47 protein-coding genes (1 of these 47 running past the window's edge) are annotated in these 57,671 nt (G+C 33.5%); 33 read left to right on the top strand and 14 right to left on the bottom strand.

Translation table 11 applies throughout. The annotated features are described in order from the left end of the window. From H7355_RS13800 to H7355_RS13790, 3 genes are all read left to right on the top strand, one after another. Positions 1-43, top strand: partial view of a THUMP domain-containing class I SAM-dependent RNA methyltransferase gene (locus H7355_RS13800; protein ID WP_186648790.1) — the 3' end only. It extends 1,364 nt beyond the left edge of the window; the window shows 43 of its 1,407 coding nt (coding positions 1,365-1,407); the start codon falls outside the window, past its left edge; the stop codon is at positions 41-43. 53 nt (positions 44-96) lie between these two features. Next, positions 97-1,767: a patatin-like phospholipase family protein gene (locus H7355_RS13795; protein ID WP_186648788.1), complete on the top strand. Its 1,671-nt coding sequence runs from the start codon at positions 97-99 to the stop codon at positions 1,765-1,767. Between the two features lie 111 nt (positions 1,768-1,878). Then, on the top strand, positions 1,879-3,084 hold the full coding sequence (locus tag H7355_RS13790) for a hypothetical protein (RefSeq protein ID WP_186648786.1): 1,206 nt from the start codon (positions 1,879-1,881) through the stop codon (positions 3,082-3,084). Between the two features lie 145 nt (positions 3,085-3,229). Here H7355_RS13790 and H7355_RS13785 read toward each other — a convergent pair whose 3' ends face one another. Together H7355_RS13785 and H7355_RS13780 are read right to left on the bottom strand one after the other, a co-directional pair. Beyond that, positions 3,230-3,484 carry a hypothetical protein gene (locus tag H7355_RS13785; protein ID WP_186648784.1) on the bottom strand — a complete coding sequence of 85 codons (255 nt, stop codon included), beginning with the start codon at positions 3,482-3,484 and terminating at the stop codon, positions 3,230-3,232. Positions 3,485-3,814: 330 nt separating this feature from the next. Next, positions 3,815-6,982, bottom strand: coding sequence for a collagenase (locus tag H7355_RS13780; protein WP_186648782.1), 3,168 nt, complete (start codon positions 6,980-6,982; stop codon positions 3,815-3,817). A gap of 520 nt (positions 6,983-7,502) precedes the next feature. On the opposite strand from H7355_RS13780, the gene rdgC reads away from it, so the two are divergent. The 7 genes from rdgC (at position 7,503) to H7355_RS13745 (ending at position 12,861) form a co-directional block, all read left to right on the top strand. After that, complete coding sequence (gene rdgC / locus H7355_RS13775) at positions 7,503-8,201, top strand: recombination-associated protein RdgC (protein WP_186648771.1); 699 nt, start codon at positions 7,503-7,505, stop codon at positions 8,199-8,201. Positions 8,202-8,210: 9 nt separating this feature from the next. Next, a complete protein-coding gene (gene bcp, locus H7355_RS13770) occupies positions 8,211-8,705 on the top strand; it encodes a thioredoxin-dependent thiol peroxidase (protein WP_186648769.1) in 495 nt (164 codons plus the stop codon). A 111-nt stretch (positions 8,706-8,816) separates the two neighbouring features. Next, entirely contained in the window at positions 8,817-9,575 is a 759-nt protein-coding gene (locus tag H7355_RS13765; RefSeq protein ID WP_186648766.1) for a fatty acid desaturase family protein, read from the top strand. Positions 9,576-9,663: 88 nt separating this feature from the next. After that, entirely contained in the window at positions 9,664-10,260 is a 597-nt protein-coding gene (locus tag H7355_RS13760; RefSeq protein ID WP_186648764.1) for a hypothetical protein, read from the top strand. 177 nt (positions 10,261-10,437) lie between these two features. Beyond that, on the top strand, positions 10,438-11,736 hold the full coding sequence (tig, locus tag H7355_RS13755) for a trigger factor (RefSeq protein WP_186648762.1): 1,299 nt from the start codon (positions 10,438-10,440) through the stop codon (positions 11,734-11,736). A gap of 96 nt (positions 11,737-11,832) precedes the next feature. Beyond that, on the top strand, positions 11,833-12,159 hold the full coding sequence (locus H7355_RS13750) for a hypothetical protein (protein ID WP_186648751.1): 327 nt from the start codon (positions 11,833-11,835) through the stop codon (positions 12,157-12,159). A gap of 315 nt (positions 12,160-12,474) precedes the next feature. After that, positions 12,475-12,861, top strand: a complete 387-nt coding sequence (locus H7355_RS13745) for a hypothetical protein (protein ID WP_186648749.1) — start codon at positions 12,475-12,477, stop codon at positions 12,859-12,861. A gap of 258 nt (positions 12,862-13,119) precedes the next feature. Here the strand turns inward: H7355_RS13745 and ileS are convergent, their stop codons facing one another. After that, entirely contained in the window at positions 13,120-16,248 is a 3,129-nt protein-coding gene (gene ileS / locus H7355_RS13740; protein ID WP_186648747.1) for an isoleucine--tRNA ligase, read from the bottom strand. Between the two features lie 289 nt (positions 16,249-16,537). Between ileS and lepB the strand changes: the two genes are divergently transcribed. The 10 genes from lepB (at position 16,538) to H7355_RS13690 (ending at position 25,747) form a co-directional block, all read left to right on the top strand. After that, positions 16,538-17,212: a signal peptidase I gene (gene lepB / locus H7355_RS13735; protein ID WP_186648739.1), complete on the top strand. Its 675-nt coding sequence runs from the start codon at positions 16,538-16,540 to the stop codon at positions 17,210-17,212. Between the two features lie 164 nt (positions 17,213-17,376). Further along, positions 17,377-17,985 (top strand): 30S ribosomal protein S4, encoded by a 609-nt coding sequence (gene rpsD / locus H7355_RS13730; protein WP_186648732.1) that lies wholly within the window; start codon positions 17,377-17,379, stop codon positions 17,983-17,985. A 108-nt stretch (positions 17,986-18,093) separates the two neighbouring features. Further along, entirely contained in the window at positions 18,094-19,155 is a 1,062-nt protein-coding gene (locus H7355_RS13725; protein WP_186648721.1) for a magnesium transporter CorA family protein, read from the top strand. A gap of 75 nt (positions 19,156-19,230) precedes the next feature. Next, the gene (locus H7355_RS13720) at positions 19,231-20,097 is read left to right on the top strand and encodes a phenylalanine 4-monooxygenase (RefSeq protein WP_186648719.1); all 867 of its coding nucleotides are present in this window, start codon (positions 19,231-19,233) and stop codon (positions 20,095-20,097) included. A 3-nt stretch (positions 20,098-20,100) separates the two neighbouring features. Further along, a complete protein-coding gene (locus tag H7355_RS13715; protein ID WP_186648712.1) occupies positions 20,101-20,739 on the top strand; it encodes a hypothetical protein in 639 nt (212 codons plus the stop codon). 115 nt (positions 20,740-20,854) lie between these two features. Then, the gene (locus tag H7355_RS13710) at positions 20,855-21,346 is read left to right on the top strand and encodes a hypothetical protein (RefSeq protein ID WP_186648711.1); all 492 of its coding nucleotides are present in this window, start codon (positions 20,855-20,857) and stop codon (positions 21,344-21,346) included. Positions 21,347-21,405: 59 nt separating this feature from the next. After that, positions 21,406-21,855, top strand: a complete 450-nt coding sequence (locus H7355_RS13705) for a hypothetical protein (RefSeq protein WP_186648710.1) — start codon at positions 21,406-21,408, stop codon at positions 21,853-21,855. 7 nt (positions 21,856-21,862) lie between these two features. Continuing rightward, positions 21,863-22,675 (top strand): hypothetical protein, encoded by an 813-nt coding sequence (locus H7355_RS13700; RefSeq protein WP_186648704.1) that lies wholly within the window; start codon positions 21,863-21,865, stop codon positions 22,673-22,675. Next, positions 22,672-24,645: a hypothetical protein gene (locus H7355_RS13695; protein ID WP_186648702.1), complete on the top strand. Its 1,974-nt coding sequence runs from the start codon at positions 22,672-22,674 to the stop codon at positions 24,643-24,645. Before H7355_RS13700 ends, H7355_RS13695 begins: the two co-directional genes overlap by 4 nt. A gap of 193 nt (positions 24,646-24,838) precedes the next feature. Further along, entirely contained in the window at positions 24,839-25,747 is a 909-nt protein-coding gene (locus tag H7355_RS13690) for a DMT family transporter (RefSeq protein WP_186648699.1), read from the top strand. Between the two features lie 67 nt (positions 25,748-25,814). On the opposite strand, the gene H7355_RS13685 is transcribed toward H7355_RS13690, so the two are convergent. Then, on the bottom strand, positions 25,815-26,732 hold the full coding sequence (locus H7355_RS13685) for a bifunctional 5,10-methylenetetrahydrofolate dehydrogenase/5,10-methenyltetrahydrofolate cyclohydrolase (protein ID WP_222435726.1): 918 nt from the start codon (positions 26,730-26,732) through the stop codon (positions 25,815-25,817). An 11-nt stretch (positions 26,733-26,743) separates the two neighbouring features. Continuing rightward, a complete protein-coding gene (gene speA / locus H7355_RS13680; RefSeq protein ID WP_186648697.1) occupies positions 26,744-28,666 on the bottom strand; it encodes a biosynthetic arginine decarboxylase in 1,923 nt (640 codons plus the stop codon). Positions 28,667-28,861: 195 nt separating this feature from the next. Here speA and H7355_RS13675 point away from each other — a divergent pair, with 195 nt between their 5' ends. The 3 genes from H7355_RS13675 (at position 28,862) to H7355_RS13665 (ending at position 31,040) form a co-directional block, all read left to right on the top strand. Further along, the gene (locus H7355_RS13675; RefSeq protein WP_186648689.1) at positions 28,862-29,347 is read left to right on the top strand and encodes a hypothetical protein; all 486 of its coding nucleotides are present in this window, start codon (positions 28,862-28,864) and stop codon (positions 29,345-29,347) included. Positions 29,348-29,522: 175 nt separating this feature from the next. Further along, on the top strand, positions 29,523-30,386 hold the full coding sequence (locus H7355_RS13670) for a mechanosensitive ion channel family protein (RefSeq protein WP_186648687.1): 864 nt from the start codon (positions 29,523-29,525) through the stop codon (positions 30,384-30,386). Between the two features lie 18 nt (positions 30,387-30,404). Further along, entirely contained in the window at positions 30,405-31,040 is a 636-nt protein-coding gene (locus tag H7355_RS13665; RefSeq protein WP_186648680.1) for a phosphatase PAP2 family protein, read from the top strand. Between the two features lie 337 nt (positions 31,041-31,377). Here the strand turns inward: H7355_RS13665 and infA are convergent, their stop codons facing one another. From infA to H7355_RS13645, 4 genes are all read right to left on the bottom strand, one after another. Further along, positions 31,378-31,614, bottom strand: coding sequence for a translation initiation factor IF-1 (gene infA / locus H7355_RS13660; protein WP_130607568.1), 237 nt, complete (start codon positions 31,612-31,614; stop codon positions 31,378-31,380). Positions 31,615-31,967: 353 nt separating this feature from the next. Continuing rightward, a complete protein-coding gene (locus H7355_RS13655; protein WP_186648672.1) occupies positions 31,968-32,978 on the bottom strand; it encodes a tetratricopeptide repeat protein in 1,011 nt (336 codons plus the stop codon). A gap of 184 nt (positions 32,979-33,162) precedes the next feature. Further along, a complete protein-coding gene (locus tag H7355_RS13650) occupies positions 33,163-34,173 on the bottom strand; it encodes a tetratricopeptide repeat protein (protein WP_186648661.1) in 1,011 nt (336 codons plus the stop codon). A 196-nt stretch (positions 34,174-34,369) separates the two neighbouring features. Continuing rightward, complete coding sequence (locus H7355_RS13645) at positions 34,370-35,380, bottom strand: tetratricopeptide repeat protein (protein ID WP_186648650.1); 1,011 nt, start codon at positions 35,378-35,380, stop codon at positions 34,370-34,372. Between the two features lie 74 nt (positions 35,381-35,454). Here H7355_RS13645 and H7355_RS13640 point away from each other — a divergent pair, with 74 nt between their 5' ends. Then, positions 35,455-36,990: a LysM peptidoglycan-binding domain-containing protein gene (locus tag H7355_RS13640; protein WP_186648648.1), complete on the top strand. Its 1,536-nt coding sequence runs from the start codon at positions 35,455-35,457 to the stop codon at positions 36,988-36,990. 436 nt (positions 36,991-37,426) lie between these two features. Here the strand turns inward: H7355_RS13640 and H7355_RS13635 are convergent, their stop codons facing one another. Then, positions 37,427-40,273, bottom strand: coding sequence for an endonuclease MutS2 (locus H7355_RS13635; RefSeq protein WP_186648646.1), 2,847 nt, complete (start codon positions 40,271-40,273; stop codon positions 37,427-37,429). Positions 40,274-40,364: 91 nt separating this feature from the next. Between H7355_RS13635 and rsgA the strand changes: the two genes are divergently transcribed. Genes rsgA through H7355_RS13620 form a run of 3 tightly spaced genes read left to right on the top strand, consistent with a single transcriptional unit; the run spans position 40,365 to position 44,051 of the window. Then, positions 40,365-41,708, top strand: coding sequence for a ribosome small subunit-dependent GTPase A (gene rsgA / locus H7355_RS13630; protein WP_186648638.1), 1,344 nt, complete (start codon positions 40,365-40,367; stop codon positions 41,706-41,708). A gap of 17 nt (positions 41,709-41,725) precedes the next feature. Continuing rightward, entirely contained in the window at positions 41,726-43,222 is a 1,497-nt protein-coding gene (locus H7355_RS13625) for an NAD(P)-binding protein (protein WP_186648630.1), read from the top strand. A gap of 31 nt (positions 43,223-43,253) precedes the next feature. After that, on the top strand, positions 43,254-44,051 hold the full coding sequence (locus H7355_RS13620; RefSeq protein ID WP_186648628.1) for an alpha/beta fold hydrolase: 798 nt from the start codon (positions 43,254-43,256) through the stop codon (positions 44,049-44,051). On the opposite strand, the gene H7355_RS13615 is transcribed toward H7355_RS13620, so the two are convergent. Next, positions 44,048-44,803, bottom strand: a complete 756-nt coding sequence (locus tag H7355_RS13615) for an SDR family NAD(P)-dependent oxidoreductase (RefSeq protein WP_186648626.1) — start codon at positions 44,801-44,803, stop codon at positions 44,048-44,050. The genes H7355_RS13620 and H7355_RS13615 overlap by 4 nt on opposite strands. Next, positions 44,784-46,049: an MFS transporter gene (locus H7355_RS13610; protein ID WP_186648624.1), complete on the bottom strand. Its 1,266-nt coding sequence runs from the start codon at positions 46,047-46,049 to the stop codon at positions 44,784-44,786. The genes H7355_RS13615 and H7355_RS13610 overlap by 20 nt, the downstream gene beginning before the upstream one ends. 438 nt (positions 46,050-46,487) lie before the next feature. Here H7355_RS13610 and H7355_RS13605 point away from each other — a divergent pair, with 438 nt between their 5' ends. Further along, positions 46,488-47,300 (top strand): alpha/beta fold hydrolase, encoded by an 813-nt coding sequence (locus tag H7355_RS13605; protein WP_186648622.1) that lies wholly within the window; start codon positions 46,488-46,490, stop codon positions 47,298-47,300. Here the strand turns inward: H7355_RS13605 and trhO are convergent. Both trhO and H7355_RS13595 read right to left on the bottom strand, forming a co-directional pair. Next, a complete protein-coding gene (trhO, locus tag H7355_RS13600) occupies positions 47,297-48,295 on the bottom strand; it encodes an oxygen-dependent tRNA uridine(34) hydroxylase TrhO (protein WP_186648620.1) in 999 nt (332 codons plus the stop codon). The genes H7355_RS13605 and trhO overlap by 4 nt on opposite strands. A gap of 85 nt (positions 48,296-48,380) precedes the next feature. Beyond that, positions 48,381-48,632 (bottom strand): hypothetical protein, encoded by a 252-nt coding sequence (locus H7355_RS13595; RefSeq protein WP_186648611.1) that lies wholly within the window; start codon positions 48,630-48,632, stop codon positions 48,381-48,383. Between the two features lie 200 nt (positions 48,633-48,832). Here H7355_RS13595 and H7355_RS13590 point away from each other — a divergent pair, with 200 nt between their 5' ends. From H7355_RS13590 to H7355_RS13570, 5 genes are read left to right on the top strand one after another with little or no spacing between them, the layout of a single operon-like run. Further along, complete coding sequence (locus H7355_RS13590; protein WP_186648609.1) at positions 48,833-50,461, top strand: peptide ABC transporter substrate-binding protein; 1,629 nt, start codon at positions 48,833-48,835, stop codon at positions 50,459-50,461. Positions 50,462-50,491: 30 nt separating this feature from the next. Next, positions 50,492-52,117 (top strand): peptide ABC transporter substrate-binding protein, encoded by a 1,626-nt coding sequence (locus tag H7355_RS13585; protein WP_186648607.1) that lies wholly within the window; start codon positions 50,492-50,494, stop codon positions 52,115-52,117. Positions 52,118-52,138: 21 nt separating this feature from the next. Next, complete coding sequence (locus tag H7355_RS13580; RefSeq protein WP_186648605.1) at positions 52,139-53,758, top strand: peptide ABC transporter substrate-binding protein; 1,620 nt, start codon at positions 52,139-52,141, stop codon at positions 53,756-53,758. Between the two features lie 27 nt (positions 53,759-53,785). After that, positions 53,786-55,399 carry a peptide ABC transporter substrate-binding protein gene (locus H7355_RS13575; RefSeq protein ID WP_186648603.1) on the top strand — a complete coding sequence of 538 codons (1,614 nt, stop codon included), beginning with the start codon at positions 53,786-53,788 and terminating at the stop codon, positions 55,397-55,399. 16 nt (positions 55,400-55,415) lie between these two features. Continuing rightward, positions 55,416-57,032, top strand: coding sequence for a peptide ABC transporter substrate-binding protein (locus H7355_RS13570; RefSeq protein WP_186648601.1), 1,617 nt, complete (start codon positions 55,416-55,418; stop codon positions 57,030-57,032). Positions 57,033-57,671: the final 639 nt, after the last annotated feature.

Here is a 57,671-nt window from a genome sequence, read left to right as displayed (position 1 = left end):
ACAATATGTTATGTATCCAAGAGAAAAAAAAGCTTCGACCTGAGATGGTCTCTTCCGAGGCCATGTCTTCTTTCTTTATAAAAGGGGAATTTCTCTGTGTCTGACAAATTTTCAGGATTTAAAGAATATAGAGTTATGTATGTAGGCGTTGAACGTCTTATTGAATCATTGAAACACGATTTTTTAAATGCCGGCGCACGCAACCTCGATCAACAGAAAAGTAATTCTTTCTCAGTTTCATCGTATGTATTGAGAAGACTTGCTTTGGCTGCCAACGCTTTTCCTGGGGCAACAATTAATTTTTATACCGATGTTTATCAACTCGCACATGAACTTCCCGTATTCGATGCAGACTTAATTATACTTGATGAACGCCTCGTTCAAGATGAAATTGAACCCAATCAAAATGAATTGTTTGAAATTGAAAAAGAAGAAGAAAAATTAAATCAAGATGACATGAATGTTTTGCATTCATCAAAAACTACATTTGAACAAAAAGATCAAAAAATTGCTGTTACTTTTGAGAATTTAAAATCCGCAATTGAAAAATTTACTCCAAGAGGATTTCATTACACCATGCGGCGTGTGGTCGTTGTGTTACCTAATTCTGCAAAGACAACAAATCGAGAGTTTCGTTTAAGTCTTGCAAATGTTCGAGCAGTTATTATTGATCCACCTGACTCGGTCGAATTATTTTTAATTGCAACTCGGCAGTTGTATGATTTTCGCCTCAATCATAAAAAAACAAGTATATGTATATCTGGTGGAGGCCTTGAAGGATATATTTATTCTATCGGTGTCGTTAATGCAATTGATAACTGTTTACTTGATCGTGAGTGTGGTGATTTTGATATTTTCTGTGGGGTTTCATCTGGAGCAATTGTTTCAAGCACTCTCGCAGTTGGTGTGCATTCGGACGATCTCGTTAAACAAATATATAGAAAGCACACGAGTCTCGAACCTCTAGGCTTAAATACCGTATTTGATCCTGCAGGCGCTGAAATATTTCGTCGCGTTTTCGACTTTATCAGAGCATTTTCAACTTTTGACTCTGCAGAACTTGTCAGCCGATTACAAAATTCAGTACCGACTGGTTTTTTTAAAGGTGAAAAATTAAAAAAGTTTTTTGAAAGACAAATGCGCCATTTTGGTATTGAAGACAGCATGGCTCATTTAAAAAAAGAATTATATATTAGCGTAACAGATCAAGATACAGGTGAAAATATTGTTTTTGGAGAAGAACCTTGGAAAGATATTCGAATCAGTCAAGCAGTTCGAGCAAGCACAGCTTTGCCTCCATTTTATTTACCAGAAAGAATAAAAGGACATTGGTTTACTGATGGCCAATTAACGAGTGCTTCTGATTTCAATACTGCAATTCGTAACGGTGCAGGTCTCGTGGTATATATTGACCCAATGGTACCTTATACAAGCAATCAGCCTGGTGCAGTTATGAAAAAGGGTGGATATTTTACCTTGGTTCAAGCAGTAAAAAGTCTAGTCCAGACAAGATCAAGTTCAATGTTAATGCATTCAATGGATAATAATCCCGATGTAGATTTTGTTATTTTCAAACCTACAGATGAAGTTATGGAAGCTATGGCTGGAAATCCCATGAAATATTATATTCGCACAGAGCTTGTTGATTTAGGTTATCGTTGTACAATTTCTCAAGTATTAGCATCGTATGATGCAATTGCACATAAGTTTGCAAAACATGGTTTTGCATTAAAATCAAAAAAACTCATACAAGAACTCTTAAACTGACAATTTTCCTACATATATTTTGCCTATAGGCATTTTCTGTAACGTTAATACTATTAGGAATAAACCGATATAAACTCTGTATAAGGATAGGATTATATAGAGGTGGCGATCATGACAAATATTCGTTTGAAGAAGGGCGATAATCACTCTCGTAACAAAGAGGAAATTCCTGAAAAAGAAATTGTACAACCTAAAGACGAACCTTTTCCTGAAGCTGCCGAAGACGAATTGACTCGGAAGAGAAAAATGATTTTGACAGGTATCACAGCTGGTGTGGCTGTAGCGGGTGCATCAGCAGCGGCTCTCCTTTTTTTTGGCCCATATTCACCTTTTGGCGTGAAACAATCTGAAAAACCGGTTAATCTTCCAAAAGAGACTAAAGTAACACCGCCACCACCAGCAACGGAAGCTCCACCTGTGATACCTACACACACACCAGAACATATTGCACCACCAGTCGTTACAGCTGCTCCTATACCACAAACTGCTAAAGAACCAAGTCCTAAAATAGCAACTGTGCCAAAAGCAAAAGCTCCAGCACAAGTCGCCATTGCTCCAGAACCAAAGCCAGTTGTGCAAGAAGCAAAGCCTGTTCCGAAACAAAATAAACCTATTTCAATTGAAAATGATACAAAAGAGTCATCTGGACCTGATTCTTATAATTACAATATACAAGATGGTGGTCCTATTATTCTCATACCTGCAAATAAAAAAGTTATTATTTCGAGAGATCCTAATTTCAAATCAATTTATTTAAATGGTGCACCAGCGTCCGATGGAAAATATCGTATTTCTGTTCCACCGCCAGGAGAAGTGTATTGGAAAGAAGATGGAAAACCAGTGCATAAATTAAGAATATTACCCCCCATGCCATCTGGTCTGCGTGCAGATATTCCTCCACAATTGAAATTATCCGATCGACTCGTTTGGTCCGCAACAGGTAAAGTTTCATTTTATCGGGTTGAAGTTTCAAATGACGCAGATTTTAATAATAAAATAAGAACTTTTTCAACTGTGAAAACTTCTTTGCCTGCACAAGCCATTGGCCAAGGAAAGTGGTTTATAAAAATTTCGGCTTTAAATTTGCAAAGTGGTGTATGGGACTCAACAAAATCTATTCCATTAAGTATTGAAGATGTTCCTGTAGAAAAAAAAGAACCACCTAAAGAAGAAAATAAACCTGAAGAAAAAGAAATAGAAAAAGCAGAAACACCTGAACCAACAGAACCTGTAAAACCGATTGAGCCTATGATCGAGCAACCTGCTTCAGAGTCAAAACCCGAAGTTTCGACTGCAGCGCCTGCGGTGGAAGAATGAAGCCTAATTTCGCAGGATTTTTAATATAAAAGTTTTCTATTACCAAAATTTTGTCAAAATAAGTGAACATATATTTTTGAAATGGTTTTAGTAAGTTTTTTTGTTAAAATTTACACTGAAAATCCAAGCTATATTCATAATGAAGTTATTGAGATGAATTTTCAATTTTCTCATTTTCCTTTTGATTTTCTGCAGCATTTTCTTTTTCAAGTGAATTACTGCTTACAATAATTTCCCCACTTTCAATTTTCATTTTTTTAAAAACACTATCACTTTTGTTTGTTATAGAATTATCTTTTTCTGATTGATTTTCTGAATTAGAATTTTTTTTCAATTCTTCAGCATATAAATAATTTGGAAAAATCAAATAAAAAATAAGTAGAATAATTATTTTGCACATAAGTTTCTCGCTTGAAAAATAGCATTAATTATCAATTTTAATGAAAATAATAACAATTAAAAAATGCTAAAAAAAAGAATAAAATCCATATTTTCTAAGTTTTAAAATTTGAAAACATTCATTCTCATAGCATAATTAAAGTATGCAGTCAATCATGTATAATAAGTCTCTGTTGATTATAATATTTATTACGGGGGGTCATATTTAGAGGGGTGATTTATCTAAGGGCATTTGCGATCAGTATATCTGCCCTTAGAAGCACTTAAATTACATAACTCTGTTGAAACAAAAACATTATTCAACTGAGAATGAATTACTTTTAAAGCTGAATTATTTAAAGACAGCTTTAAGTTTAAAGACAGGAGTAACACCTGTATTTGTTACTCTAGTAACGTAGATGAGAGCGCTGTCGTTTTCACAATCTTCTGACTGTACATAAGTAAATGCGCCATAATCTGCAAGTCTTAAAGTACCGCACTTAACATCATTGCCTTTGATCACTTCATAACTGTAGTTAAATCCAGGATCTAGAAGATGTTCAATCGGATCATAAATATAAGTTCCACTCACAACTTTATTTGTCATTTTAAACTCTGCAACTTGAGTTTCTACATTTTCAAATCCTTTTGCTATGTTATCAGAGAGTGAAGGTTTATCGCTCGATATTCTCACTTCAAAAATTTCAGGAGTCCAATCGTGTTTAGATACTTTGACTTTAATAATATCATCTATGTTAGGTGATTTGTTTGGATTATGATAATCTAGCATATATCGGCTATAAATTCGTGCATGTGAGCCAACTGGTTTTTCCACAACTTCAAAATCAAAGTCGTTCACTTCTTGATAGCGGAAATTATCAGAGAATACACGGAAACCATCTTTAGCAATTTCTGAAGTGTTGTATTCGTTACGGTATAAACTTAAGTTAGCTCTTCCATCAGTGTCTGCATAAATTTTTGTTGCAAACATACGTTCATCTATTTTCTTAAACTTGAACATATTCAGAACGATTTTTAAAGGCGAATTATCATTTAAGTGGACGTGTTCTTTTTCTGAAATATCTACAGAACCTTTAACAGGATCGTAAGAATTTTTGTCTGTATTTGTATATGTAATCTGGCCATTTTTATCTACTGTTAACTTCCCTGTAGAAGGATCTTCACTCTTTGTATAATCATAGCCTTGAGCTTCTTGTCTGCGACTATTATTAAATAATGCATCGGATAATGTATCACCAGTGAAGAAGCAAAAATGTTCTTTTGAGTTTTTAAAGGTTTTTAATCTTTGTATTTCGTTCGAGTCAGCAACCGACTTTTGTCTTTCTTGAGAAAGTTCAGTGAAAGAAGCTATAGACAAAGGACCTTCGCAATAAAGTCTCCTAGAATCTTTTTGTGTTTCACCAAATGCGCAGTTAGTGAAACTGTATTTTGGATTGAAACTGAGAAGTTGTTTTATTGAAGTATTTACTGCTTGATTCGTCGCATGATAATTACCAGCAGGGTCATGTATGCTTCCGAAACATGCAAAACGTGCTTGTGCATTTTGAAATTCAGAACTTGCAATAACTTCACAGCCTTTTATATTTAATCCAGCATTTTTCATATCTGTTTCAATTTTTTGTATTTCTGAAACGTTGAAAAACTCATGATTATTCATTTTTAAACGAGCATCAGAGAGAGCGCCTGCTTTAACTTCTAAAATATATTTTTTAAATTCTGCATCAAGCGAGCCATCTGATATTTTTTCAATAATATAATCAAATTTTGTTACATTATTTTCTTTTAACGATTCTATCAACTGTGTGAAAATATCATATTTCTTATTATACAAATAACTAAATAAAGCAGTGCTTTGATTATAAAGGACTAAGCTATCAAGAGTTCCATAAGCAGAATTTGTAAGCTCTTTAATCGTTTTAATGTTATTTACGTCAATTCCATCAAACTTTACTTTGCGGTTAATAAAATTATCCGCTTGAGTTGCTCCAGCATAAAACTCAGCACTTCCTTCTTCAAACCAAGTCATGCGATTCCATTTTTTATCGAAGGAACTTGTGTCTCCATGAATTCCTTTTACAAGGTATCGGCCATTGAGATAATGAGCGTATTCATGGCGAACACGATCTTCGAGTCCAGAGTCCCCAGCATAAGTATAGAAAGTACCTATACTTTCTATATATATACCTCCATCTTCTTTATTGCTAAGGTTGCTGATGTAAGATTTATATTTTTTATATTCTTCGGCATCTTTATAGATAAAAATTTGTAATCTTTCGTTTGGATCATTTGAAATAGGATCAAGATTTTGAATTGTTCTTTTAAAGAGCGCTTCTACTTCTTTCATACCTAAATATTGTTTAGTTACTTCTTTTTCATCTAGAGATGAGAATATTACGATATTACCTTCATCAAATTTGGCCCTATTTGGAAAGAGAGTGTTACTTAAATTTGCTTTTGCATCACAAATATTCAGCCCATTTTTGTCTTTAAAGTCATCACAATTATTTGCATTTACAATATTATTTTCTTCTAATGCCGCAACTGCAGCAATCAACATAGGATTGGGATCTGATATACCTTTTGCGTTTTTAAAGGAGGATCTATTAATAACTCCAGTTAAGCTTTTGATAATATCTTTTTGGTATGTGGGATAACGTAAGAATTTTCCAAGTTCTCTGATATAATTCACATAAAGTTTTTCTTCTAGAATATTTTCATCTTCATTTACAATTCGAATTATATTTTGAATTATTCCTTTAAATATTTCTTTGGTATCACTCGATTTATAGAATAATCCTCCAGCATCATGAGTGGCAGAAAGAACTTTTTGGATCGGAGCTATTGCATTATAAAGGGGGAAGTTTTTATCTAACTTATTCCCAGTAATATACTGAATGAGATGGATTGTTTCAGCATAAGCCTGAGCAGATCCGATAAGATTGAAAATCCCTTTTGAAGTGTCTTGAAGTTCTTTTTGATCGATTGCAAAGTCAACATTCCGCAGTGTAAACAGTTTACGAGCATAAAGATCTGTCAATTGGGCAATATTTCTTTTTATAACGTCATCTGCATGATAGACAAGGTGCAATTCAGGGTTTTTAGATTCAAGGTAAAAGCCAATATTTAAAAATTTGGCGTAGTTAATTAATTTTTTTAAACTGTTTTTATTAAAGTTATTGATTTCATTTATTGCAGCTTGGGTAACTGTATTTATATTTTCTTTTTTATAAATGCTTTTGATTTCAGACGGAGACATAAGGAAAAGTTTTGCTAAACAATCACCGCTTACGCTGCTAATTATTGAAGCAATATTTTTTTCGTTTGTATTTAACTTTGCAACTAAATTATTCAATTCTATTGAGCAATGATTTGTTGAGAGATCTTCTTGAGGCTCTCCCATTGGATGAGCATGAATGGACATTTGAAATGCTGCTGCGAGAGCTGTGATTGCGGCTATCTTCAATGATTGGCTGGTGCAATTGGATATAAATCTTTTCACGTAACACTCCTGTGTATAATTGGTTCAGGTTTTAAAAACCTAATTATGAAATAATTTAAAAAAAATAAATTTGCAAATTCTATTAATAATATTTTTTTTAAAATAGATTTAATAAATTTAATTATTTTTATAATTATTTTATTATATGTGTTTAATTTATTATATAATATTTTTTAATTTTGTAAATTTTATTTCGTTTATTAATTGTTTTAACTATAGATGTAATATCCTTTAAATATAGACTAATATTTTAAAATAAAATTATTATTTATTGAATTTTAATACAATTTATTTAATTAAATTTTAATAAGATGAGCTTATTTTTAAATTAAAAACTTTTCTTGTCTTTAAAGTAGCTTACCATTTATTATGTAAAAACTAATTTTTTTTCAGAGTGCTAAGTTTTTTCGCATAAATTTGCTTTCTCTCTTGAAATGAATGTATTTTTGTGAATTATGGAAGGACTCTGTCCGTATCCTTTATTTTCGGACAATTTATTCGATTTTAAGAGAGTTTATATATGTCAATAGCTTCAGGTTCATTCGCAATCAAGCGATTTCAAATCCTCACTCCATCGAAAGACACACCTTTTTCATGGATAGTGGAGCAAATTAAGAAATCATTTATATCCCCCATCGGCTTAGATGACACACGTGAAGAGTCGATAGGATTTTGTCATCCGTTTACGGGCGAAGCTCAATTAGATGATCCTTTTTCACTGATTTATGAAAATTCATTTTTATTTGGCATCAGAGCAGATAAAAAGAAAATTCCTGCAACTTTTATGAAATTGCAGTTGCGAGCGGCATTTGAAGCTCTAGGGCATGAAAAAGAAGATGAGCATGGAACTGTTCGACGTGTGGGTAAAAAAGTACGTGAATCAGTAAAAGATCGTTTAAAGGAAGAATTATTGAAGTCTTCTTTACCTTCTGTCCGCCTCGTTGAAGTCATTTGGCAGTTAGATTCCAATCAAATCTGGCTTAGTTCTGCTTCGTCTTCTGTTATAAGTGAGTTTGAAAAGTTGTTTCAAGAGACTTTCTCGTTGCCATTGGTTTTATTAAATCCAGGTACATTATCAGTGGACTTTGAAAGATTACATTTGGGTTTAAAGGTAAATATACAGCCTTTGCTTGATGTTTCTCCTGTTTCGCTTGCAACTGCCGACTCAAATGTCAATGCCCATAAAAAATCAAGTGATGTTGATACACCCGTATTTTAGGAGTAAAGAATGCCTGCTGCAAAAAAAACGCACAATCCCATACTTGAAAAAACTTATAAATGTCCAAAGTTAAGTGCTTTAAACGCAAAAGAAGAAAAAGTTTCTTTAAGCGATTTTTCAGGAAATTGGCTCGTTCTTTATTTTTACCCTAAAGATATGACTTCAGGTTGCACGACAGAAGCTCAGGATTTTCAATCCCAGGCAAAAAAGTTTTCTTCTTTGAATTGTCAAATTGTGGGAGTTAGTAAAGATTCTTGTCTCAGTCACAAGAAATTTACAGAAAAAGAAAATTTAAAATTTACACTCTTATCCGATTCTGATGGTAAATTTTGTGAGGCTTTTGCCGTCTGGAAAGAAAAAAGTATGTATGGGAAAAAATATATGGGAATTGAGCGTTCTACATTTATCATCGATCCAAAAGGAAATGTGGTTGCAGAATGGAGGAAAGTTAAAGTCGCTCAACATGTCGATGAAGTTTTTAAAACTTTGAAGCAACTTCTATAATTCTTTTTGACTTTTGTAAATCAATGCATTTTTTTCTCGATTCCCTTATCACATTCTCCTATGCTAAAATAATTAAGATTCATCCTTAAAATTTGGAATAGGAGAAAATGAATGCAAGAAAATGAACATATCACTCCGATCATCCAGAGAAATAAAGAAGAACTCGCTTCAGGTTATCCCAAATGGTTCAGATTACTCGAAACGGCTGGATTGATAATTTTTTTTATTCTGGTTTCTATAATTGCTTTTCGAATTATTAAAGTAACAGTAGATCTTTGGTATTTTATACTTCCTGCTTTAATTCTTGCTTGGATATTTAGTGACTTTATCGGTGGACTTGTGCATTGGGCGGGGGATACGTGGGGGTCTGTTGATATGCCAATTCTAGGACCAGCGCTGATTCGGCCATTTCGTGAACATCATGTTGACCCTTTTGCAATCACCCGCCACGATTTTATAGAAACAAATGCTGCTTGTGCTCTAGGAGGAGTTCCTATTCTGTTAAGTTGTTTGCTGCTAAGAATTGAAAAAGATTTTCCACTTTCTTCATTTATAGCTTTTTTTGTTTTTTTTCTGACCCTCTTTGTCTTATTTACCAACCAAATTCATAAATGGGCTCATTCCAAAAAGAGAAATAAATTTTTAATATTATTGCAAAATGCACGTTTGATTTTAAATCCAGATCATCACCAAATTCACCATACGCCTCCTTTTAATAAATATTATTGTATTACAACAGGATGGTTAAATTATTTTCTAAATTCTATTGGTTTTTTTCCTAAATTAGAAAAATTAATTATGAAGTACACGAAAGCGCTTCCACGTAGAGATGATATAGGCATTGAAGCAGCTAAAAAAGAATTAAAATAATTTAATCTTGTGAATCGAGAATTTTAACCTTATAGATTTTAGTGTGAGCAGTGTTTTATTTGATTCGTTCTGGAGCATTTTTAGAAAAATGGATATATATCAAAAAGTTCAAAGACAAATTCGTGATAAAATCTATGCATGTGTCAATGAAGGTGTAGAACGTTATCCGCATGCTCTTGCATCTTATAATAGCGTTTTATCCAATCAGGATAAAAGTTATCTTATTCTCGCAGATTTTTTTGAAAATGATGAGCAATTAGAAGAAGGACGTTTAAGTCAGAACGCCCAGAATAAAGGTTTAATAATAAATCTATTAGGCAAATTGGGTATCTATGAGAATTCTTACTTTATCCCACCGCTTATCCTAAAAGATCAGCAATCCGCACTCTCAAATCAATTCTCAGACAATATGAATCCCGATCTGCTCAGAAAAATATCAGAGATCAACCCTTATGCCATTCTTTGCTTTGGTCACCGAGCATTGCTTGTTTTGTCAGCAATTTTTAAAGATTCGCTTGCTCTGCCTCTGAATGAAAACTTACAATTGGAACCAATTAAGCTCAGCGAAGGAAAATTTGCGCAGCTTTACTATCTTTCAAGTATCAAAGATCTCACATCTTTTCCAAATTGGCGCAAGCAGGTGTGGCAAGTGTTATTGCCTTTAAGCAGTTCAGCAGAGAAATAATCTTTCTAGTGTAAATTTAAGAGATTGATGTGCGAAAATGCACTTCCATGTTGACCTATTAGCCTCTCTTTAGTAATTGATCCAAGCTAATAGCCTTAGCTGATTGCTCGTATTTGGGCTTAGCAATTTTTAATGCAAAATCCTCTTTTGGGATTATTTTGTAAGTGGGAACAAAAAATGACATTTTCCTCAACTATCGAAGAAGTAAATAGCACCCGTCGTAAATTTAAAATCTCAGTGCCTGCATCCTCTATAAAAGATGCATTTCAAGCGGTAGCTACTGAAATTCAGAAAACGGCAGAAATTCGTGGTTTCCGTAAAGGAAAAGCTCCTGCAACTCTCATCCGTAAGTTTTATATGGGTGATATTGTTAAGAAAGCTGCGGATCGTGTTATAAATGATGCATATACAAATGTTTCAAAGACTGTTGATTTTCAAATTGTAAGCCATCCTCATATTGAACCTGAAAATCAGTTTGAAGAAAATAAGGATTTTGAATTCTCGGCTACAGTTGATATCAATCCTAAAATCGAAATTAAAGATTATCAAAATATTGTAGTCAAGATGAATAAAAATCTTGATATCGATCTCGATGCAGAAGTTGAAAAACTTTTAAATAACTATGCACGTGCTTTAGGAAAAACTGAAAAAGATGAATCTGGACGTGCAATCGTCAAAGGAGATGTGGCAAATGTCAGCTACACTGTGTCACATAATGGCTCCTTATTAGAAGGTAAAGAAGCAAAAAATCAATTGATCGAACTGAATGGTTCAAATATTGCTGCTATCGAAGAAGCGATCGTAGGGATGAAAGCTTCTGAAACAAAAGAATTTCCAGTGGAACTGCCTGAAAATTTTGCAGATGCAGAACTTAAAGGAAAAACAGTTCAATTTAATCTGACTTTAAACAGCGTTGAAACTCTTGTTCCTTCTGCTTTTGATGAAGATTTTGCAAAACGTCTAGGCTATCCTGGAATGGAAGAAGTTCGTAAAAATTTAAGAGAAACTATTAAAAGAAGCAATGAAGAAGCTCGCTCAAATGTAGCTTTTGAGCAAGTCGTTGATCAAGTTCTCAGCACAAACGATTTTGAAGTTGCTGAAAGTCTTATTGAAAGTACTGTAGATCGCGCGATTGCTGAAGCAAACTCTCGTGTTGCTAAGGAAAATCAGGTTAAAACAGACAATGAAGAAGTTCGTGCAAAATACCGTGACTGGGCTAATAAACAGGTGCGTGGAATTCTTGCGCTTGGTCACATTGCACGCCAAGAAGGAATTTCAGTAACGGATGATGAAATGCTACGTGATATGGCTTCCTATGCAATGGCAAATCGTATGGATCCTCAGCAACTTGTTAAACGCGCAGGCGCACAAGTTTATGATGAATTCCGTGGACAAGTTATGATCCGTAAAGTGATCGCTAAAATTCTTGAAATAGCAAAAGTTGAGTATTTACCAGAAAGTGCTGAATCAAAATAATTTTTGTTTACTTGGAATAAACCTCCAACTTGAGACGTTAGTATAAATGAGCACAGTTTGCTCCTTGAAAATAGTCTCTTTTTGGAGGTTTTTATTATGAAACTTGTATCTTCACTTATTGCTACTGTTTTTGCTTTGTCTTCCGTTTCTGCTTTTGCACAAACTAGTGAACCTTCTGCGGCTCCAGCGCCTGCAGCCGAAGCTGCTAAACCAGCAGCAGCTCCAGCTGCTACAGCACAGGCAGCTGCGCCAGCACAAGCTGAACAAGCTCCTGCTGCAGAAAAGAAAGAAGAGCACAAGAAAAAGGCTGGACACAATAAGAAAACTCATAAGAGCAAGGCAAGCAAAAAGAGTAAGAAAGACAAAGAAGCAGCTGCAGCACCTGCTTCAAGCGAAGCAGCTCCTGCTCCAGCATCGAACTAATCTAAAGCTGTTGAATTTATTAGAAAAGCATCCCCAAAAGGGGTGCTTTTTTTGTTTATCGAATCGAAAATTAAGAACCACATTTTATCTATGCGGCCGAAAATTAAGAACCACGTTCTCGATTTTTATGGTAGAAAAGGCTATGAGTTAGATTCAACTGAGGATCTTTTGTTTAACCATATGATATATAAGTAAAATTTACCAAAAATAGTGCTTTTATAAGTTATTAAAATGTGCTAAAGTGGCAATTCTTCGAGCTTCTGTCGAATTTTTAAGCTCAAAAATCACTATATAAAATTTTAGAGGTTTTTTTTCATGGCTTTTATAAAAAGCTTATTTATTTTATTTTTTTGTATTTATCAAACTCAGTCTTTGGCAAACGATGAGATCAATACAAAGAAAAATATAGCTGCTATCAATAAACAAAGAATAATTATAAAAAATAAAAAAATGAAAAAGAAAATTTGGCAACCTATTACTTTACCAAGTCCTTATTATACGCCTGAATTTTATAATCCAAATGAATTGAAAAATATTTTTGTTACCTATAAAAAAATTAGGGATAAAGTTGAACGTCCTCTTGAATATAAAGCAATCGATACAAGTAGTTCTACAGAATTAAATTTCATTACTCATGTAAATTCTAATGATAATCTAACGGATTTTAAAATAAGTTTAGAGTTGGAAGCTAAATTTTTATAATTTTAAAGCCTTTTTTTAAATACTTCTGAATTGTTAATAAGTAAAAAATCTAAATATTTAATATTTTTTCTTACAAAATAAGCACGAAGATGTCCAGAATCCTTATAAAAAGGTTTGTTTTGAAAGCGAGTTTGGAAAACAGATATTTCAATTTATTAACAAGATTATTTTAATAATTCAAGTTTAAGCCCCGATAAATTGTGCTTTTTATCGGGGCTTAAAATTAAGAAAGATTTTTTTGAAAATATTTCTTTGAAATTAAATAAGTTTCATAGCTAGAGAAACTTTTTCCCCTTCACAATCTAATTCTGTATTATATTGAATTTGACCATTTATCTGTTCGACAATTTTTGAAAGCGTTTCGTCTTCAATATATTCCTTGTTCGAATTTATTGCTTGGGCAAGGGCGTGACTTGTTTTTAATTTTAAGTAAATTTTATCTTCGACATTAAAATCTGCTGATTTTCTTGCTTTTTGAATAAGACTCACGAGTTCGCGAGCAATGCCTTCAAAACGTAATTCTTCTGTCATTGTGGGATCGATTGCTGCAACAAGTTCGGCATCGGTTGCAACTAAATGACTGCCACTTGGGCGCAATTCAACTAAAACATGTTCAGGTTTTAAAGTGAAATCTTTAATTTGAATTGTTTCTTTACGAAGGGCTTTTGCCGCATTGTCTTGTGAAATATCGTTAAGTAACATCTGTAACTCTTTAATTTTATCACCCAAGGATTTGCCAAGAACTTTAAAATTTGGTTTCACAATGATTTTTGCAAGTTCAGAGGGATCGTAAGTGATAGAAACATCTTTTACGTTTAATTCTTCACAAATGACGTGTTTCATTTTTAAAATCTGTTCACCATATTCTTTTGAGAGAACACCCACTGTTAGCTTTTTTAGGGGTTGACGATTTTTTAATTTATGCGACACGCGAATCGTTCTTCCGAGTTCAACGGTGCGACGAGCAACGGCAACTTCTTTTAAAAGCATCTGCTCTTCTGCACTGAGTTCACGGTATTTAGGTAAGATTGAGAGGTGAACGCTGCCAACATTTTTAAGTTCGTCAGTCAGGGCAAGTTTGCCAAAAAAGTATTCTGCTGTAAAAGGCGCAAATGGCGCGAGGATTTGTGTAGCTTGGAGAAGAACTTCATAAAGTGTTGAGTATGCTTCTTTATTGCTGCTCCAAAAGCGTCTACGACTTCTGCGGATGTACCAGTTATTTAGGTCATCAAAAAATTCAATCAAAGTAGGTGCAACTTTAGCAATTTGATATGAATTCATTGCTTCATCTATATTTTTAACAAGTTCATTTAAGCGCAATAAAATCCATTTATCGAGTGCATTTGTACTTTTAACTGAATCTTTCGTAGGATCCCAATTGTCAATAGAAGCGTATGTTGCAAAAAAGGAATAAGCATTCCATAAAGGTAACAACACTCGACGGGTGCTTTCTTTCACACCATCTACACTAAAGCGAACTTCTTCAGCTACTGTTGCTGGTGAAGAAAGCAAAAAGAGTCTTACGGAGTCAGCTCCGAATTCGTCAAGTGTTGCCATGGGGTCGGGATAATTTTTGAGGCTCTTGCTCATTTTGCGGCCATCTTCTGCAAGGATAAGCCCGTTTACAACCACGTTCTTAAATGCAGGTTTTTCAAAAAGCAAGCCTGAAAGTAGAGTTAATGTGTAAAACCAACCACGCGTTTGATCTAGACCTTCGCAAATAAAGTCAGCTGGGAATAGATCTTTAAATTCTTCGGATCTTTCAAATGGATAGTGATGTTGAGCATAAGGCATGGAGCCTGATTCAAACCAACAATCGAGTACAAAAGGCACGCGCGTGAGAACTGTTCCAGGGTGTTTTTTAGAAGGAATGACAATGTCGTCAATAAATTCCATATGAATATCAGTAATGGGTTTATCTGTGTATTGTTGAAGCTCTGCTACAGAGCCAATGCACATTTCTTCACCGGTTTCAGAGTTTTTCCAAATTGGAATCGGATTTCCCCAATAGCGTGAGCGACCTATATTCCAATCGCGCGCATTTTCAAGCCATTTGCCAAAGCGTCCCGATTTAATATGGTCAGGTATCCAATTGATCTGGCTATTCATTTTTAGGAGAAGCTCTTTGTTCTCTTCAATTTTTACAAACCAAGAAGGAACCGCTCTGTACATAAGTGGCAGACCAGAACGGTAACAGTGTGGATAGCTATGGACAAAGGTTTCGTGTTTAAAAACAAAACCACGTCTTTTCAGATCGGCAATGATAACTTTGTCAGCGGATTTAAAGTCCAAGCCAACAAGTTCAGCCGGGTTGCCTTCAATAAATTTTCCGTTGGTGTCGAGGTGATCTAAAATGGGGAGACCGTAGCGTTTGGCTGCATTAAAGTCATCTTCACCAAATGCTGGGGCCGTGTGTACAGCACCTGTTCCTGTGTCATGTAAAACATAGTTTGTGGCATACACTTTGAATGCATTTTCACCAGCACTTTCAACCCAAGATGAGAAAAAGGGTTCATAACTTGTATGTTCGAGCTCTTCGCCTAAAAATTCACGGACAATTTTATAAGAGTCTTGTTTTGGCCAGTAAGCAGAAACTCTGTCTTTTAAGAGATAAAAAGCTTCATTGGATGAGTTGTCGTGCACTTCTGCATAAAGACCTTTTCCGTCAATTGCAATGGCAAGGTTTGCGGGCAGAGTCCAGGGTGTGGTTGTCCAGGCAAGAAGGTTTTTGCCAGCATGCTTGCCTTTGAGTTTTGCTTTTACAGTTAAGGAAGGAGCTTGCACATCTCTGTAATCAAGACTTGCTTCGAAATTCGATAAAGTTGTTCCTAATGCAGCTGAATAACTTACGACAAATTTACTTTCGTAAATAAAGCCTTTATCATAAAGAGTTTTAACCGCATGCCAAACGCTTTCCATAAAAGGTGTGTCCATGGTGCGATATTCATTTTCCATATCAACCCAGCGGCCAAGGCGACGAATATAGCTACGCCATTCTTTCGTGTAGCGATCAACCGAAGCGCGACAGGCTTGATTGAATTTGGCAATCCCAAAATTTTCAATATCAAGTTTGCCATTTAAACCAAGTTCTTTTTGCACTAAAAGTTCTACAGGTACACCATGGCAATCCCAGCCGAATCTTCTTTCAACTCGATTCCCTTGCATGGTAAAGTAGCGAGGGAAGGCATCTTTTATTGAGCTTGGGACAAAGTGGCCAAAATGGGGGAGACCGGTGGCAAATGGGGGGCCATCATAAAAATTGTATTTCTTATTTTCGGGACGTTCCGAGATGCTTCTTTGAAAGATATTTTCATTATCCCATTTTTTTAGCATTTCTTTTTCGAGTGCAGGGAAATCTATTCCCTTGGCTGGTTTTTCGACTTGCATTGAAACTCCCTATGAAAACAGTTACTTTTGTATATCTTTCAAAGATATATGAAGTAACTTATACTTGATAAATATCTATAATACACATATATGTAGAAAAATTTTTGCAAACATATATCCCCCTAAGTTATAGAGGGAAACCGGAATGACCAGTAATGCGAAGGGTATAGCAAATTTATAATATATCCGTATAGTTTTTTAGAAGAATTCGTTAAAAAGAAAAGCGAATGAATTTATTACCCGATATCTGTCGGTATTTTCTGTTGAGCATATCATAAAGGATGTCTATTTGAATAAGAATTTAATCTCTGAGTTAACGTGGGTTTTATGTTTTATTGCTTTCTTTGTTCTAATAAAAACCTCTGTTTTAGGATTCTATCGAATTCCATCTGACTCCATGTATCCAACTTTAGTCTGTGGAGACCGTATTCTGACAAATAAGCTCTCCTATGGTTTACAAATTCCATTTCTGCGTTCCGTGCTTTTTTCTTGGAGCGAACCCAAAAGGGGAGATGTGGTGGTGTTTTATCTCCCTGATCGTGAAAATACCTTTGTAAAACGAATAGTTGGCTTGCCAAATGACGTTATTAGCTTTCAAAAAGGGATTTTATCTGTAAATGGCATATCGGTCAGCACAGGTTTAGCAAAGGAATATGATTATAAAGGCAGCAGTTATTTGGAAGTTGTTGAAAAATCTGAGGAAATTCCATTGCCTGCCCATACTATTCTCAGTGCGCAAGACAAAGGAACAACTTTTTTTGAAAGTCGTCGTTTTATCGTTCCGCCAGGTAAGCTTTTTGTGCTTGGGGACAATCGGGATCATTCCTTTGATAGCAGGAGTTTTGGTTTCGTCGATAAGACTTTTGTTTACGGTAAAGTATTCAGTATTTTGTTTTCAACAGCAGAAAATGAGTCTTTTTTTCCTGATTTTCGAGCAGAAAGGTTTTTTAAGAGCATAAAATAGGGGGAGTTAAAACTTTTTTATATTATGATATTATATAGTTAAGCTAAAAAACCTGACTTTTTAAAAAAAACGTTGAAAGATTTTCAATAAGAGCTTTCCTTATGAAAATAAAAAACATATAGTGCGCCTGTGTTTTGAACATTTTATGGAGGTACTTAGTACATATGTCTCGTTACACTGGTCCACGTATGCGTATCGCTCGTCGTCTTGGCACATTACCAGGACTTACAAGCAAAGAAATTAAAAGAAAATCTCGCCCAGGTCAGCACGGTGCTGCTCCGCATAAAAAGTCGGAGTTTGCTATTGCTCTTGAGGAAAAACAAAAAATTCGTTTCAATTATGGTCTTTCTGAAAGACAAATGCAACGTTATATCAAAGCGGCTCGTAAGGCTAAAACCCTTACAGGTGAAGCTCTTCTCCGTATGTGCGAAATGCGCCTCGATAGCGTTGTTTTCCGTCTTGGTTTTGCACCATCTATCCCAGCAGCTCGTCAGCTCGTTCGTCATGGCCACGTCCATGTTAACGGCCGTAGAGTAAACATGCCTGGCTACCAATGTAGAGCTGGCGAAGTTATTGTTCCAACAAACAAAGAAGCAACTCTTAGCCTTGTTAAGAATAATCTCGTTCACCGCCAAAATGCACAACCACCCGCATTTTTAAGCCTCAGTGCAGATAAGCTTCAGGCATCTGTCGTGAGTGTTTGCTCCCGTGAAGAAGTACTTCTTCAAGTAAATGAACGCCTTGTAGTTGAATACTACGCTCAACGCGGTTAATACTTGTTATAATATTAAGATCTCCTTGTTTTCTTACGAAAGACCTTCGTAGATGTTCTTTGTTAATTCTTTTACAAGATAAACAAGAAAAAAACAGGAGGTTTTTTTTTGTCTGAAGTTATCCTTTCTAAAAAATTTCAAGGGCGAAATTATATATTTGAAGAGCTCATTCTGAGTAAAATCCCTCAAGAAGCACATGTGCAAATGCAGGGGATAGGCACACGTTTTAAACTACACTATTTAACCGTAGAAGATTGTGTACATAGGAATCAGAGAACCAAAGTTGAATCTTTTGGTGAGTATCATTTTATCGTTTGGTATTATTTTCATCCTTCGCTTGAAAAACCAATTGAGCTGCATATCGTGCTTGGCAAAGACTTTTTACTTTTGATTGCCAATGAAACTCCCCATGCAGTGGCTATAGATTGGAAAATGCTTTGTTTCCCAAAAGGACAAAGCATTTTTTTATATGACGCAATTTGCCAGATGTTCGACGTGTTGGTTGAACACTCTGAATTATATGTGGGGGCTCTGGAATATGGTATGCACATGCTTGAAAAAAGAATTGTTGCTCGCCACATCAATCCTACAAAAATGCTGAGAATGAAATATCTGGTCAATGAGCTTGAGCAGACCGTGGGAGCCATTAATTCCATTTTTCATCAATTGGAAAAATATGAATTCAATTTAGATCAAAAATTTAGAATGAGAAATATTGTAGATCATCACAATCGTTTGTCTGAAAATGTTATGCACTTACGCTTTCAATCTATGGCATTAATGGATATATATTATGGTTCTTCGGGAGAGCGTTCCAATCAACAAATGCGTAAGTTAACATTGCTTTCAGCATATTTATTGCCAATGAGTGTCTGGGCTGGAATATTTGGTATGAATTTTGAAGGCATGCCATTTAAACATGATCAATTTATGTATATAGGTTTTCTCTTGATTTTTGGCACGCCACTATCGATTTTTTTATATTTTATTTATAAGAAGATTTCACGCAAAAAAATTAAAAATATGCGCAAACTTCATGATGAGAAGCATAAAAAACATTATCCGTTTTTAAAAAGGCGAATGGATTATTCAAATTATAAAATTATGAATGAAAGTAAAACAAATACTACAAAGAAGAAAACCTCAACAAATCATCATGACAAATTATAAATAGAAATGTTATACTTATTGGAGAAAATTTAAGGAGAATCAACAAACAATGGCATTCATATAGGATAGTACATTATGACTTCAGAATTTTTTAACAAGCAGAGGAATATACCGATCCCTGAAGGCACGCTTTCCATAGAGGTTGAATACAAAGCAAAGTCTTCATATCCCATTGTTGCGAGTCCGTCTGTTGAAGGCACTATTGGAGAAAAAATAATCACACCAACATATTCACAGGAACAACATAAAACCTGGAAAATAATGTTAAATAAACAGTCGAAACTGGTTCAAGGCAATCTATGTGATGAATATATTGAAGGTATGAATTTATTAAATTTTCCAAAGGAAAAAATTCCTTCACTTGCACAATCAAGTGAGACATTGAGAAAATGCACAGGTTGGCAAATTATCCGAGCTGAAGGACTCGTTTCTCCGAAATACTTTTTTGCTTTACTTGCAAATAAAGTTTTTCCATGTACGGACTTTATTCGCCATATTGATGAGATTGATTACACGCCTGCGCCGGATACTTTTCATGATCAAGCAGGCCACCTAGCGATGATTACGAATCAACGATTTGCAGAGTTTTTTCATTTATTTGGCATTGCAGGTGCGCATGCAAAAAATGATGCAGAGGTGATGTGGTTCAATCGCATTTATTGGTTCACGGTAGAATTTGGACTTATAAATCCTACAGCTCATGCAGGAAGCAAAAGAGACCATAAACAATGTCGAATATATGGGGCTGGTATAGCATCTTCATGTGGTGAGATTATTTATAGTTTGTCTGAAAAGGTTAAGAAACTTCCGTTTTCTCTTGATGTTATCACTGAAACAGACTTCGATATACATCATATGCAAGACCTTCTTTTTGAAATAGAGTCTTTCGATGAACTTGAATATGAATTTAGAAGATGGGCAACTAAAAAAGGCTTTTTATAAATCATGGTATATTTGAAAAGAATTTGTTTTTTTGTTTTTTCTAATTATATCTGTTTTCCTGTTTTAGCAGATAAAGGTATTAATTTAAGTTACGGCTTGGACGGTCAGTCATCTTCGTATTCTATTTTTTTTTATCAACACTTTAAATTAAATTCACCTTTAGATAAAATTAATATCGGTTACATTATTCGTTTTAGTAACTTTAATTCTGCGAGAGATTTATTTTATTCTGATTCAAGTTCATCAGAAAGAACAGCAGATAAATCTATACAAATCATGTCACCAAATGTGTATTCTTTAAATGCAGGTGTAAGTGCTAATGCTGAATTATTTAATAATATTGGCTTAGGATTTAATCTGGATATTTTAGGACACTCTTTTGGAAGTACAAAATATATAGTAAATTCAACTATACAAGCTAAACCTTCTCCACTGAATCTGTTTCTTTATAATATAAATGATCTTGGAAGTCTCAATTCAGAGTTTTATCTTTATTATTTACTAAACGACCAAATTTTTTTTAGAACTGGATTGTCACATTATTTTTCTGAATATTTAACAGAAACTCCTTTAGTAGATAATTGCAAAAAATTTCGCAGAATCTCAAATTTATTTTTTTTCTCATGTGGAATAATTCTTTAAAAAAAAATTTTAAATATTTGACATCAAAAATTCTATGACTTAAGATTAGAAAAATAAATTTTTAGATTTCCGTTGTCGTTGTGTCCGTTAAACACTTTTTAGAAAGGGTCATGTTATGCTAAAGAAACTTGTCTTAGTCTCTTCTGTCCTATGCACTTTCAATGTATTTGCGTCAGGTTCATCCATTCTTGAATTACTTTTAAACGGAACAGTCACTCAAACTCCATATTGGAGCATGGATGGCGGTAAATCCGTTGCTAAACAAGCAGTTTATTCATTTAATGGATTTGTGCCAGCTGATGGTATTTTAAATACAAATATTATTGGTGTTTCATTAGTAAATCCTTTGAGCACAGCAAATACAGTTGAACTTGTTCTCCCATCAAATTGCACAATCGGTGGACCAGCAGGTAAAGCAGTTGATGTGAGCTCAACAAAGTACGTTGTAAATGATGTTGAGTATGCAAATAATTCTCAAATTGATGTATCAGAATTTCCAAATACTGGTTCATATGGTGCTACTAGCATCAGAATATATGGAATTGATCAAAATGTTGAAGGCGCGTTGGCATGCCCAGCAAATGGTAGTTTGACCTATCAATATTAATATTTTTATGTTAATGATGGCATGATTTATTTTTATAAAAAAAGATTTTGGAAAGAATCATGTCAAAATTCAAATACATTTTAATATTATTTTATATGAAATCATCTTTTGCAGAACCTGCAAAAGATGATTTTCCTCGTTGGGTTGTGAATGGTATTGATAATTTAAATGCAATTGTATTTAATACAAATCAATTTCTATCCTATGATGGAGCATTGAGTTTTAATAGCTATTATGTCAATGTAAAAAATATTAAAAATAAGGATTTAAAAATTACATATAAAAAAATGAGCGGTTGCAGTTTTAGCAGTGGTGAAGATATTCCAGATTCTAATATTTTTTTACTTGTAAATGGGAAAGAATATCGTGAGTATCAATATATTAGCATATCTGATTTTAATATTGGAGACGATGGAGCTGAAATATCCATACGAATTAAGGGACTAAATATAAATCACTATGGAACATTTTCATGTAAAATAAATGCTGCTCTTGTTATAAATAATTGAGGTGAATATGGGAAAAATAAAATTTAGAAATTTAATTCATATTATTTTTTGTTATTCTACATTTTTTATAATTAATTTTTCTTTTGCACAAGATAATAAACCTAAAGGTGATATTTTTGTCGCCCCCATTTCATCTTATTCTGTTAACGCTGAAGAAATGTCACTTACTTTAGCAAATACATCAGAATCAGTGAAAAAATTTTTTTACAAAAGCCGATGCATTATAAATAAGGTCGAGTATGAAGACGACGCGTGTTCAAAATATTTTGCTTTCGATCTTACTGGCTTCCTAAAAGAAAATATTATTACAATACCAGCGAATACCCAAAAAAAAATCCCTATAAAACTCCTTATAAAACCAAAGGATAAAGAAGAATTTTCTGCGTTTTTTACTCCTGTATTTACCATTATATCTGATTTAGATAGGCCTAAAAATTCTGTAGGTTTTGAGTTTAAATTTGCCCCAGGAATACTATTCGCTTGGAATTCGACAAGTGCAAAACTTGATTTGCAAGAATTTAAAACAAGAAATTCAAAAGAAGGAGTAAGGATTGCACAATTTACTTTCGATATTTCAAAATTAAGTAGTCCTCAAGTAGTGAATGTCAATGCGAAAATTATTGATAGTAAAACAAATAAATTAATCCGTTTTTTAGATTTGGGCAAAGAAAAGATTATTGACCCACGAAGGAAAAAATTAGTGCTTAAGGGTGAGATCGATAAAAGTAAGGAAAATGAAAAAAACCTCTGTTACGAACTTTTATTTCAAGAACTCACAACGAATTCAGCATATAAAATAAAATCACCTTCTTGTACATGATTAAAAGTTTTCCCCAAATATTTATTTTTTTGGGTATCATTCTTTGCTTTTCAAATGTTAGCTTTTCTCTAACATACGAAACAATTCAATTAGATATAGAAAATGATACATTTTCTGTTTCTTTGAATGACAGTAAATGCGAGTTTATTCTTGATAATATTATAAATTATGAAGTATTAAAAAAAACTGAAAATAAATTTCTAATTAAAGCGAATAAAATTAATGAAAAAAGCGCAACAGTCATTTTTGATTGTGAAAAAGATCAGTATATCTATCGAGTTTTATATCAGCACGGTTATTCACAGTCATCTATGTTTTACCAAAGAGAATTTAAAGGCAAGACATTTTTAAATTACAATTTTAAAATGGATGGTAGAAACTCTACCACCCAAGTTATTCAGTATATAGATGGTTCAGTTCCAAATTTTTATTTTAAATCTTCAAGAATAGAATATGGAAACAGTAATTATTTTAATAATATTCAATTAAATTATTCTGGTGACAAAAGTGATAATGGTTTTCTAAATAATTTATATACTGGGATTTATTTAGGAAATGGAAATGATAATATTGGAAAATATGCAATAGCGCAAACTGGCTTTGGGATATATGAATATATATTAACGTATCAACAACAAAATTATTATGAAAATGAATTTTTCAGTCGAAAAATTTCATTAAATATACCAAATCCAGTTCGCTTGTATTTAACATATGATAGAAAAGTAGATGAAACCGAAAGATATTCTGCGCAAAGAGTATTTTCATTTGGAGTTGGTAATTTTCAAAGCTATCATTTTTTAAGTTATGAAAAAGAATATAAAAAACCAGATCCAATTAACAATCCTCAGTTATCTATTGTAGAAGATACATTTTATTTGAATAATTTTACTACATATTTTTTTACTTCTTTTATTTACCAACAATTAAATTCAGATATCTATTGCAGAGATAACAAATCTTGCGTATTAAAAAATCTTTTAACAACATTTAATTTTCAAAATTTTACGACACGTTTGCAATTTAAATATAATTTTATTCCAAATGGTTTTGATTTTTATTTGCAAAAATATTTTTTAGGAGAATCAGATTTTAATTTGGGACTTTCTAAAACATTTAGTCCGATAGAATTTTTTCAAAAATCTGATTTTTCAAAAACCAATATTGACGAATCTGATTACAAATTTTTCTCAAATTTAAATTTGAGACGGCATTATGGTGGTTTTTTTGCAACTCTAAGTCTACCAATTATTTATATCAATCAAAATCCATCAGCAAATGCATCTCTTGAATATGAAACAAAAAAGTGGATCTTCTATTCATCATGTTTGCTTAGACCATTTGATGGAGCCGATTGGCGGCAAGTCAATTGGCAAGTGACAAGTGGATTTTCCTATTATCCTGATAAAAATTTAAATTATGTAGTTGATTTTTTAAAAACTCATAAGATCAAAGGACATGTTTTTTCAAATCTTAGACTGCCAGAAGAAAATGTCACTGTTCAATTGATATTTGCTGGTTCAGTCATTCAAGAGTCATTAACAGATGATAAAGGATATTATGAATTTAATGATGTGCCAAAAAATGGAAATTTTGAAATCAAAATGAAAAAAGGAGCGATTGAGAGCAAAGCAGAAATAACTAAAGAAAATCATGAAATTGAAAAAAAAGCAGAAATTGATATCCCATATTACACTGTGGTTAATTTAAGTTTCGTGCTTGTGGAAAATGGAAAAGAGTCTACTTTATCAAAAATCAGCAATCACAATGCAGGCTATTCTATAGTATCTGTAGAAGGTGCAAAATATTTTGGCAATAAGATTGTTTTAAAAAGGGATCAAATTGAGAAGCTGCAATTGAATCCAGAAATCCTGCCGTTTGGATACCAAGTGATAAAACTAAGCGAGAATTCAGTGAATACTCTCGAAAAAGAAACGGCAAATATAACTATTTATCTAAAAAAGGATTGATAGAGATCAATTAAAAGATAGATAACTTAAATTATAAATAAAACAGAATATTTAAGTAAAAACTTTAAGCCAACATTTAGAGATTGAATTCATAGCTTTGTGTGATATGAATAATTTGTAGATATTTTGTGAATCTCTATATTTTTAAAATATGCTTTCTAAAATTTTTAGCTAATATATAGTAGGTTTTTGAATGATAAATATATTTATGTTCATTTTTTGTATTTTAGTCTGGGGATCAAGTTACTTATTTGCAAAAATGCAAAACAGTTTTGCACCCCCTGAGTTCTCTTTAATGCTTAGAATACTAGTTGCATTTTTCTTTTTTATACCTTTATTTATAGTCTCTAAAAAAAATCAAAAATTAAAAAAGAAGGATCATTTCTATATTTTCCTTTTTGGCATATGCAATTTTATGCTTGGTTATATCTTTCTCTATTTTGCGACTGTTTTAATGGCCAGTGGCTTAGTCGTTGTCATTTTTTCTTTTAAGAGTATTTTGACACCGCTTCTCATTTCTATTAAAACGAAGCAAAAGCTAAATTTAAGTCTTATTATTGGCTCATTATTTGCTATTTTAGGAGTTTTTTTCATATTAATGAATTCAAATACAGGAGAAAATCTTTCTTATAAAGGCCTTATTTTTGCAATTGCGGGAACGGTCATCACTTCATTTGGCGATCTTTTTTCAAGCATGAACAACGATAAAAAGATTTCTCCAATCGGTGCAAATTTTTTTGGTTTACTCTATATTATTCCCGTTTTAGTTATAATTAACCTAAACAATATGAATTATTTATATCAATTAGCAGATCTTCATTATTTGTTAAGTATTCTTTATTTAGGTTTAATTGCTTCTGGTATTTCCTGGCTTTTTTATTTGTACCTTGTAAAAAATATAGGGGCAAACTACTCGAGTTATATGGTCACTTTATTTCCCGTGGTGGGTTGCTTGTCATCTATTCTATTTGAAAGCATGCAGTTAGATTTAAACTTAATTATCGGAATTATGTTGAATTTTATGGGGCTATTTATTGTAGTTTTCTACATGCCAAAAAAGATTGGTCAAAAAAATAAAAAAGAAGTAATTAGACTAGCTTAAATTATTTTGAGTCATATTTTTTATTTTTCCAAATGCAACAGTATGAGAATCTTACTTTTATTGTTGCTTAATTTTTCGCCCAAGCTGCAAGAGCTGTATTGAGCATAAGCATAGCAATTGTCATTGGCCCGACTCCGCCAGGAACTGGGGATAAAGCTTGGGCAACTTCTTTCACATTGGCATGTACATCTCCGCAGAGTTTTCCATTTTCTTTTCTGTGGATGCCCACATCTATAACAACTGCATTTTTCTTTATATAGCTTTTATCTATAAATTCAGGTTTACCAATTGCAGCAATAAGAATATCCGCATTTTGGCAAATTTCTTTAAGTTGATTTGTTTTTGAATGGGCAATTGTGACTGTAGCATCTGCGCTGAGTAAAAGTAACGACATGGGTTTGCCAACGATGTTACTTCGTCCAACGACAACTGCATTTTTACCACTTATCTCTATTCCATAAGAGTAGAGCATAGCTAATACTCCAAATGGAGTGCAAGCAATGGCATTTGTAAACTCACCTGTTGCTAGTGCACCAATACTTTGTGCGAGAAATCCATCCACGTCTTTTTCTGGCAATATTTCATTTAGGATTTTTTCTGCATTTATATTTTTAGGAAGTGGGAGTTGTACCAATATCCCATCCACATTTTTATCATTATTTAATTTATGTATTATGGATAATATTTTTTCTTCACTTGCATCTGCTGACGAAAGATAAAAACTCTGTGATTCAAAACCAGCTTCATTAAATATTTTAATTTTATTTTTAACATAAACATGTGAAGCAGGATTATCACCTGCAAGAATAACAGCAAGGCAAGGGATTTTTTTTCCAATTCTCAAAGCTTGGGCTTGTGAAATGAATTGTGCACTGAGAGCCTTGCCATCCATTATTTTGCAATTTGTTCCTTCATAAAACGCGGCGGTTTTAGAGAGATCAGGTAAAACAAATCCAGTTTTTTGTGCACGCGAAAAAAACTTCATACAGAAACCCTTTATCCAATAATTTCAATTGAACTTTTTGTTAAAAGATAAGGATATTCGCTAAAAAATCCTTTGACTTTTTTCATTATTCTATCGCAATCTTTTTGATCAATAGCTCCTGATAGGACATTGCGTTTTAGTTGGTTTTCATAGCCAAGAAGGATATCTTCATCTCGGTAATTCATAATGCGTAAGATCTCTCCTACATCTTCGCCTTTGACTTCTTCGATGGCTTCAAGTTCTCCATTTGCACTGATACGTACGATCAATTCGTTGACTGCACCAAAAAGATTGTGATTGTTACCTAAAGCTTCTTGATAAGCGCCAACAAGAAAAAATCCAATATGATATGGTTCATTGGATTTAGGGATGTGTAATGCAAGTGAATGTTTGATATCTCTCTTATCAACAAATTTATCGAGACACCCATCACTGTCGCAAGTCAAATCCATGATCACCCCGTGATGTTGTGCTTTTTCATTTAATCTTGTGATGGGCATAACTGGAAAAAGTTGATCGATACCAAGAACGTCGGGAATGGATTGGAACATGGAAAAATTGGCCATATATTTACCGAATCGACTTTTTTCCAATTCATCAAATTCTTCGAGTTGCATACCTGATTGCCGATAAAAATAAAGGGCTTTATTGCAAAGTTCATAATAAAGAACTTCTGTTTTTGCGCGCTCTTCAATTTCGAGATAACCTAAATTAAATAAAGTAAACAGCTCATCACGGGATTGAAGTGAGTCATGATAATATTCTACGAAGTTTTTACCATTCATCAGTTTAATAGCTGTCATCATATCAGCTAATAATTTGTGATCATTTGGAGAAATATTCCACTCTTCAATATCTCCCCCTGTTTTTTCAACTTCCCGGACATCCGTGAGAAGAACAGCATGATAAGCAGCAACGGCTCTTCCACTTTCACTGACAATATGAGGTGCTTTACAGCCTTCCTCTTTGCATATGTCTTGAATAATATAAATCACGTCATTGGCAAATTCTTGCATTGTGTAGTTATGGCTAACGTAAAAACTTGTTTTACTTCCATCATAATCAACGCCAATGCCACCACCAATATTTAAGTAACGTAAGTTGAAACCACTTTTTAAAATTTTAGCATAAACGCGTGCGGCTTCCTTCATTGCATTTTTCACACGTTTTATTTCTGTGATCTGCGAGCCAATATGATAATGAATCATGGCCAATTGATCTTTAAATCCAGCTTCTTCAAGAAGATAGAGGGCTTCCATCATTTCGACGCTGTTGAGTCCAAACTTGCTCCCAATCCCGCCGGATTTTTCCCACATACCGGAACCTTTGGCATATAGTTTCGCTCTGAGGCCGATGTCTACGCAGTAACCTACTTTTTTTGCGTGGTTGATTATAAATTTAAGTTCGTCAGTGCCTTCAATCACAAGTACAACATTTTTTCCCATTTTTTTGGCATCGAAAGCGAGTTCAATAAAATGAGAGTCTTTGAAACCATTGCATACAAATAGAGCTTCAGGATGAAGGTCGTAAGCAAGAGCTGCGAAGAGTTCAGGTTTTGTCCCTACCTCTAATCCATAGACATGTTTACGCCCACTCTTTACAAGATCATCTATAAATTCTTTGCGTTGATTCACTTTAAATGGAAAAACAGCTCTAAGATCGCCATCATATTTAAATTCTTCCATAGCACTGCGAAATGCATTTTGTAGTCTTGTCAATTGTGTGTCGAGAATTTGAGGGAAGCGAACAATGAGAGGAGTTTGAACTTTTTTTTCAGCGGCAATTTCTAGAATTTTTGCCAACTCTATAGAAGTGGTTTTATTACCAAATGGAAAGACTTCGACTGTTCCTTTATTGGAAATTCCGAAGTAACCTGATCCCCAATCATCAATACCATAAAGGTCACGAGACTCTTGAATGACGTTTTTCAACATCGCCACACCCCCATTCAAAAAAGGAGTTAAAAAGAATGTTCGCAAAATCTTTGCGAGCGAAGGAAACCCGCTTTTCACATATAATAGATGTAGCCCATGTCAAGAATTTTCTGGAAAAAAATGCACAGTGTTTCATCTTTCAACTTCAATTAATATAAAATAAGCAAATTTATTTAACGAAACGGAGAGAGAAAAATGGCATTTTGGCATAATCAACGTTATGAGAAATTAGAAGAAATATGCACAGGAGATCCTCTGAGACAGTTACCAGAGCATAAATTTCCTTGGTTACTCATAAACTCGATTTTTCATGATTTCGAGGGGGATACGTGGATCGTAGAAGTTTCATGTACAAATATAATTCCATGCAAAAACTCAAACAAAGTTAAAGTTGAATTTAATTTAGAAGCTCAAGCAAAAGTTGGGCAAGAAAATTTAAAAAAAATGGGCATATCAAGTAATCGACTTGAAATAATGGGGGTTGTCTCTTGGAACAAATTAGAAGAAAGTTTTGGCACTTCGGCAATATTAGATTTTGAGCGAATCGAAATGTATGCAAAAGAGCTTAAAGGAAAATTTATAGAACAAGTTAAAAATAAATATACTTTAAAATTAAAATCTCATTTGCTTCTTAATAAAATTAAGAACAGTCGGATTTCTGGTTTTTCATCTGGAGAATGATACAAGTGAACTCATTTAATAATTTTAACAAATTGATGATAGATGTGCTAAAACACGATTTGCTTGCAATGCAAGATTTAAGTTTGTATTCTGATCTGTCGTTTCTTTGAGCGATTTTTTATTTCAAAAAATTTAAAGTTTTTTATAAATCTAATTTAGAAGGAAATACTCATAGATGTTGGAATTTATTAATATTGATTCAAAAATTTTGATCCATTTTGCTACCAATTTAACTTTATCGGTAGTTTCTTTTCTGATTATATATTTTATTCGAGTAATATTAATTAAAGGACTCGTAAAAACAAATCACAAGGTGCAAAAAATTGATCCTACCCTAATGCCAATCACTATAACAGTGATAAAATATGCTGCATTTATTATTTCTATTTTAGTCATTTTGAATATATTTGGAGCAAATACGAATGGTATTATTGCATTTATTGGTGCTGCTGGACTTGGTCTCGCATTGGCTTTAAAGGATACATTGCAAAATATAGCTTCGGGAATCATGCTTATTTTTTTACGTCCTTTTAATATAAACGATTATATCGAGTGCAATACCAATTCTGGTACGGTTATTGAGATCAATTTATTTACCACTACATTAAAAACAGTCGATGGATTATTTTTGTTTGTGCCAAATAATTTATTATGGAATGCATCAATAAAAAATTATACACGTAATGGCTTAAGAAGACTTGACTTTTTTGTTACCGTATCATATGCAGATCAACTCGATCTTGTTAGTAAATTGCTTATGAATATTGCGGAATCTGAAAAAAAGATTTTAAAAGATCCCATTCCTTTGGTTGTCGTCACAACGCTTGGTGAAAACAGTGTTCAATTGCTATTACGATGCTGGACTAAAAATGATGACTTTTGGGAAGTAAATTACTCTCTCAATAAAATCGTCAAGGAATCTTTGGAAAACTCTGGTATCACAATTCCATTTCCACAAAGAGATGTGCATTTGCATATTTCCAATAAAACGAGTGAGAGCAGGAGCAAAGTTATTCATGCACTGCAAGATCATAAATAATTTTCTGAGGAGGTCGAGTTGCGTTATTTTGTTATTTTTTTAGTTGTGCTTGCTTCAATTATTTTTTCTTTTTATTTTATTGATAAAAGTGTTGTCTTCTTTATAGAAGAACAACACATAAATAAATCTATTGTCTTAAAGAGTTTATCTGCTACACCTAATATTATTCTGCCAATATTAGCAGTCTATGTAATTCTCTTTATATTTATTGTTAAGAAATTTATGCATAATAAGCTTTTTCAGATGTTTTTTTGCGCTACACTTTCAGTTGTTTTAGCAGCCCAAATAAAAGATATCTTAAAATATCTGTTTGGTCGCTATTGGGCAGATACGTGGTTTAACAACAATCCTTCACTTTTAGTGAACAATGTGTATGGTTTTCAGTTTTTTCAAAAAGCAAATTCTTCATTTCCATCAGGACACACAACAGTCACATTTGCGTTCTGTACTGTTTGTCTTTTGTATTATCCAAAATATAAATATTTATTCATTATCCCTATGATCACTGTTTGTATTGGCCAAATCGGCATGCATTATCATTTTGTAAGCGATGTTATAGCGGGTGGATTTCTCGGTTATGCCGTTGCAAAAACCCTAACCTATTATTTGACTTCTGCTCAATTTCAAAAGCTTATTCCATTCAAAAGCAACTGAATTTACTGCCTGATAAAAATAAGTTGAAAAAAACAATTAAATGCTTTATGACTTATAACCGTTATAAGTGAGGAGTATAATGTCAATAAGATTTAAAAAGAGATCCATTTATTATATCCTATTTTTCTTCCTTTTATTATTAGGAATGTGCTGGCTTTATTTACAGTCAAATACGAAATCGAGTATTCAAAAATTAGAACAATCCCCGATTGTTGATAATTAAATTGTTACAATAATGTGGTTGAAAAAAATATTCTATTTTAAATAATTAATTTTAAAAATTGAATGGAGTGAAAAGTATATTTATTAGTAAAGCTATAAGAAGAGTGTACCTAAATTAGCGACCTCTGGCTGAAAGTTTTTCACGTGAAATGATCAAGCCATGGCTTACGTCATATGGTGACAATCCAACCGTTACTTTATCTCCGATGATAACACTGATTTGAAACTTACGCATCCTGCCTGAAATTTTAGCTGAAATGGTTTGTCCAGTCTTTAAACTCACTGAGTATTTTCCACCAGCAAAAACGTTGGTGACAGTTCCTTCCACGCTTAAGAGATCTTCACGACTCATGGGAACCTCCTATTCAATTTTTATAAAAGTTTCTAGAAATATTATTTCATATATTGTTTTATAAAAGCAAGTAGGTTTTTGACATATTCGCAGCATTAAGGGTTTTAAGGCGCAATACTCATCGGTGTTAAGGTGACAAATGTGATTTGTTTGTTTATGTTTTTAACAGTATACATAAAGAAACAAAGGAAACCTCTGTCGATTTAAAGCGGTTTTGAAAGATTATAATATAATCTTACGATTTATGTTTTGTCATTGCCTTTAAGACAATTTTTTTAATATATAAATATTGATAATTTTATAGATTTTTCTTTATCTACTGTTTTAGACATAAAAGAAAATTTTATTTTTGTTTAAGTGTTTTTCATTATGATTTCTAAATTTTTGATTTTTAATTTTAAATTATCAATATATTCTTTGTCATTATCATTATTAGCTTGAGCGGCTTCCAATGCTTGCTGAACAAAAAGCAGTGCCTGTGCATAGTTTTTGCTATCCATAGAAAGAATAATTGCATTATGAAACATATTTTTTATAGTCTTATAATTTATTTGTTCTTTTTTTTCTTTAATAAATTTTGAGTTAAGATTGGCAGCATTTATAAAGTACTCTAAGAATAATTCATATTTATCTAAGTTTAAGTTTAAAAGAGAACGAATGAGTATATAATTTGCATAATCTATTTCATTTTTACTATCGACAATTTGGCTGTAATTGTCTGTATAAATTTGCGCTTCGGATAAATTATTGTCATTTATAAACATAATTATGAGACTATAGTATGCCCTTGTAAAGCTTTTTTCAAGGGCTATAGCCGATTTTAAATCCTCTATCGCTTTATTGCGTTGGCCTGAAATATTTTTATAGATATAATGTCTATTATAATACGCATAGTGGGTTGGTTGTATTTCTATGGATTTAGCAATGTCTTGGAGTGCTTTCTCATATAGATTTAAATCGGAATAAGCATCTCCACGGCTGCCATAGCAGTATGCACATTGGGGATTTAACTCAATAGCTTTCGTAAATGCTTCTATCGCTTTATTGTATTCTTCAGTCATAAGGAAACGTCGACCCATATTGTAATAAACTCCCCATTTTTGATCATCAGGGGATTTTTCGAGTGCTTTGGCAAAATATTCCTGTGCGAGCTTAGGATCTTCAGTCGTGTTTGCTATCTGCATATCGGTAGCAGCTTCTAATAACTTTTTTGAAGAATCTGTGAATTCAAACTGACCCATTTGGATAGAGTGTTCCGCTTTAGATTTTACTTTTAAAAAAACAAATAGAACAATAAGAGCAGCAAAAAAGAGCACTGCAGCGATAATATTATATATTCTATTGCTTTTTTTATAAGAATTCATATTGTATAACCTCAAATATTGTCTTGTTTTTATAATTTATCAATCCTTATAAAAAATAAAAGGAAAAGTCAATTATGTTTAATGCTATGAATGTAAAAATAAAATAAGATTATTAGAAAATAAGAATATATTTTAATCAAGCCTCAGGAAAATTGTTTACTCGAAATACCGATGCGATCCGTACTTAAGAATCCTTAGCCATTTTTTCTAAATTGCTGAGTTTAAATTTTAAATTATCGATATATTCTTTGTCATTATCGTTATTAGCTTGAGCGGCTTCCAATGCTTGCTGAACAAATAGCAGTGCCTGTGCATAGTTTTTGTTATCCATGGAGAGTTTGATTCCATTATGAAACATTTTCTTTAAATTCGTATAATATATTTGTTCTTTTTTTTCTTTAATTAATTTCGAGTTAAGATTGGCAGCTTTTATAAAGTATTCTAAGGATAAATCATACTTATTTAAGCTTAAGTTTAAAAGCGATCGGATGAATATATATTTTGCATACTCGACATCATTTTTACTATCAACAATTTGGCCATATTGGTCTGTATAAATTTGTGCTTCGGATAAATTCTTATCATTTAAAAGCATTATGATTAGACTATAGTAAGCTTCTGTAAAATTTTTTTCGAGGGCGATTGCCGATTTTAAATCTTCTATCGCCAAAATACGCTGGTCCGGGTCATTATTATACATAGTATTTCTATTATAATATGCTTGATAGGTTGGCTTGATTTCTATAGATTTTGCAATGTCTTTGAATGCGTTTTCTTTTTTATTTAAATTGGCATAAGCGCTTCCACGGCTGCCATAACAGTATGCACATTGAGGGTTTAACTCAATAGCTTTCGTAAATGCATCAACAGCTTTATAGTATTCTTTTGTCATTTGGAAACGTTGACCCATATTGTAATAAACTCCCCATTTTTGATCGGCTGGGGATTTCTCGAGAGCTTTGTAAAAATATTCCTGTGCGAGTTTGGGATCTTCCGTTATTTTTGCAACTTCCAAATTAACAGCAGCATCTAATAATTTTTTTGAAGAATCTGTGAATTCAAACTGACCCATTTGGATAGAGTGTTCCGCTTTAGATTTTACTTTTAAAAAAACAAATAGAACAATAAGAGCTGCAATAAAGAGTATTGCAGCGATAATATTATATATTCTATTGCTTTTTTTATAAGAATTCATATTATATAACCTCAAATATTGTCTTGTTCGTATAATTTATCAATCCTTATAAAAAATAAAAGGAAAAGTCAATTATGTTTAATGCTATGAATGTAAAGATAAATGTAAAAATAAAACAAGATTTTAAGATTATAAAATTATATTAAAATTAATGCTCAGGAAAATTGTCCACCTGATATACCGGTGTGAACCCTACTTAAGAATCCTTAGCCATTTCTTCTAAATTTTTGATTTTTAATTTTAAACCATCAATATATTCTTTGTCATTATCATTATTAGCTTGAGCGGCTTCCAATGCTTGCTGAACAAATAGCAGTGCCTGTGCATAGTTTTTGTTATCCATAGAAAGAATAATTGCATTATGAAACATAGGTTTTATAGTTTTATAATATATTTGTTCTCTTTTTTCTTTAATGAATTTCGAGTTAAGGCTGGAGGCTTTGATAAAGTACTCTAAGAATAAATCATACTTATCTGAGTCAAAGTATAAAAGCGAACGAATGAATATATATTTTGCATACTCGAAATCATTTTTACTATCGACTATTTGGCCGTATTTGTCTGTATAAAATTGTGCTTCGGATAAATTCTTATCATTTAAAAATATAATAATAAGGCTATAGTATGCTCTTGTAAAACTTTTTTCAAGGGCTATAGCCGATTTTAAATCCTCTATCGCTCTATCGCGTTGACTCGAATCTTTACTATAAATATTATGTCTATTATAGTATGCTTGATAGGTAGGTTGAATTTCTATTGATTTTGAAATGTCTTGTAAAGCTTTATCAAATTGATTTAAATTAGAATAAACACTTCCTCGACTGCTGTAACAATAAACGCATTGGGAATTTAACTCAATAGCTTTCGTAAATGCTTCTATCGCTTTATTATATACTTGAGTCATTTGGAAACGTAGACCCATATTGTAATAAACTCCCCATTTTTGATCGTCAGGGGATTTCTCGAGTGCGTTAGCAAAATATTCCTGTGCGAGTTTGGGATCTTCGGTCGTGTTTGCTATCTGCATATCGGTAGCAGCTTCTAATAACTTTTTTGAGGATTCTGTGAGCTCAAACTGACCCATTTGGATAGAGTGTTCCGCTTTAGATTTTACTTTTAAAAAAACAAATAGAACAATAAGAGCAGCAATAAAGAGCACTGCAGCGATAATATTATATATTCTATTGCTTTTTTTATAAGAATTCATATTGTGTAACCTCAAATATTGTCTTGTTTTTATAATTTATCAATCCTTATAAAAAATAAAAGGAAAAGTCAATTATGTTTATTTCGAATCAGTTTCAGAGCAAACGGAATTCCAGAAATTTTTTTGATCACAGCTGTGATAATTTATACACTGTCCGGCGTGGTGACTCTTTACATTCCATCGCTCGTAGAAATTATGGGGATGAAAAATATTGGGAAGATATTTGGATAAATAATCTTTTTCCCTATGGAAAATACCCCGATCCTTTTTACAAACCAATTTTAACTCCAGCATTATTAATTGAAGGTTCAACACTCTACATACCCAATCGTTCAAAAATTGTTAATGAATCTGATAAATATAATTTACTAGGAAGAAGAAAAATTCCTCTAAATTTTGATCCAATAATAGACGCAAATATTGCATACTCAATAAATAAATACATGAAAGAAAAGCAATTGGAGCAAGAAACTAAATCAACCAATGATTTAACTAGAAATAGTCATGATGATTATAATTCAGACGTCATCAATCCCGTTTTTTCATTTAATCTAGGTGCCATTGAGGGTAAATCGTCAGTGATTGTCACCCGCTTTGGCATTTGCCACACAAAATTAACGTTCCAAAGAGGAACTTTGACTGTGCAAAGAACTGGAAATTATCCAAATGCGGCAAATATGATAGTTTCTAAAAAAGATATTAATCTCCAGCTTAAGATGGAAGCTGAGGGTGTGTTAAAAGAATTTATGCAAGAGATCAGATTGAATTTTAGTGGAGATTTGAAATCACCTAAAGGAGAAATTTACTTTGGAAATTTTAAATTATCTGCGGATAGTCAAAATAATATTGGACTTTCTCTTATCCATAAGGAAAAGCTTTATGGTTTCAATGTTACCTGTGAATTGACGGCTGGATTTCCAATTGGAAACTTATATTCACTCAAAGGATCTGTGAAAATTGATAAAGAAATTGGTAATATTACATTAGAAGAAATTAATTATAACGCATTTTTATACAAAGCAGGAATTGAAGTAGAGTTTTTTTATAAAAAAGAAGAAAATGACTCACATAATGATCCAAAGTTTTTATTTCAAAGGGCATATGAAATTTATGCTAATTTTTCTCAACAAGAACTATCAGCAAACTATCGAGAAAAATTAAAGCTAACTATAGCAGAAGGAATTGCACCGCTAAATTCCATTCCCAATGGAGACATCCTCCAAGTTTTACCGCCCGACAGCGTAAGTGGCGAATTACGTATAAAAGCAATAATAGACTATCAGAATAAAGAGAATATGAAGTTTTTATTGAATAGAAAAAGGCAGCTTGTCTCTGCTTTCCCATCTCATTCCAATCTCTGTTTCATCAATCCCATGGATGATTTGCGTTTTTTAAAATCTTTACACGTACAAGGCGGCGTTCCATTTAGTGTATGGTTTTTTTCACAATTTCCGAGCGGGAAAAAAGTGAATGAGCAAGGTATAAATTTAGAAACTAATGAAAGGGAAGAAATTTTCTATTCATTGCAGCTCATATTGTCACTTGTATGGAGATACGGAAAGAATTCTCCTCTTATTGGTGCTTTAACATTTGAAACAGCAGCAATGTGATTGGAGCTATTGAGTTTAAATCTTTTTTGGATTAAAAACTATATATCTTTAAAAATAATATTTAATTGATAGATTTTTCAAACATTTTTCCGCTATGAGTATTTAGCAAAATATACACGAAGAAAAGCTTGAACAATACTCACGAAGTGAACTAAAAAAACGATTTTAAAATATAAGTGATCATAGCTAGGCTGAAATTTAGGTAAAAGAAAAGCATTCTTGAAGGGCATTTGCGGCCAGCAACTCTGCCCTGAAAGGATGCTGTTTCTTTTACCGAGGATTTAAAAATTAATCAGAATACTTATAATTTAAAATCTCACGAAAAACACTTCGAAAAACCACTGCCCTGAAAGGATGCTGTTTCTTTTACCGAGGATTAAAATAAAAAATGAAAACTTATAAATTTAAAATCCCAGAAAAATACTTCGCTAAACCCCTATTTTTCAAATTCAACGATTGTCACACCATCACCACCTTCACCTTGGCGACCACCTCTGAATTTTAATTTATAATTTGCGCTTTCAAGAAATTTTCGCACAGACTCTTTGACTTTGCCCATGCCGTGTCCATGAATAATCACGACGCGATCGACTTCAAGCCGGCTCATTTTATCGAGTTCTATGTCGAGTTTATCGAGGGCTTCATCAACGGTTTTACCACGGAGATTGATAGTGTTACCAGAATGTTGGAGAGTGGGCGGGATTTCGCTGTCGTGGACATTATTGAATTTCTTTTGTGTACTTACTTGACTCTTTGTCTTAAATTTAAGATTTGTGTTAAAAGAATTTTTTGTTACTTTGTTGTTTTGTTTATCCGATTCATTCAATTCATGGAAAGGAATTTTTATTTTCATTATACCGAATTGGCATTCGACCTGACCTTTGCCATCCGCAGTGCGGAGGACAGTACCTGTTTCTTTAAATTTGGCAGATTTTACTTTCATACCCACTTGCCAGTGATCGGCTGTGCGTCCTTGGGCTTGGATGGATTGAGCTGTGCCTGTAGCTTTCTTTGCTTTGGCTTTGGTATTTTGCTCAAGATCTTCAAGTGAGCGTATGTCATCTTCTAAATTTTCTTCGATATCATCAAATGAATCATTTAACAGCTCAAGACTCTCGCGTGCTTCATCGAGCAGTGAGCGGCTTGACATATGACGGGGTGCCCGAAATTTTTGCGCACGTTCATCAAGGGTTGAAAAACTATTTTTATCGTCTGTCTTACTTTTCTTTGGCAGTTTTAAACCTGCTAGAGCTTCGAAACCAGAAAGTTTTTGAGGTTTCGCAGCATCTTTTTGAATTGCTTCTTTTGTGTTGATTGTATACTTATTAGTGCTAGAAGTATTTTCCTGTTCTGCAGAGCCTTCAACGCTTTTTAATTTTTCTGCATATTCATGTTTTAAATCTTGTAATAAACTTTCTTTTTGTTTTTCAAATTGCCGCTCACGGATGTCGAGTCTGTTTGCATAAGCATTTAAGCGTTTTTGCAGTTTGTTACGGTAGCCATTGACAAGGTCATTGCGCAACTCTGACAATTTTTCTCGTTCATGTTTTAAAGCTTTTAATTCCGATTCTAATTTTTTGCTCAATTCGACTTGTTGACTTAATTCTTCTTTTATTTGAATTCTTTTTAATTGGAGATCGCGGAGAATATTTTCCATTCTTTGCGATTCGTTGCCATAATATTGGCGAGCTTTTTCAATAATTTGTTTACTTAAGCCCATGCGTTCTGCAAGCTCAATGGCATAACTTTGTCCGGGAATGCCAGATAAAACCTTATAGGTTGGCAAAAGTTTATGCGGCTCAAATTCCATGCTGCCATTATAAAACCGCGAATCACCATCAGCCAAGGTTTTTAAATTGGAAAAGTGGGTTGTGATAATCACAGTTGCTTGTTTTTCAGCAAACAATTCAAGAGTTGCTCTTGCCATGGCCACACCAATTGCAGGGTCGGTTCCAACAAATCCTTCATCTAGTAAAATAAGTGAAGTTTCATTGGCAGCTTCTGTTACCTTTTTAATTTGTGCGAGGTGTCCCGAGAATGTTGAAAGATCTTCTTCACGATTTTGCCTGTCACCCAATTCAACAAATATATTTTCATAATCGAGCATTTCTGCTTTTTCACACGCAACAAAAAGACCTGCTTTAGCCATTAAAACAGTCACACCTACGGTCTTCATAGCAACTGTTTTACCACCCGCATTGGGACCGCTAAGTACCCAAATTTTAGGAGAGATTTCTTCATTTTTTTGTGGTTTTAATTCAAGATCGTTTGGAATACAATTTTTCTTTTCGAGTATAAAAAGCGGATGCTTTGCTTCGATTAAAGAAAAACGTTTTGTATACTCATTAGCCGTTAAAAAGATTGGTTGAATTCCAGTGATCGCTCCAGCAAAACGTGTGCGTGCGGAAATATTATCTAATTGGGTAAGAATATCTGCTGAATTTAAAATTTCGTCACAGGCAAGGAAACAATCTTTCGAGAGTTCCTTAATGATTCTCTGTTCTTCTATTTCAACATCGCTTTGTGCTTTCTCAAGATGCGTATGTTGTTGAGCTAGGGCATGGGGTTCTAAAAAAACCGTTGAGCCTGATTGGCTCACACCTCGTGGGATACCATCGATATCACCTTTACGATCAGCTCTAACTGGAAGTACATAACGTCCATCACGTAACATCCAAACACTGTCTTGCACAGCGTTTTTCACTTCTTGCCTTCTAAGGATTTCTTCGAGATGCTCAACAATCCGCCGCTTAGCATTTTCTAGGCGGCTGCGGGCAGAGTGCAACTCAGGTGATGCTGAAGAAAGAATATTTCCATCAATATCAACGCTTTTTTGTAATTTAGTTTGTAAATTCATCTGTGCTGATAAAGATGAAATCAATTCATAAAGTTTTGGAAAGCGTTGAATTCTCGTTTTTTCGAATCTAAAAAAACCTTGCAGTATATGGCAAAGTTTTAAAACAATGAGAATTTGAAATAAACTGAGAGGGGAGAGCAATGCTCCTCGTTTTAAAGGTTTCGCAAACATCTCTAAATCAAAGGATTCAAGCCCCAAACTGTTTCCTTGGGTTGTCAATTCAAGCATTTCAGCTGTTGTTGTGAAAAAGAAATCTCTTTCACTGTTTTCAAGCCAAGGATCTAATTGTAACAAATGCTTTTTTGTGTGAGGAGAAGTTGAGAATTCGGAAAGAAATTTAGTTATTTTATTCCACTCGAGGCGCTCAAGAGCGTCTTTGCGAAGAAATTTAAGAGAGCTATTGTCAATGTTGCTTTCATGTTCCATAAGAATCACACACCGTTTGTAGATTGGTTTCCAAGCGTAGCGGGATGATGTATAAACATATTATAAACAAACTTCAATAGGGAGTAGATACGTGGCTCGTGGTAAAAATTATATCAATCAAGATGAGCGACGTGATCATTTTCAAAAGATTGAAAAAATAAAAAAAGAAAAAAGATCCGTACGTGGCCGTAATGAAGATGATTGGATTATTGATAATCCTGATCAAGATAAAACAAAAATTGCAATCAAAGAACAGATAAAAAGCTTAATAAAAAATGGTATGCGCCGTGGGCGTGTGATTGAAGTGCAAAAAAGAAATATTTTTATTGCAGAAGAAAATGAAAAAGGAATGCCTGAAACAGAAAATTTATGGCTCTGTTCGGTGGCAAAAAGACACTTCCAGCGAGCTCACAAGGAAAGAAATTTTGTAGTGGTTGGTGATAGGATATTATTTGAACCAGATATCGGTATTGAATATGACCAAGATGGGCAACCACTTGATTCTGATTTGCCTCGGGGTGTTGTGCAACATGCCTTTATGCGCACGAGCAAAATATCTCGCAAAGATCCTATGCATCCTGAATGGGAACACGTTATGCTTGCCAATATTGATCTCGTTGTCATCGTTGCTTCTGTGCTGAATCCAGAAGTACGTTGGGGTCTGGTCGATCGTTTTTTGGTGCAAGCAGAGCTTGAGAATATTCCAGTTGTAATAGTCCTAAATAAAGTAGATCTTTTAACAAATACAAGTTTGGCAAATAAAGAATTTCTTGAAATCTATAAAAGAAGAGTCGAAATTTATCGTAACATTGGCTATGAAGTAGTTGAAATATGTGCATTAAAACCGAAAAAAACCCCTGAAGCAGTTAAACAATTACGTAAATTGTTTAAAGGGAAGCTTGTTGGTTTTGCTGGACACTCTGGGGTTGGCAAAAGCAGTGTGCTCAATCTCATGCGTCCTGAATTCGAACAAATAGTCGATGACAATCCCGAAATATTTTATAAAGGACGGCATACGACAACTTATAACAGCTTATTGCAGCTCGATATCGGTGCATATGCAATTGACACCCCTGGAATTCGTTCTTTTAATATCAGTCAATACGATGCCATTACTTTAAGCCATTGTTTTCCAGAATTCCGTCCTTATAAGTGCAAATATAGAGAGTGCTCGCATGATCATGAACCCAACTGTGGAGTGAAAAATGCATTGGAAGAAGCTAAAATCTCATATGAACGTTACCGCAGTTACCTTGGTATTTTAAAAGGATTGAGTTTCCGTGAAGGAGAAGGTGATTCAACCGATGCAAGTATGATAGCAGACCTCAAAGCTCGAGAACAAAAAAGAGATGAAGAGCAATTGCATAATATAAATCAAGAAAATATAGCGGAAGAACGGCTTCAAGAAATTATTAAAATAAAAGAAGAAGAATAATTGCAAAGGTAACAAATATGTCAAGCAAACTAGAAAGTAACAACTCTCAATACGATATTGCGATTGTTGGTGGCGGTCTTACAGGAATATTGCTTGCACTTCGTCTTTCTAGAGAGAGTCATAAAGAGCACGGAAAAATCGTATTAATTGAGCAACAGCCTCAGCTTGGTGGTCGTAATTTTTTTTCTTCTCCCCTAAATTTTTCGGGAAAATCATGCGAAGAAATAAATCAGGAAATTTTATTGCATTCGAGCCAGTGCCAGAATTTAAGTGGTCCTGGATTTGAAATTATGAATGTAGAATCTTTAAATGCGATGTTGAGACATATTTTGTCGCATTTAACAGAAGATGAGAAAAACCAATGTGAAGAATTTATGAATCGATTGGAAGATAGCGAAATAGATAGAAGAAATCGCTGTTTTTTTGTTAAAAAAGATTTTGTAAGTGACGCACAATTGCTCACTGGTTCTTCGGAAATATTAACAAAAAGAGAAGCGGAATTACTCCGTTCGTTTGCATTTGATTTTTATTCTCCAAATCAGGATACCCACGAAGATAATATAGACAGAAATAACACACCCTTTGAAAAATCCTCTCAATGGAATGAACTTACGAAAAGCAGTAAAGAAACGTTGGGTTCAATTTTTTCATCTATCGTTGGACCAGAGTGGGAAAAATCATCATTTATTCAAGTTTGTAAAACTTTATGGATATTTTTTAATAATTATAAGGATCCTTTACCAAAATCTTTTAAGCGAAAAATGGGGCTTGAATTATTTATTGAAAAAATTCTCCGTGCACGCGGAATTGAAGTGCGGACACTCTGTGAAGTTCTACGAGTTCATCACAATAAAGAAACAAATTTTAATATAATTTTAGCAGATGAAGTCAATCCAATTCACAAAACAATTCAAGCAGACAAACTTATTTTTGCTATCCCGCTCGTTCAGTGTTTAGGAATTATTGCAAAAGAAGAATTTTCTCCAGAACAGTCTCGTTTTGTATCAAAGGTGCGTCCGCTTTCTTTGGTGGTCTCAGAGATATCTGACTTTCTCTCTGTGCGGTCCGAAAATTGGCCTGAGAATGTCGGTGCTTGCGATAGACTGCTTTTTCCCGTAGAACGTGTGCAAGGGTTTTTAACGTGTGATGGACGTCTCCTTTTTTCGACTCAGCTTGATTATGAAGATTCTCTGCAAGCTCCTGCTGTTCGTGAAGCGGTTGCGCGACTGCGCAGAGCAGCAGCGCGTGTGCTGAAAGCGGAAGTTTCAGAAGAGATAAAAAAAGGTGCACGTATACCACAAAATAAAATATCGGAACGAATTGTCTTAGTGCCTGTTGCTCAATCAATTCCGAATAATATTCCTGCAAATATTGAAGTTAAAGAAACAAAAATGGGAATCAAAGGTCTCTACTGCTGTGGTGACAGTTTTCCAACCTTAGCGGATGAACCTTGGAAACGGGTTGTAGCCAGTGTGCATGATGTCATGCTGCGTTTAAATGGGAATGGGGCTTAAAAGGCTCCCTTTTTTTTTGGGGATTAAAAAAATGGAAACTTTTTGTTCTTTTTTTCAAGGCAAAAATGGAAAAATTCATTATTTCGACAATAAAATAAATAAAAAAATTCTTCTTTTTATTCATGGCCTCTCTGTCTGTAAAGAAGTTTTCTATCAACAGGTTGAATTGTTAAAAAATGATTATCGCATAATAGCAGTCGATCTTCTTGGACATGGTGCTAGTGAAAATGCTTTATATGCTGAAGCGGCATATTCTAGTTCAGGCTTTGCAGATTCTATTATCGAATTGTTATGTTATTTAAAAGTGCAAAATATTACGATATATGGCTGGTCTTTGGGGGGAGCTATTGCAATTGATATACTTGAGCGATTTCCTGAGACGAAAAAAATAATCATTGACGGTTACCCTCCAGTTTCCTACATAACTAAGAATTTTGAGAGCGCATACAAATACCATGAAACTACTCATTTAATCGCGCAAAGGGATCTCAGTGAAATTGAGTCTATAGAATATGCTAAAAAAGGTGGAATAATCGCCAATGAAAATCACTCAAACGAAAGGGTTGATAAAATAGTTAAAGCTGTTTTACGTAGCAATGGAGAAATGAAAGAGATTTGGTTTAATTCTTTATTAAAATTTTCTGGCATAAGCCCAAAAGAGTGTGTTGAGAGACACAGAGATAAAGTAACACTTTTAATTGGAGAAAAAGATCCAGGAATAAATTTGAATTATATCAAGGATCATTTTAAAGATATTACTGTATTTTATCCCGATGCAGGGCATGCTGTCTTTTGGGAAAAGCCTTATGAAATTCGGAAATATCTTTAAACTTTTCCACCATCAATTGCAATTTCAGTCCCATTTATATGTTCTGCATCTTCGGATAAAAGCATCGCAATGACGCTGGCTGCTTTTGCTGGTTCTGCATAGATTTTTTGTCCAAGTGGGTCTAAAGTCTTAATTAATTCCTTATTCACTCCTTCAGGAAAGGAAAAAGAATTTGCAAGGTCGGTGGTGATGCCTCCGGGAAGAACGCAATTTGCATGCAAACCATGTTGAAAATATTCAATAAATAAAGAACGAGTGAACGATTTTATTGCTCCTTTTGTTGCTGCATAAGCAGCAAGCCAAGGATGTGGCTGTTCACTTGCAGATGAAGACGTGTTTACTAAATAACTTGTCTTGTTTTTTAAAAGCCAAGGCAATGCGTGTTTATTAACGTTAAAAGTGCCTGTTAAGTTAATTGAGATCAATTCATTCCATTGATTTAAATTCATTTCAAGAGTTTTATAAACACGTAATATTCCTGCATTGTGACTCAATCCATTTAATCCACCAAGTTCTTCTGCTAATTTATCAATGCAAATTTTTACTAAATTATAATCAGAAATATCACAGACCGCAGAAACAAATTTAATCGGAAAAAAGCTAAGTTCATTGCATAATTCTTTAAGTTTTTCAGAATTATTATCGATTAAAGCTAGGTTTCCTCCTTCGGTTGCAATTCGCAATGCTGTTGCTTTGCCAATTCCGTTTGCTGAACCCGTAATAAGAATATTTTTATTTAGAAACCGTTTCATAGTCTTTCCTTTCCGATTTTTTTAAAAAAAGAAACAAAAAAGGTAAAGCGAGTATAGTGCAAACAGAACAAAATAATGCAAAGCCAACAATTTGATGCGTTGTATCAATTAGGGAAACAATTTTTGTCCCAGCTGCAAAAAAGAGAGCTGTTACGATACTAAATAAAGATGCAACAGTACCTTTAGCTTGATTGGTTGAATATAGTATTAAGCGATATAGTGAAGAATTGTATGCACCTAATCCAATACCATATAAGCTCATTGGCAGAATTAATATGAAGAGATTGTCTTTAAAGATTATGCTTGATATTCCCATTATAAGAATAGAAATAAATATAAAAATTGACCCTTTTTGTACCATTTCCTGTAGAGAAAATCTATTTAATAATTTGGAAACACAAAGTGTACCTAAAATGATGCCTCCAAATACAGGCACTTGACAAAAGCCATAGAGAGCAGATGAAAGTTCCAATTTTTCCATTAATATATTTGGGGAGAGTGCTATCCACGATAAAATAGGAACACCGTTTAAACCAGCTAAACAGCAGCCAGAAAGAAAAGTTTTATTTTTTAAGATATTTTTCATCGTTTTAAAAATATTCAAAATATTTAAATTAGGTAGCATGCTTAGGTCAGCTTTTTTAGTAAATTTCTTAATTTTTATGAATTGAAAGTGCGCAGTTTCTGGCATAAAGAAATACAGTCCAATAAAGCTTATTAAAGACAGAACAGAAGTGATTAAAAAAATTCCCCGCCAAGCAAAAAATTCCAGATATGCGCCACCCAGTAAAGGTCCTAATAAAGGAGCAATGAGAGCCACATTTGCCATAAGAGAAATGGTTACAACCGCTTCTTTTTCAGAAAATAATTCCTGTACTGTTACGTAACCGAGCACACCGATAAAACATGTGCCCATCCCTTGCAAAAAACGAAAGAAAATAAATTCTGAAAAACTGCTAGAGAAATATAGACATATGGAACTAAAAAGGAAAAAGCCTGCGCCAAAGACCATCAGGTTTCGTCGACCAAAGCTATCAGAGAGAGGTCCTAAAATAAGTTGAATACTTGCCCCTCCAAGTAAAAATGCAGTGAGAGCAAGAGGAATATTTGCAGATAACTCATTGAATTCTTGAGTCACTTGCAGCATTCCTGGCATAATCATATCATTGGAAAGATAAACCGTGAATTCAAAAAGCACTAAAAATACTATAAAATATTTTTCAATTTTAAAACGTTCTAAAATCATTTGAAAGCTCTTTCTATTAAGAAATATTACTTAAATTCATAATAAAAAAAATGTATATGGTAATATAAGTCATTAAAGTTTAAGAAGGAAATAAATTTTATTACAAAAAATGAAGCCAATAAATATTGTGCAAATAAATCCTATGATAAAACACTGACTTAAATATATATAAACGATTTAATTTCGCTTAATACGGAGATTTGTTAAGAGTATGAATGAAAGCATTTAAAAAAGTCCTAAAGATCTAGTAAGTTCCATTGTGAAAACAATGTAGGTAGAAGTTCTCTATATTTAATACTAATAGATATGTCAAGTTTTATATTTTCCTACTAGAAAAAATAACTGAGTAGGAAAAATAATTTTTTGCTTCATGCTACTTTATAATCAGATCCTAATTTTTATTGAGATTTATTTAAATTATTTTTATCTAGGTGGTTTATGGAAATTAAAAATGTATTTAATTTTTATTCACGCTACGGGAAAATTTGTTACTATGATAATAAATTAAATAAAGATATCTTACTGTTTATTCATGGTCTTTCTGTCTGTAAAGAAGTATTTTATAAGCAAATAGAGCTTTTAAATAATGATTTTAGAATTATTGCGATTGACTTATTGGGACATGGGGGCAGTGAAAATGCAACGCATGATTTAGATTATGCGTATACTGTGCAAGGTTACAGCGATTGTATTATAGAGTTTTTATCTATATTAGGTGCACAGGGGGTGACTGTCTACGGTTGGTCAATGGGAGGATCCATAGCAATAGAATTGCTTGAGCGTTATTCTGGTATTAAAAAAATATATATCGATAGTTGCACACCTGTTTCGTATATACAAGGTAACATGCGCAAAGCATATCTATTTAACAAAGTAGCACGTCTTATAATTAAAAAATTTTACACTTATGACGAGGCAATTGATTGTTTAAAAAAAGGTGGAATTGTACCCAATCATACACATAGTTTTCAAAAAATTGAACCCGTGATTGAAGGATTTTTACGTGCGAATGGTAATATGCGGGAAATCAGTTTTGCATCTTTAATGGAAATGAAAGGAGTTAGCCCCAAAGAATGTGTTGAAAAACAGCGTGAAAAAGTAAAAATATTGGTTGGTGCAAAAGATCCTAGGATAAATATAAAATATTTAAAAAAACACTTTGCAGATATCACAGAGATTTATCCCAAATCTGGCCATGCCATTTTTTGGGATAATCCCAATATTCTTCAAAAATTACTTGAGCAAAATTAAAGATTATTATTGTTCTGACAGTTGTTTTCTTTTTCCCATTTAGAGCGTACTTCTTTAGCGCGTTCCTGGCGAACAAGCAAAGCTTGCATATTATTTTTGCGCATTATTTCTGATCGTTTAGCTTCGCGGGCAAAATATTTATCATGGCAATGTGGGCAATAAAGATCTTTTTTAAATTTATCACTGCTGAGATCTTCTGGTTTCAAGGGCGACCAGCAGCCGTAACAGATTTCATATTTTGTTTCGTTAAGTTTTTTATCAACAGCGACTCTGTAGTCAAAAACGAAACAATCACCGTCATAATAATTGTCTTCATTTGGAGTTTTATTAGCAGTTTCTTCAAAATATTTAAGAATACCACCTTGCAATTGATAAACTTCCTCAAAACCTTCTTGACGCATAAATGCTGTTGCTTTTTCACAGCGGATACCACCTGTACAGAATGTAACAACTTTTTTATTTTTATGTTGAGAAAAATTGTCTTTTATCCATTGTGGAAATTCACGGAATTGTTTCAAGCGGGGATCAATCGCTCCACGAAAAGTTCCAAGGTCAACTTCATAATCATTGCGTGTGTCTAAAATGACAAGTTCTTCACCGGAATCGAGCCATTTTTTAAGCTCGAGGGAATCGACATATTTACCAGTAAAATGTGCTGGTTTAATAGAGTCCATACCCATAGGTATAATTTCTTTTTTTACTTTAATAATCATGCGGCGAAATGGAATATGATCGCTATAACTTTTTTTAAATTCAACATCTGAAAAGCGTGGATCGGCATGCATATAATCGATATATTTTTGAATTGCATTATCGCTACCTACTAAACAAGAATTGATTCCTTCATGCGCAAGAATGATTGTTCCTTTAATATGCAAATTATTACAAAATTTTAAAAGAGTTTCACGTAGTGCACTTGGATTTTCGATCTGAACGAATTTATAATAAGCGATGTTAACATAAGGATGTGAAGCGGATGGGCTTGTTTGATTCATAAATTTCACCTTGTAAAGTATTGAAATTTAAAGCATTGATTTTATTCAATGCTTTTTTTTATTTATATGTATATGCCAAATTTACTTACGAAATCATTTCCTTGTAAATTTTATTGAGAAGTTCTTTGTCTTTGCGTTCCCAAGACTGGAATACACGGCGTGCTTCACGATTTTCTAAAGCAGTTGTGCGGAAATACTCAATAAATCCTGTTTCTGTGTCTTGTGTGCGTAAGTTTTGCACTTTTTCTGCAGCGATTACAATTTGGCTCGCTCCACGGGTGAGGATAAGATTGTTGCGGTTCCATTCTAAAGAAACTGCGGAAGATGTGAAAGTCATAATTTCTCCTTTGTAGTTAGACCCAAAAAGTCAAGTTATCCCATAGCGCAAGCTTATAAGAGACTCAAGTTGAAATCATCTTTGTTATATTTTTGGTCATTCTTAGATTCCCTTAACTTTTGTGCTGACTAGCTGGCTAAAACCTAAAAAATTTGATATTTGTGAGTCTCAGAAATCTTTATATGTAATGCAGAGGACTTATGTTGTTGATATTGCGTGGATATTTTCTCGTATCTTTTATTTTAGCGCAATGTGCATTTGCTGACACAGCGAAAAATCCTTTGGTTGCAAAAGAGCAAGAGCTGAATATCGGCAATTTAAGTGATCCAAAAACCCTTGATCCACAAAAATGCAATGAAAAGGTCTGCGAGGCAATTATTTTACAACTGTTTGAAGGGCTTGTCCGAAATAGCATCGACGGACATGTGTTGCCAGCTGCTGCAGAAAGTTGGATGATCAGTGCCGATGGGAAAACATATCATTTTACCTTGAGGAAAAACTTAAAATGGTCCGATGGAACAAAGCTCACTGCAGAAGATTTTGTTTTCACTATGAAGCGTTTGGTAGACCCAAAAGTGGCTTCGGAATATTCGACTTTATTTGAAAATGTTGAGAATGGAAAAGACATAATTGAGGGGAAAAAATCCATTGACTCCTTAGGTGTAAAAGCTAATGATGAGCGCAATCTCGAGATAAAATTGATCACAGCTACTCCTCATTTTTTGAAGAATTTAACCATAAGCAATACTTTTCCTACCCAAAGAAACAACGTTGAAATGCATGGTGATACTGAAGAAGCATTTACAGCTGCAGGTATTCTCATCTCCAATGGACCCTTTAAACTCTCTGACAGAAAAGTAGGAAATAAAGTAACAGTTATAAGAAATGAGCACTATTGGAATGTGGAATCTGTTTATTTAAGCAAGTTGAATTTTCATTCCGTAAACGATTTACTTACAGAATACAGAATGTTTGAAATGGGTCAACTCGATGCAACTGATAGCATTCCTGTTGACTTATTCAAGCAAATTAAAAAGAAATATGTAAATGAATTTAAAGCCGTACCTTTTCTTGGCAGCTACTATTATGTCTTCAATACCCAACGCCCTCCTTTTAACAATAAAAAACTAAGGCAAGCTTTGAGCATAGTCATTGATCGTGATGCAATTGTGCAAAAGGTGCTAGGACGAGGAGAGAAGTCTCTTTACGATTTTGTTCCCTATGGTATGAGCAATTACACGCAGGCAAAGCCTTATTGGCAAGACTGGACTCGGGAACAGCAACTTATAGAAGCCAAAAAACTCTATAAGGAAGCTGGCTACACAGCAAAAAAACCTTTGTCAGTGCATATATTGATTGGCGCACTCGACGTTCATCAAAAAATTGCAACAGCAATTTCTTCCATTTGGAAAAAAGAACTTGGGGTCAATACTATTCTACAAAATGATGAGTGGAAAAGAATATTAGATAAAAGAAAAATTGGTGATTTTGAAATTATGCAAATCAGTTTTGTGGCGGATATCAACGATGTCTCAAACCTTTTTATTCAGTTACGCAGCTCGGATCCTGCAAACGATGCGCATTTTAAAAATAAAGTATACGATTCTATTATTAATAAAGCAGTTGTGGAGAATAACTTAGCTATGCGACAAAAATTATTTCAACAAGGTGCAAATATATTGGCTGAAGAACAACCAATTATTCCAATATTTAATATTGTATCTCTTTATTTAGTGCGTCCATATGTGACAGGATTTAAGAAAAATATTTTGGATCATTATTATTTAACTGATGTGCATTTGAAAGAAAAACCTAAAAATTTCGATTGATTTTTATTTTAATTCGACAAAGGATTTGTCATGAAAAAATATTTTAAAATTTCTCTCATTGTTTCTTTATTCTCTTCTGTTGTATATGCAAATGGACTCAAAGATCCCTTGGCTGCCAAAGTTCAAGAAATTCATATTGGCAGTTATGATGATCCAAAAAGTTTGGATCCTGCACTCTGCAACGAGCAGGTATGTGATCTTATTTTAATTCAGCTGTTTGAAGGTCTCGTTAAGGAAAATAAAGTAGGTGAGATAGAGCCTGCAGCAGCCGAGAAATGGGTCATATCCGATGATGGCAAAACTTATACTTTTACTTTACGTAACAATTTAAAATGGTCAGATGGTTCAAAACTCGTTGCGCAAGATTTTGTCTATGCAATGAAACGCTTGATTGATCCTAATATTGCTTCTGAATTTTCCAATATCTTAGAAAGTGTTGTCAATGGAAAAGAGATCCTCAGTGGCCAAAAAAATCCAAAAATGCTTGGAGTCAGAGCTCTCAACGACACAACGCTTGAAATAAAATTAGCACAACCCACTTCCTATTTTTTGCAATACATGATTATGCATAATGTTTTTCCTTTACAGAAAAAAAATGTGGAAAAATATGCGAATAAAGGTTCCTCTTTTGCAGCACCTGGCAAACTGATTTCCAATGGACCCTTTATTTTAACTTCGCATAAGATAGGAAATAAACTAACAATTGAGAAGAATCCATACTATTGGGATAAAAATTCTGTGTATCTAAATAAAGTTCATTTCTACCCTATTGTGGATAGCAATACAGAATACAAAATGTTTGAAACGGGTCAGCTCGATATCACTGCAGGAATTCCAGCTGGACAATTTAAAAAATTAAAAAGCAAGCATACAAATGAATTTAAAAGCACACCGATTTTAGCAAATTATTATTATGTTTTTAATCTCAACAATGAGAAATTCAAAAATAAAAATATACGCACAGCGTTAAGTATTGCTTTGGATAGAGATGTTATCACCCAGAATATTTTGGAAGGAAGTCAACTTTCCCTTTACGATTTTGTACCCTATGGGATTAAGGATTATAATCAGGCAAAGGCTTATTGGCAGGATTATCCAAGAGAAAAACAGTTAGCTGAAGCACGTAAACTTTATGCAGAGGCAGGTTATAGCAAAGAAAATCCATTAAAAATAAATCTCGCTTACAATACGAGTGAAGGGAATAAAAAAATTGCCACTGCTGTAGCTTCTATGTGGAATAAAGAATTGGGTGTGCAGGCTACCATCCAAAATGAAGAGTGGAAATCCTTACTTGAAAAAAGAATCAATGGTGATTTTGAACTCATTCGATATAGTTATATTGCTGATATAAATGATCCAATTAATTATTTAATTCAATTCCGCACAAAAGAATTACAAAACGATGCGCGTTATAGTAACAAAGAATATGACAAACTGATAAACGATTCCATGAGTGAAATAAATCCTGTTAAGAGGAAAAAATTACTCGAACAAGCAGGTAAAATAATTGTCGATGAATCACCTATTATCACAATTTACAGTATGACAAATAGTTATTTGTTAAAAAATTCTGTAGTGAATTTAGAAAAAAATATAATGACGCGTTATTATTTAAAAAATACTTATAAAAGAGAACAAAGAAAAGCTATCAATTGAAATTTAAATAGAGGAATAAACATGAAATATATAATAAAAACCTTTTCGCTTGCATTGATTTTAACTCATTCTGCATATGCAGCTGTGCCTAAGGATCCAATGGCTGCAAAAGTGCAAGAAATCAATATTGCGAATAATCAAGAACCCACGACTTTTGATCCGCACAATTGCCATGAAGTAGCTTGTTCCAGTATTCTTGAGCAAATATTTGAAGGTTTAGTCAATGTTGATCAAAAGGGAGTTATTGTTCCTGCACAAGCAGAAAAATGGACAATGTCCCCTGATGGAAAAAAATACACCTTTACGTTAAGGAAAAATTTACAATGGTCCGATGGGACGAAAATAACGGCGCAAGATTTCGTCTATAGTATGCAAAGATTAGTCGATCCCAAAACAGCGTCGGAAAATGGTTATTTATTAGAAAATATAGTGAATGGTAAAGACATAAATTCAGGTAAAGCGCAACCAGAATCACTTGGAGTCAAAGCACTCAATGAAAACACTCTTGAAATAACTCTTATTCGCCCTACCGCATATTTTTTAGAAGTTATGGCGATGATCAGCACAAGTCCCGTGCAGAAAAAGAATATAGAGAAATATGGTCCTAGGGAATTCACTCACGCAGGCAATCTTGTGAGCAATGGGCCTTTTGTTCTGAAAGAAAGAAAAATTGGCGATAAAATCGTTTTAGAACCAAACCCAAACTATTGGGAGAAAAATGCTGTTTATTTAAATAAGGTGAATTATCTTATATTAAAAGATTTGGTTTCAGAATACCGCATGTTTGAAGCGGGTCAATTGCATATAACGGGAGTGATTCCAGCGGACCAATACAAAGCAATTAAAATAAAATATGCGGAAGAACTGCAGAGTACACCTATACTCTCTATGTATTATTATATTTATAATTTAAATAATCCTAAGCTGCAAAATAAAAGTCTGAGAAAAGCACTCGATATGACTATCGATCGTAAAGCAATCACCGACTCAATTTTAGGCACTGGAGATATTCCTTCCTACGAAATTGTTCCTTATGGAATGAAAAATTATACGCAGAGAAAACCGGAATGGACTTCTTGGTCAAAAGATAAACAATTGATTGAAGCCAAAAAATTATACGCAGATGCAGGCTATAGCAAAGAAAAACCATTAAAATTACAAATTCTTTATAACACCGATGAGAATCATAAAAAAATAGCCATCGCTATAGCTTCGATGTGGAAAAAGAACTTGGGGGTTGAGGTAGAAATTGCCAATGAAGAATGGAAAACCTTACTTGACAAACGATCTACCGGACAATTTGAAGTTTTACGTTTAGGGGGACTTGCAACTATGAATGACCCCTATGATTTCTTAACAAATTTTCAATCCACCAGCGTACGCAATACGCCAAAATTTAAAAATGCAGATTATGACAAATATATTGAGCAAGCTGAAAACGAAGTGAATCCTGTTTTAAGAAAATCTCTATTAGAAAAAGCAGGGAAAGTTTTAATGGACGAGCTGCCATTTTCTCCTATTATGAGCCAAACCCGTAAATATTTAAAGCGAAAAGAAGTGATTGGCTTTAAAAAGAATATCTTAGAAAAATATTCTTTTGTTGGTGTTTATTTAAAGGATAAAAAGAGTGATTTAAATTAATCCCCATTTTGAGTAGAGGAGAAAGTTATGAAAGGGATTTTAAAATATTTAGCCATTTCTGTTACTTTGTCACAGGCTGCATTTGCAGCAGTACCAAGTGATCCCCTTGCCGCAAAAGTGCAGGAGGTCAATCTTGTGAACTCAGAAGAGCCGACTACGCTCGATCCCCAACTTTGCCATGAAACAGCCTGCACAGAACTCGTCCGCAGTTTGTATGAAGGCTTGCTCAGAACTGATGGAAATGGAGAGATCGTTCCTGCTGCGGCTGAAAAATGGTCTATCACCCCCGATGGAAAAAAATATACTTTCACATTGCGCAAAAACCTAAAATGGTCAGATGGGAGTGAATTGACTGCGCATGATTTTGTCTATGGTTTTAGACGTCTTGTCGATCCCAAAGTGGCTTCAGAAAATGCTTCTAACCTTGAAAATGTCTTAAACGGCACTGAAATCAATCAAGGTAAAATGGCATTGCACACTCTCGGAGTCAAAGCGCTTGATAACTTGACCCTTGAAATCACTTTAAAAAGACCAACGGGTTATTTTTTAGAATCCCTCGCTGTATCTGCCGTAGTGCCTCTGCAGAAGAAAAATTACGAAAAGTATGGAGCAAGTGCTTTTACCTTAACAGAAAACTTTGTCGGCAATGGCCCTTTTATTTTGTCGTTACGTAAGTCAAGAGATAGAATAGTTTTTACCCCCAACAAATACTATTGGAATAAAGACAAAGTTTATTTATCCAAGGTGAATTACTTAATAGTTGGTGAAGCCGTTGCTGAATACAAAATGTTTGAAGCCAATCAAATTCATATGACAAATAGCATTCCTACGGAACAAATAAAAGCAATTCGGGAAAAATACCCCAATCAACTAAAAACTTTTGAAGAGCTAGCAACTTATTATTACATATATAACTTTAGAAATCCAAAATTAAAAAATAAATCTCTGCGGCAAGCTCTTAATATTGCCATCGACAGAGATGTGATAACTAAGTCGCTTTTAAATACCGGACAAATATCTGCTTACGATCTCATTCCAAATAATATGAAAAGTTATAGCCATAGCAAAGCCTATTGGCAGGAGTGGCCACGGGACAAACAGCTTTCAGAGGCAAGAAAACTCTATGCAGATGCAGGTTATTCTAAGGAAAACCCTCTCAAAATTCAAATCCTTTTCAATACCGACGAAGGTCACAAAAAAATAGCCACAGCCATTGCTTCTATGTGGAAAAAAACTTTGGGAGCTGAGGTTGAAACGCTCAATGAAGAGTGGAAAACCATGCTCGATAAGCGTTCAACGGGTCAATTTGAGGTTATGCGTTTAGGTGGAGTGGCGGATATAAATGACCCATATAATTTCTTTGAAAATTTAATTTCTCATAAAGAAGTGAATGTAACGAAATATATAAATGCAGAATTTGATAAATATATTGAGCAGGCAGAAAATGAAGTGAACCCTGAAAAAAGAAAAGCATTGCTTAACAAGGCAGGGAAAATAATTGTTGAAGAAGCCCCTATTTCTCCTATCTATTATTATGCAAATAATTATTTAATCCGTGACGAGCTTGTCGGCTTAAAAAAGAACAGTATGAATCAGTTTAGTTTGGTTGGGGTCTACTTAAGGGAACAAAAAAAATCTTAATTAAGAGGAGAATATTATGACAAAATCTATTTATCTTGTTTCTTTATCGTTTTTTGTCACACCTTTTGCTTTAGCTGCGTTGCCAAATGATCCCCTTGCGGCAAAAGTGCAAGAAATGAATATAGGTTTGGGCAGTGAAGTGCAGACTCTCGATTTACAAAAATGCACAGAAACAGGGTGCAGTGATGTTCTTGGCAAATTATTCGAAGGACTGGTTCAATCCGATGAAAACGACATTATAAAACCTGCACAAGCGGAAAGCTGGAAGATCTCTGCAGACGGCAAAAAATACACCTTTACTTTAAGAAAAGATATCAAATGGTCTGACGGCACAATGATCACAGCCCACGATTTTGTATATTCACTGCGTAGACTTGTTGATCCAAAAGTGGCGGCTGAACATTCTTACTTGTTTGAAGGTGTGGTCAATGGCAAGGACATTACCCAAGGGAAAAAGCCTCTTGAAAGTCTGGGTGTCAAAGCAATCGACGATCATATCCTCGAAATTACGCTTAAGTATCCGATCGCTTATTTCTTAGAAGTTCTTGCTATGCCTAATACTTTTCCAGTGCAAAAAAAGAGTATTGAAAAATATGGAGAAGGTTCTTTTACCCATGTGGGTAACCTTGTCAGCAATGGTCCGTTTGTTTTAAATTATCGGAAAAATGGTGACAAAATAACGCTCACTAAAAATAATAAGTATTGGAATAAAGAAAATATTTATTTAGAAAAAGTAAATTATTTTCCCACAGAAGATCTTAATGCAGAGTACCGGATGTTTTTAAGCGGTCAATTGCATAAAACATTACAGGTTCCTGTGGATCTTTATAAAAGCATAAAAGTTAAAAATGCCCGCGAACTTAGAACGAAACCTTATCTCTCAACCTATTTTTATATTTTTAATTTAGAAAATCCAAAGTTTAAAGATAAAAATTTAAGAAAAGCATTGAGTATGGTCGCTGATAGAAAAATCATAACTGACACTGTTCTTGGAATGGGGCAAAAGCCTTTGTATGATTATATTCCCTATGGAATGAAAAACTATACCCAGAATAAACCAGATTGGGCAGACTGGTCACGAAAACAACAGCTCGAGGAAGCCAAAAAACTCTATGCTGCTGCAGGTTATTCCAAAGAAAAACCACTTAAGCTGCAAATTTTATACAATACGAGTGAAAGTCATAAGAAGATTGCTTCTACCGTTGCATCCATGTGGAAAAAGGAGTTGGGGGTTGAAGTTGAAACAGTCAATGAAGAGTGGAAAACTATGCTCGACAAACGCAGTGTAGGTCAATTTGAAATAATGAGGATGGGCAATGTTGCAACAATCAACGATGCGTATGACTTTTTTACAAATTTGCAATCAACCAATGTTTCAAACGATCCTAAGTTTAAAAACTCTGAGTATGATAAATATTTTGCCCTTTCAGAAGTTGAACTCAATCCGAGTAAAAGAAAAGAATTGCAAGAGCAATTAGGAAGAATAATTATTGAAGAAGTTCCTGTCATAACATTATACAGTGGAACAACAAATTATTTATTAAAAGAAAGTGTACAAGGATTTAAAGAAAATGTAAAAAATAAATACAGTTTGACCGGTGTTTATTTACGTGAAGAGAAAAATAAAAGTTAAGAGTGTGGTGAGCATTAATCGTCAATAAAAAATTTTTAACTTCGACGGGTACGAGTCAGATAACACTCCTCAAAAGGCGCATAAATCACCTTCTGGAAATTTTAAGTTCGTGAATTTTGACAGAGAGAAGAGTTAACTGGTGTTGAATTGTTCATCGGTTTGAATTTTCTCCTCTCTAACTTTAAATATTTTGCTTAAAAAATTTACAAAATTTACTTTGCATTTGATTTTGCCTTAATATTGAGAAAATACGTATTTATTTTTTTTGGTTATTTATTTTTTTTAATTTAATAAATTATTTTATTGTATTAGCAAAATCACTCCAATTCCACTTGTATTAATTTTAAATTTAAAACTTTTTTTCAATTGCCGTTAATAAAATCCAAAATCATAGATAAAAAATTTTAAATAATTATTTAGACTTTATTAATATTTATTATGTTTTATTTCTTCTTCTCATGATAAAAAACTATCAAACTTCAACTAATAGTTTGTAATTATTGTAAAATATTCATTTTGAAATAATTTTAATTTTATATAAAAAATAAAATTAAGATATTTTAAAGCAAGAGATAAAATATATTTAAAAAATTTTATTAAAGAAATTAAATTATATTTAAATTTGATTACCATTTCATA

Source organism: Fluviispira vulneris, assembly GCF_014281055.1.
GTDB lineage: Bacteria > Bdellovibrionota_B > Oligoflexia > Silvanigrellales > Silvanigrellaceae > Silvanigrella > Silvanigrella vulneris.
Note: the sequence above shows the minus strand (reverse complement) of the source record. Positions and strands in the feature narration are given on the sequence as shown.

Coding starts and splice junctions, on each gene's coding strand:
- H7355_RS13715 (WP_186648712.1), top strand. CDS start 20,101: ATGGTATATTTGAAAAGAATTTGTTTTTTTGTTTTTTCTAATTATATC.
- bcp (WP_186648769.1), top strand. CDS start 8,211: ATGCCTGCTGCAAAAAAAACGCACAATCCCATACTTGAAAAAACTTAT.
- H7355_RS13695 (WP_186648702.1), top strand. CDS start 22,672: ATGATTAAAAGTTTTCCCCAAATATTTATTTTTTTGGGTATCATTCTT.
- rdgC (WP_186648771.1), top strand. CDS start 7,503: ATGTCAATAGCTTCAGGTTCATTCGCAATCAAGCGATTTCAAATCCTC.
- H7355_RS13690 (WP_186648699.1), top strand. CDS start 24,839: ATGATAAATATATTTATGTTCATTTTTTGTATTTTAGTCTGGGGATCA.
- H7355_RS13705 (WP_186648710.1), top strand. CDS start 21,406: ATGTCAAAATTCAAATACATTTTAATATTATTTTATATGAAATCATCT.
- trhO (WP_186648620.1), bottom strand. CDS start 48,295: ATGAATCAAACAAGCCCATCCGCTTCACATCCTTATGTTAACATCGCT.
- H7355_RS13625 (WP_186648630.1), top strand. CDS start 41,726: ATGTCAAGCAAACTAGAAAGTAACAACTCTCAATACGATATTGCGATT.
- H7355_RS13570 (WP_186648601.1), top strand. CDS start 55,416: ATGACAAAATCTATTTATCTTGTTTCTTTATCGTTTTTTGTCACACCT.
- rpsD (WP_186648732.1), top strand. CDS start 17,377: ATGTCTCGTTACACTGGTCCACGTATGCGTATCGCTCGTCGTCTTGGC.
- H7355_RS13610 (WP_186648624.1), bottom strand. CDS start 46,049: ATGATTTTAGAACGTTTTAAAATTGAAAAATATTTTATAGTATTTTTA.
- H7355_RS13635 (WP_186648646.1), bottom strand. CDS start 40,273: ATGGAACATGAAAGCAACATTGACAATAGCTCTCTTAAATTTCTTCGC.
- H7355_RS13640 (WP_186648648.1), top strand. CDS start 35,455: ATGTTTATTTCGAATCAGTTTCAGAGCAAACGGAATTCCAGAAATTTT.
- H7355_RS13585 (WP_186648607.1), top strand. CDS start 50,492: ATGAAAAAATATTTTAAAATTTCTCTCATTGTTTCTTTATTCTCTTCT.
- H7355_RS13685 (WP_222435726.1), bottom strand. CDS start 26,732: ATGAAGTTTTTTTCGCGTGCACAAAAAACTGGATTTGTTTTACCTGAT.
- H7355_RS13650 (WP_186648661.1), bottom strand. CDS start 34,173: ATGAATTCTTATAAAAAAAGCAATAGAATATATAATATTATCGCTGCA.
- infA (WP_130607568.1), bottom strand. CDS start 31,614: ATGAGTCGTGAAGATCTCTTAAGCGTGGAAGGAACTGTCACCAACGTT.
- H7355_RS13605 (WP_186648622.1), top strand. CDS start 46,488: ATGGAAATTAAAAATGTATTTAATTTTTATTCACGCTACGGGAAAATT.
- H7355_RS13700 (WP_186648704.1), top strand. CDS start 21,863: ATGGGAAAAATAAAATTTAGAAATTTAATTCATATTATTTTTTGTTAT.
- H7355_RS13655 (WP_186648672.1), bottom strand. CDS start 32,978: ATGAATTCTTATAAAAAAAGCAATAGAATATATAATATTATCGCTGCA.
- H7355_RS13675 (WP_186648689.1), top strand. CDS start 28,862: ATGGCATTTTGGCATAATCAACGTTATGAGAAATTAGAAGAAATATGC.
- H7355_RS13760 (WP_186648764.1), top strand. CDS start 9,664: ATGGATATATATCAAAAAGTTCAAAGACAAATTCGTGATAAAATCTAT.
- H7355_RS13670 (WP_186648687.1), top strand. CDS start 29,523: ATGTTGGAATTTATTAATATTGATTCAAAAATTTTGATCCATTTTGCT.
- H7355_RS13790 (WP_186648786.1), top strand. CDS start 1,879: ATGACAAATATTCGTTTGAAGAAGGGCGATAATCACTCTCGTAACAAA.
- H7355_RS13595 (WP_186648611.1), bottom strand. CDS start 48,632: ATGACTTTCACATCTTCCGCAGTTTCTTTAGAATGGAACCGCAACAAT.
- H7355_RS13710 (WP_186648711.1), top strand. CDS start 20,855: ATGCTAAAGAAACTTGTCTTAGTCTCTTCTGTCCTATGCACTTTCAAT.
- H7355_RS13645 (WP_186648650.1), bottom strand. CDS start 35,380: ATGAATTCTTATAAAAAAAGCAATAGAATATATAATATTATCGCTGCA.
- H7355_RS13575 (WP_186648603.1), top strand. CDS start 53,786: ATGAAAGGGATTTTAAAATATTTAGCCATTTCTGTTACTTTGTCACAG.
- tig (WP_186648762.1), top strand. CDS start 10,438: ATGACATTTTCCTCAACTATCGAAGAAGTAAATAGCACCCGTCGTAAA.
- H7355_RS13615 (WP_186648626.1), bottom strand. CDS start 44,803: ATGAAACGGTTTCTAAATAAAAATATTCTTATTACGGGTTCAGCAAAC.
- H7355_RS13765 (WP_186648766.1), top strand. CDS start 8,817: ATGCAAGAAAATGAACATATCACTCCGATCATCCAGAGAAATAAAGAA.
- ileS (WP_186648747.1), bottom strand. CDS start 16,248: ATGCAAGTCGAAAAACCAGCCAAGGGAATAGATTTCCCTGCACTCGAA.
- H7355_RS13785 (WP_186648784.1), bottom strand. CDS start 3,484: ATGTGCAAAATAATTATTCTACTTATTTTTTATTTGATTTTTCCAAAT.
- H7355_RS13580 (WP_186648605.1), top strand. CDS start 52,139: ATGAAATATATAATAAAAACCTTTTCGCTTGCATTGATTTTAACTCAT.
- speA (WP_186648697.1), bottom strand. CDS start 28,666: ATGTTGAAAAACGTCATTCAAGAGTCTCGTGACCTTTATGGTATTGAT.
- H7355_RS13720 (WP_186648719.1), top strand. CDS start 19,231: ATGACTTCAGAATTTTTTAACAAGCAGAGGAATATACCGATCCCTGAA.
- H7355_RS13745 (WP_186648749.1), top strand. CDS start 12,475: ATGGCTTTTATAAAAAGCTTATTTATTTTATTTTTTTGTATTTATCAA.
- H7355_RS13750 (WP_186648751.1), top strand. CDS start 11,833: ATGAAACTTGTATCTTCACTTATTGCTACTGTTTTTGCTTTGTCTTCC.
- H7355_RS13590 (WP_186648609.1), top strand. CDS start 48,833: ATGTTGTTGATATTGCGTGGATATTTTCTCGTATCTTTTATTTTAGCG.
- H7355_RS13620 (WP_186648628.1), top strand. CDS start 43,254: ATGGAAACTTTTTGTTCTTTTTTTCAAGGCAAAAATGGAAAAATTCAT.